This window comes from Pseudomonas sp. B21-053 (genome assembly GCF_026016365.1).
Classification (GTDB): Bacteria; Pseudomonadota; Gammaproteobacteria; order Pseudomonadales; family Pseudomonadaceae; genus Aquipseudomonas; species Aquipseudomonas nunensis.
Genome location: NZ_CP087205.1, coordinates 170,112 through 227,782, shown reverse-complemented (window position 1 = coordinate 227,782; position 57,671 = coordinate 170,112). Strand labels below are relative to the sequence as shown.

Sequence of the window (57,671 nt, the reverse complement as noted above, 5' to 3'; positions counted from 1 at the left end):
ATCCGGCGCTGAGCAGCACCCAGGCGTAACCGTTGATCAGTTGCCATCGCAACAGTTCGGTGGAGCTATCGAAGAAACTGTTCAATAAATAACCACTGAACTGGAGCCAGACTACTGAAAGCACCAGGTAAAGCAGCGCTGCACGCAAGGCATCGCGGTGTGTGGCTGACATTCGGCCGTCCATGTCCCTACAAAAGGGTTGGAATTATAGGTGAAAGAAACATCCAGCCACTCTTATCTGAAAGGGCGACTGGTTTTATCTGTGGGCTTAGTGATAATGCAACGGCTGTTTTTTTATTTATCGAGGGCCCTATAGCCTATGTGGTACGAAGGTTTTCTCGGCTTGTCGCCCTGGTCACTGGTGGCAGTCACCCTGCTGATGACCCACGTCACGATTGTTGGCGTCACGGTCTATCTGCATCGTTATTCAGCCCATCGCTCCCTGGAGCTCAATGCCGGCCTGAAACATTTCTTCCGCTTCTGGCTGTGGTTGACCACGGCGCAGAACACCCGCGAGTGGACAGCCATCCACCGCAAGCATCACGCCAAATGCGAAACCGTCGATGACCCGCACAGCCCGGTCATCAAGGGCCTTTCCACCGTGTTGCGCAAGGGCGCCGAGTTGTACCGCGAGGAAGCGGAAAACCCGGAAACCCTGCGCATCTACGGCAAGAACTGCCCCGAAGACTGGATCGAACGCAACCTCTACACCCGTTTCCCGCTGTTGGGTGTGGCGATCATGGGCGTCATCGACCTGCTGCTGTTCGGCACCATCGGCATCACCATCTGGGCCATCCAGATGATGTGGATCCCGGTCTGGGCCGCCGGCGTCGTCAATGGCCTGGGTCATGCCATCGGTTACCGCAACTTCGAATGCCGCGACGCGGCGACCAATCTGGTGCCTTGGGGCATCCTGATCGGCGGCGAAGAACTGCATAACAACCATCACACCTACCCTAACTCGGCAAAACTGTCGGTGAAGAAGTGGGAATTCGACCTCGGCTGGGCCTGGATCCAGGTCTTCAGTTTCTTCCGTCTGGCCAAGGTCCAGCGTGTCGCGCCGATCGCCCACCGGGTCGAAGGCAAGGGCAGCCTGGACATGGACACCGCCATGGCCATCCTCAACAACCGCTTCCAGATCATGGCTCAGTACCGCAAGCTGGTCATCGCGCCGCTGGTCAAGCAAGAGCTGGAAAAGGTCGATCACTCGGTCCGTCACCAGTTCCACCGCGCCAAGCGTCTGCTGTCGCGGGAAACCAGCCTGCTGGATGACAAGCACCATATCCGCATCCAGAACATGCTCGAGCACAGCCAGGCGCTGAAGGTAATTTACGAGAAACGCCTGGCCTTGCAGCAGATCTGGGTCAAGACCAGCTCAAATGGTCACGACATGCTTGCCGCGATAAAGGATTGGGTGCACGAAGCCGAAGCCAGCGGGATTCAATCCCTGCGCGACTTCGCCGATCAGCTGAAAACCTACTCCCTGCGCCCAGCCGCGGTCTGACCTGTAGCAGTCGCAAACCCTGACGACGCGTTTTCACTGAAAAAACGCGTCGCCAGTACCGCCCGGCGGGAGCCTCCTCCCTGGCCCCGTCAGCCGGGAACTAAGCTCCAAATCCCCTATCTCAAAGACACTTCGCCATCCAGGCGGGACGAGACCTGTTATCAATTATTTCCCACCAAAGCGTGACAGCGCCTGCTGTGGCACAAGAAATAATCGATAAAGGGCCCACGTAGTGGCCGCTTTCGAAACATCGAGCGGTGCACGCCCTTTGAGATCTGTGCCGATGGTCACCAAAAACCTACAAGACTCATCCCACCCGCAGTGGCCCGAGGCCGCGCAAACCCTGATGGCGCTCATGCATGCCCAAGGTGAAGTCGCACGCCTGAGCGAACGCGAACAACTCTTCAGCTCGCTGCTGGTCAGCGTCAACGCCGTGCTTTGGGCATTCAACTGGGAAACCCGTCAGGTGCTTTACGTCAGCCCAGCCTACGAACGGATTTTCGGCCGTTCCGCCGGGCTGTTGCTGGCCGACTACAACCAGTGGCGCGACAGCATCTACCCGGACGATCTGGACTACGCCGAGCGTAGCCTGGCCGAAGTGCTGGTCAAAGGTGCCGTCGAAGACCGCGAGTACCGCATCATCGCGGCCGACGGCCAAGTACGCTGGCTCAGCGACAAATGCTTCATCAACCGTCAGGCCGAACCGGGGCAACCGGTGATCATCGTCGGCATTGCCGAGGACATCACCGAAAAGAAGCAGATGGAAACCGAGCTGCAACGCCTGGCGACCACCGACGTGCTGACCCAAAGCAGCAACCGTCGACACTTCTTCGAATGCGCCCATCGCGAATTTGAACAGGCGAAGCTGCAAGGCGCGCCGCTGGCCTTCCTGCTGCTGGACATCGATGACTTCAAAGTGGTCAACGACAGCTATGGCCACCCGGCAGGCGATACCGTGCTGCAACACATCGCCGAAAGCGGTCGCGCGGCATTGCGCCGGGGTGATCTGTTCGGGCGAATTGGCGGGGAAGAATTTGCTGCAGTATTCCCGGGCTGCGCGCCAGACATGGCCATGCAAGTGGCCGAGCGCCTGCAACGGGAGATTCAGCGGTTGAGCTTCAGCCATGAGGACCAGACGTTCGGCATCACCGTCAGCCAGGGCCTGACCAGTCTCACCGCCGACGACGAAAGCCTCGACAGCCTGTTCGCCCGCGCCGATGCGGCGATGTACGAAGCCAAGCGCCAGGGCAAAAACCGGATTATCTCGGCCTGACTGACTCAACACAGATCCCTTGTGGGAGCGGGCTTGCTCGCGAAGGCGGTGGGTCATTCAACTTTAATGTTGCCTGACACGACGCCTTCGCGAGCAAGCCCGCTCCCACAGGGGAATGGTGTGAGGTCTATTTTTTGCGCAGTCGCATCAGTTCGGGCAACCCAATCTTGAGCAATCGCGCTGTCCGGCTCTTGGCCAGTTCTTCAATGCCTTCATGCTCGGTCAGGCGCGCCAGTTGCGCGGCCATGTTCATCACCAGCGCTTCGCGGGAGTAAACCCCGCCACCGAGCTGGTAGACCGCTGCAATCAGCTCTCGCAACTCCAGTGGCAAGCGCCAGCGCGTCCGCAGTGCCGAACCGTAGCTCGCGCCGAATTCGGCCAGCGCATCGCCAATCTCTTCCCACTCGTCCAGCTCGCCCCCGGCCTGCTTCCATTCCTGCAAGCAACGCAGCAATGCCAGGTCACCGAGGCGGTGCAGCATCCCCGCGCAATAACAGCGCTCTTGGTCCAGATCCAGCAAGCGCGCCAGGGTCCGGCCATATTCGGCGGTGCGCAGCGACAAATCCCAATAACGTTCGGCGTAGTCCGCCAGCAGCGGATCACTGAGCCGCGCGCAACGCTTGAGTGCCAGGCCCAGAATCAGGTTCATGCTTTGCCCGGTACCCAGGCGATGCAGCGCCTGGGACAGGGTTTGCACCCCGACGCCATGGTGCTGGGCCGCGCTGTTGGCCGCTGCGATCAGCACGGCGGTGATTTGCGGATCGTTGCGAATCTCGGCTTCCAGCAGCGTCAAATCGAGACCATTGGGATTCAGGCTGCGTTTGACCGCCAACTGCACGTCAGTCATCAGCGGCGCGCCGTCAGTCGACTCACGTCGACGCTCCAGGTACACCGACAACGTCATGCCCGGCGACAGCGCAGGCACCTCGCAGGACACCTCTTCCCCGGCGTTCAGCAGCAACTCCTGCAGGCGATGAGTCAGGTTTTCCATGTCGAGGGGTTTGGTCAGGTACGCGGTCGGCGCCAAGGGCAAAGCTTCGCGCACACTGGCACTGTCATTGCGGCTGCTCAACAAAATGAACGGCAACGGCGGATTGCGTTTGCGCTGACGAACACTGCGTAAGACGTTCAGGCCATCGATACCGGGCAATTCCCAGTCAACGAGCACCAAGTCGTAAGGCACCGTCGCCAACAGCTCCAGCGCTTGCTGGCCATCGGCGCACAGGTCCAGCCGTGCGTCGCAACGCACATTCAACAACACCTGCTTGAGCAGGTCGCGGGACCAGGGGTCGGCCTCGGCAATCAGCACTCGCGGAACAGCGGGTAGAACCACAGCGGTCATTCGTACCTCCAACGGCAATGCATGAACCTTAGTCAATGCTGGCCATTCGATACAGCGCGATGTGTTCCGCGGACACGAAAAAACCCGCCGAAGCGGGTTTTTTTGTCGATCAGGTCACACTTGGCGATCAGAGTTCAGAGAAGCACTCTTCGATGATTGCCAGACCTTTGTCCAGTTGCTCGTCCGGCGAAGTCAGCGGTACCAGGACGCGCAGAACGTTGCCGTAGGTGCCGCAAGACAGCAGGATCAGACCTTTATCGCGCGCCTTCGCCACAACGGCTGCTACTGCAGGAGCGTTAGGCTTGTGGCTGTCGCCATCGACGAACAGCTCGACTGCGATCATCGCGCCCAGGGCACGGACTTCGCCGATCACCGGGTACTTGGCCTGGATGGCTTTGAGGCCAGTAACCAGACGCTCGCCGACAGCCTTGCAGCGATCCAGCAGGTGTTCTTCTTCAAACACTTCCATCACGGCCAGGGCCGCAGCGCAAGCGATCGGGCTACCAGCGTAGGTGCCGCCCAGGCCGCCTGGAGCAATGGCGTCCATGTATTCGGCTTTACCGCACACACCGGCCAGCGGGAAGCCGCCAGCGATGGATTTGGCGAAAGTGGTCAGGTCGGCAGCAACGCCCATCTGTTCCATGGCGAAGAAAGTACCGGTACGGCCAGCGCCGGTTTGCACTTCGTCAGCGATCAACAGAATGCCGTGCTGGTCGCACAGAGCGCGCAGGCGCTTCATGAACTCTTTAGGCGCGACGTAGAAACCGCCTTCGCCCTGAACCGGCTCGATGATGATCGCAGCAATGTCACGCGGCTCGGCGTCGTTCTTGAAGATGCGTTCGATGCTGGCGATCGAATCGTCGATGCTCACACCGTGCAGTTCGTTCGGGTACAGCGCGCGGAAGACGCCGCCTGGCATCAGGCCCATGCCGGCCGAGTAAGGCACGACTTTACCGGTCAGGCCCAGGGTCATCATGGTGCGACCGTGGTAGGCGCCGGTGAACGCGATCACGCCGGCACGGCCAGTGGCGGCACGGGCGATTTTCACGGCGTTCTCTACCGCTTCGGAACCGGTGGTTACCAGCAGGGTTTTCTTGGCGAAATCACCTGGCACCTTGGCGTTGATTTTTTCGCACACTTCTACGTACGGCTCGTAAGCCAGAACCTGGAAGCAAGTGTGGGTCAGCTTGTTCAGCTGTTCGGTCACGGCGGCGATGATTTTCGGGTGCACGTGGCCGGTGTTCAGCACGGCGATACCGCCGGCGAAGTCGATGAACTCGCGACCTTCAACGTCGGTCACGGTGGCATTCTTCGCGGACTCGGCGAAGATCGGGTGAATCTGGCCAACACCGCGTGGTACAGCGGCTTCGCGGCGTTTCATCAGGGATGCGTTAGTCTTGCTCATAAAGTCCTCATTCACCGCTCATCGGGCGGCGTAGTTCAAGGAAAATGCGGCGGGGAGGCAACTACGGCAGCATGCGATGATCGACTGCCACAGCTTTCCCGGCCACAGAGAAAATTCCGTTTGAAGCGCAGAAAGGGACAGCGCTCTCGTGCCCTTTCTGCTTGAAGCAAAACGCCTTGCCGGGCTTAGATGCCCAGGCAGAGGTATTTGATTTCCAGGTAATCTTCGATGCCGTACTTGGAGCCTTCACGGCCCAGGCCCGACGCCTTGATGCCGCCGAACGGCGCGACTTCGTTGGAGATCAACCCGGTGTTGACGCCGACCATGCCGTATTCCAGGGCTTCAGCCACACGGAACACACGGCCCAGGTCACGGGCATAGAAGTACGAAGCCAGGCCGAACTCGGTGTCGTTGGACATCGCGATTACTTCGGCTTCGTCTTTGAAACGGAACAGCGGCGCCAGTGGGCCGAAGGTTTCTTCCTTGGCCACGGCTGCGTTTTTCGGCACGTTGGTCAGGATGGTCGGCTCGAAGAAGTTGCCTTCCATCACCTTGCCACCGGCCAGAACGGTTGCGCCTTTGCTGATCGCGTCAGCAATGTGCTCTTGAACCTTGGCCACGGCTTTTTCGTCGATCAGCGGGCCAGTGGTGGTGCCTTCTTCCAGACCGTTGCCGATCTTGAGTTTGGCCACGGCCACTTTCAGCTTTTCGGCGAACGCGTCGTAGACCGAATCCTGAATGTACAGACGGTTGGCGCAGACGCAGGTCTGGCCGTTGTTGCGGTACTTGGAAATGATCGCGCCTTCGACGGCCTTATCCAGGTCCGCGTCGTCGAACACGATGAACGGCGCGTTGCCGCCCAGTTCCAGGGAGACTTTCTTGATGTCCTTGGCGCATTCAGCCATCAGCTGACGACCGATTTCGGTCGAGCCAGTGAAGGACAATTTGCGCACGATCGGGTTGCTGGTCAGCTCGCTGCCGATGTCGCCGGCGCTGCCGGAAACAACGCTGAATACACCGTTCGGGATGCCGGCACGCTGGGCCAGTTCAGCCAGAGCGAATGCCGAGAATGGAGTTTGCGAAGCAGGCTTGAGCACCATGGTGCAACCGGCGGCCAATGCTGGACCCGCCTTACGGGTGATCATCGCGGCCGGGAAGTTCCACGGGGTGATCGCTGCGGTCACGCCGATTGGCTGCTTGATCACGATCAGGCGCTTGTCTGGCTGGTGACCCGGAATCACGTCACCGTAGACGCGCTTGGCTTCTTCGGCGAACCACTCGATAAAGGAAGCGGCGTAAACGATTTCGCCCTTGGCTTCGGCCAATGGCTTGCCTTGCTCGAGGGTCATCAGGCGAGCGAGGTCGTCCTGGTTCTCGATGATCAGCTCGAACCAGCGACGCAGCTTGTTCGCGCGGTCCTTGGCGGTCAGTGCACGCCAGGCCGGCAGCGCTTTGTCAGCGGCTTCGATTGCACGGCGGGTTTCGGCAGCGCCCATCTTCGGTACGGTGCCCAGAATTTCGCCCGTTGCCGGGTTGTTGACCTTGATCGTCTGACCGTTGTCCGCATCGACCCAAGCGCCATCGATAAAGGCTTGCTGGCGGAACAACTGGGTGTCTTTAAGCTGCATGTCGGCTTTCCTTAACAGCACCGCGACCAGCGCGGAGCGAATTATGATTGTAGAAAGGCGCCTCGAAGGCTGCCGTCAGGGAAATCATTCACCGGGCTGAAGCACATAAATAGCGCACTGATTGAAACTCGTGCGGTTCAGCACCCAGACAAGAGCGTTTGAAATCTCGAACGAATCCTAGGATCAATGCCGGAAAAGGACAATAGGCCGTTCGAAAAAAAGAACGAAAACGGCGCATTTGCCTATTTTTTCTGATCAACGTAGCAAACGGGTGTTACAGGATAGAAAAACACAGGCTATTCAGCAGCATGGACGCCCGCAACGCATATGAGTATCATGGCGCCCGCTTGCACCAGTAGCTCAGCTGGATAGAGTACTGCCCTCCGAAGGCAGTGGTCGTGGGTTCGAATCCCGCCTGGTGCACCATATAGTAGAAACGAAAAAGCCTCAGTCCGCAGGGATTGGGGCTTTTTTGTGGGTGCTAAGAAACCAATTCAGCAGCTTTGCCTGAAACAAAAACTGACGACCTCAAAGTAACCGATGGTGGTGGATCTGCGGTTCGAGTGTTCAACTATACCTACAGCCACGGTTCCTATTTAACCATCTCAATCAAAACCCGAGGCAATGACGGAGCCCCCGATGACGGATCAGAAAGAGACTGACCATCCCCCAGCCCCACAGGGTGAAATGCTGCTCTTTCAGAGCGTGGATGGCCGGGTGCGTCTGGAATGTCGGTTCGGGGCCGATACGCTTTGGTTGTCTCAAGCGATGATCTGCGAATTGTACGGCAAGGCCAAAGCGACCATCAGCGAGCACATCAGCCACATCCTTGCCGAGGGAGAATTGATAGAGGATTCAGTTGTTCGGTTTTACCGAACAACTGCCGCTGACAACAAACCTTACAACGTTAAGCACTTCAGCCTGCCGCTGATTCTCGCGGTTGGCTACCGAGTTCGATCCCAGCGTGGCACCCAATTCCGGCAGTGGGCCACACAGACTCTTCAGGAGTACCTGATCAAGGGTTTCGTGATGGATGACGAACGGTTGAGGAATCCTCCCGTAGGTCCGTCGCAGGTGCCCGACTATTTCGACGAAATGCTGGCACGCATTCGCGACATCCGGGCCAGCGAGCGGCGGGTTTACTTGAGGGTTAGGGACATTTTCGCAATGGCCGCGGACTATGTGCCGTCAAACAAAGAAACCACAGCATTCTTCCAGATCATCCAAAACAAGCTCCAGGTCTGACTGCGGCTGAGCTGATTGCCCATCGCGTAGACGCAACCAAGCCGAATATGGGTTTGACTGGATTCAAAGGAGATGAGGTGCGAAAGAGCGATGTCACAATCGCCAAAAACTACCTTAATCAAGAAGAAATCAATGCGCTAAATCGCATCGTCACCATGTGGCTGGATTTTGCGGAAGATCAGGCATTGATGCGCAAGCAAGTTTTTCTGCGGGACTGGCAGGAGAAGCTGGATCAGTTTCTGGAGTTCAACAATCGTGATGTTCTGCAAGGTGCAGGGCAGATCAGTAAACAGGCGGCTGAAGAAAAAGCCCGGGCGGAATATGAAGTCTATGCCGAACAATGCCGAAGCCTGAAAGAAGTGGAGGGCGAACGATTGGGTATTGAGGCGCTGTACGACATCTCACGAGGGAAAAAAAGCTGAATCGGTTCTCGGTCTGGATTCCGTGTCTCCGACGGCAGACGCAGCATAAATAAAAATTAGAAAGCCTCAAGCCTTTAGGGACTGGGGCTTTTTTTTGTTGGTTGCTTTGCAAGCACGGCTCACCACCGACAACTCGTGATTTCTACAGTAAAAAACGCCAACCAATAAAAAACCCCTGAGCAATCTCAGCGCCTTAGCGCATCACCGACAGGGGCCGTGTTGAGGCCGATTGTAAACTGTGTGTCTCTGATCAACTACCGGCAAGCGGATGGTTGCCTAATGATCAACGCTGCTTGATTCAAACAGTCGCCCAATGTCTCTCGCGCTGTGCAGTACCCGCTCGATGTGAACCTCGTTGGCGGCCGAGCTGTAAAAGATCAGATATCGACCATGACTGATCATTCGCACACCTTTAGCGTAGTCATCCCGAGAAATCCCAAGAAGCGGTTGTGTAATAAGCTGTGAACATTGCACTCGCAACTCACCGACAAACGACTTGGCACGAACTGGATTGTCACGGGCGATGTATCTCGCGATTTGCAGTAAATCATCTCGTGCGTGTGCGGAGAAAAGCAGTTGCCTCATAGACGACCCTGGTCAGCTGCGACCTCATCAATGAGCGCGTCGAGCTCAGCAAATACCGTATCGGCGGCAATGGCTGGACGTGGGTCATTGCGGCTGGCGGCGATAGCCTCACGAATTTCTGCTGCCTGTAATCGATCCAGCAGTTCCTGATAAGCCGCGTGCGGCAGGAGATAAGCGGCCGGACGATTGTGGTTGAGTACAGCAATCGCCTCTGAGCCTGCCTGCTCGATCACAGTGCTTGGGCTGCGCTTGAGTTCGGTGATGCTGACCGACCGGCTAGCGAGTAATTGCTCCATGACCGCTCCAAAGGTACGAAAAAAAGTACCTTATAGTGCTCGATTGTCAGAGCCACGGTCAACGAGCATGTGACCGAAGCAATCCACGCATACAAAAAAACCGCCAAAGCGGTTTTTTTGTCATTCAGTCGTCCAATCAAACTCGTCATATTCCTCATCGTCCTCGTCCCCCTCCTCCAACACCTCATCCTCAACAGTGTCTTCCTCGGGGGCCGCTCCTTCCTGCTTGTTCAGCAGAAATTCCTTACGGCTCTCGGCAATGGCCCGTCTCAACTCCTCCCCCTTGTCAGGGCAGTTGAACATTTGGGCGATGCGATCGATTTTTTTCGCCACGGCTTCCTCCAACGCATCGGCTATGCCCCGATAGTGCGCGCTTTCGGGGGTTGTTGCCAAATTGGTGGAGGTTCTTTGGCTCAGTTTTTCTTCAAGGCCTTGAGTCGGGTGGTGAGGTTTTCGTTAGGGAAACGCTTGTGCAAGGCCTTCAACAGTTCATCGGCGGCTTGGGTTTGACCGGTGTTTTGCAGGCGCAGGACCTCACGTAGTTGGTCATCGAGGGTTTTCACCGGAGCAGCCACGCGTTTGCTTACTTTTGCTTCTTCAGCCATTTCTGCGTTGATCGATTCGCTCTGAGCGGGCGCGGCAAAATCGGCCATTGGCGCTGCGGGTGCCGGTGCGGATATCGCGCCGGCGGGGGCGGACAATGAACGTGCAATCGGGGCTGGGGCTTCTTTTTTTGCTGCGAAGGATGATGTTTTAGGCGCAGGGGCGGAGTCGAACTGCGGCTCTTGCTCGGGCGTACGTTGTACCAACGTCAACATCAGTGCCACGCCTACGAGGCTGGCAAACGCAACCTGCCAACGGGGTTTCTGGCAGGCCTGAACCCAACGCTGCCAAATGCTCGGTTTGCGTACAGGTGTTTCCCGGTGTGCAGTGGCCAGGATGAAGGCGTCGAGATGCGCCGGTGGGCCATCGTTGCTGTGTTCACGATAGTGCTTCAACACTTCGTCTTCTTTTGTAGGACGGGCGTCAGTCATGTCAGTACCTCCTCGGCCAGCAGCCGACGCAGTTTTTGCTGGGCGTAGCGCAAACGGCTTTTGACGGTTTCCAGCGGTGTTTCGGTGAGGGTGGCGATTTGTGGCAGGTCGAGGTCGCCGTGGGCGCGCAGCAGGAAGACTTCGCGCTGGTCGGCGGGCAAGGTTTGCAGGGCGGTTTCGAGGCGCTGGGTGTCGCGGCTCAGGCTCAGCAGTTGCTCGGGGTCGGCGGCGTTGTCGATCACGGCGTGAGCCTGTTCGTCGTAGCTGTCGTGCAACGGGTTGTGGATGCCATGTTTGCGCCAGTGGTCGATCAGTCGGTTGCGGGCAATCTGGTAAAGCCAGGTACGAAAGTTCGCCCGGCCTTGTGGCTGACTGGTACTGCGGATCAGGCTCAGCCAGGTTTCCTGGTAAACCTCTTCGGCGAGTTCGGCTTTGCCGCTGAGGCCGAGCAGGAATCGATAAAGGCCCTGGCGATGGCGGGCGTACAAGATCTCGAACGCCGGCCCGTCGCCCGAGCGATAACGCGCCAGCAGCGATTCGTCGCTGCTGGCATCGGTGCTCAATTCAGGAGCAGTCATATCAGCGATGATCCCTTTCACTCGATGCGGTTGGCATTGGACACCTGATTCGATGCCGTGGAAGTCCGCAGGCTCTGGGCCAATTCGACCAACTGCACAAACTCTGCGCGCAGGCCGAAGCGGTCGTCACCCCGGGCGCCACGAGCCAGGGCTTCGGTGTCTTTCAGGCTGAAATTGCCGGTGTAGCGGCCGTCCTTCAACTGCTGGGAAAACGCTGCCACCGCCGCGGCAAAGCGCAGGTCATCACTGGCTGGCGCTGAACTCGAAACAATCGGCCGCTCGATCAGACGACTATTCCCACCTTCCGGCAGTTGATATCGCACACGCAGCATCGCCATTTCCCCGGATTTCCCGGAAGAGGCTGTCGAAGAATCACCATAGCGCAACGGCTCCAACCAGCCCTTCTCACCCTTCGGCACAATTTCATACAACGCCGTCACCGTATGCCCTGCACCGATTTCCCCGGCATCGACTTTGTCGTTGTTGAAATCCTCACGCTTCAACGCGCGGTTTTCATACCCCAACAGACGATATTCGCTGACCTGCGCCGGGTTGAATTCCACCTGCAGCTTCACGTTCTTCGCCACCACGTCGAGGGTCGAGCCGAGTTGATCCACCAGCACCTTGCGCGCTTCACGCAGGTTGTCGATGTAGGCGTAGTTACCGTCGCCGGCGTCGGCCAGTTGTTCCATCAGGTGTTCATTGTAGTTATCCACACCAAAACCCAGAGTGGTCAGGGAAATGCCGGTTTTGCGTTTATCCACAGCCATTTGCTTGAGGCTGTCGAAGTCGCTGATGCCGACGTTGAAGTCACCGTCGGTGGCCAGCAGGATGCGGTTGATACCTTTGGGGATAAACGCCTGCTGCGCCATCTGATAGGCGAGTTCGATGCCTGATGCTCCAGCGGTTGAGCCACCGGCAGTCAATTGGTCGATGGCTGTACGAATCTTCGCTTTTTCACGCCCGGAAGTCGGCTCCAGCACCACACGGAATTCGCCGGCGTAGACCACCAGTGACACCCGATCCTGTTCACGCAATTGATCGACCAGCAATTTCAGGGTGCTTTTGACCAGCGGCAAACCTTCGCGGCGGTCCATCGAACCGGACACGTCCACCAGAAACACCAAGTTCGCCGGAGCCAATGACGCCACTGCCCGGTCCGAAGCCTTGATGCCGATGCGCAGCAAGCGGGTATGCGGGTTCCACGGCGACGGCGCCAGTTCGGTGGTCACGCCGAACGGCGAGCCATCGGTGGGCAAGGCGTAATCGTAGGGGAAATAATTGACCATCTCCTCCAGCCGCACTGCGCCTTCGGGTGGCAAACGCCCCTGATTCAGCAAGCGCCGGACGTTGGCATAGGCGCCAGTATCAACGTCGGCGCTGAAGGTCGAAACCGGCGCCTCGGCCACGCTGTGAATCGGGTTGTCCGCCAGCGCCTGATATTGCTCGCGCTGCTCATCCCGATAACCGGGCGGAGCAGCTTCAGACATCGGCGCAAAGCTGGCCATCGGCGCCGCCCGCACACTGCGCTTGGCCATCACGGCATCCGCCATCACCGCTTCACGCGACACCACGGCTTCAGTTTTCAACTCACCTTGAGCCGGTGCCGGTGAAGATGACGGCGGCGCCACGACAGCGGATTCAGGCTTGGACGAAACACCACAACCGGCAACGGCCAGCAGCAGCCCAATGGCGAAACCATGGGCGGCCGGGCGGAGAAAATGCAGAGGGAGGGACATGGGGGCTGACCTCAGGAGGAAATTGATCCATTCATCCTCTGAGACGGACAGCCCGCCAGGTTCGGGTTAAACCGCTGTGAAATAAATCTTCAGCGGTGATAACGCCGCACCACGCTGCTGTTGCGCAGCACGTGATCTTTGATCTTTTCCAGCAATTGCGCGCGGGTCAGGCCGGCCGGCAAGGCGTCCGGGGCCAGGTCCAGGGCGTAAATCTGGATGATGTAGTGGTGCGCGCTGTCGCCGACTGGCGGGCAAGGACCGACATAAGTCGTGGTGCCTTTGACGTTGGTGCCGCCGACGCCTTCGAGGGCGGATTTTGCACCGACACCCGCAGGGATCTGGTGGGTCGTCGCCTTGATGCCGTAATGCACCCAGTGATCGACGCCCTGGCCTTTCGCGCCGTCGGGGTCATGCATGACGATGGCGTAGCTGAGGGTGCCTGCCGGGCCGGCGTTCCAGTTCAGGGCCGGGGACTGGTTGTGTCCGCCGCAATTGGGTGCATCGCTGGCAGCCGCCGAAGTAAACAGTCGATCGTCCGTGACACCGGGGATATTGAGGGTGAAACGCTCCTGGGCCTGCACGGGCAATTGCACGCAAAGGGCGACTGCAACGGCCGCCAGCCAAGGGTTCAGAGAGGTCAATCGGGTCATTACCGGAGCACCTTGTGCGGGTTGGGCCGTCGTCGGCTGGCAGACTATAGCCGGACCGTTCGCGCGGTGGCAGTGGCAATTGAGCTGAACCTCGGGATAAGGGCCAAACTCAATAGAGAAACACCTGCCTGGAGAGCGCTCATGGCCCTGCACCGCGTTGCCCGTTTCGCCGATGTGCCGGAAAACCGGGGCCTTGAGGTCCGGATCGACGACACCAAGATTCTCCTGCTGCGGGTCGGTGATCAACTGCGCGCCTTCCAGGGCGAATGTCCCCACGCCGGGGCGCCGCTGGCCGAGGGCGCGCTGTGTCACGGGCGGCTGATCTGTCCGTGGCACAAAGCTGTTTTCCGAATCGAAGACGGCGCGCTGTGTGAACCGCCGTCGTTGGACAGTCTCAAGCGCTACCCGCTGGAAATGCGCGAAGACGAAGTCTGGGTCGACGATCAGCCAATGTCCGACCCGCACACGCCGCCAGCGGACGATGACCGTACCTTTGTGATCGTCGGCGCCGGCGCCGCTGGCACCGCAGCGGCCGCCGCATTGCGTGAGAAAGGTTTCGGCGGTCGCATCCAACTGGTCGACCGCGAAACTGACGCCGGCTACGACCGCACCGTACTGAGCAAATTCGTGATCGCCGGGGAAATGCCGCCGGAAGAAGTCCCACCGCTGCGCGACGAGGAGTTTTATCGCAAACAACGCATAGAACGCATCCGTGGCGAAGTCGCGAGCCTCAACGCGCAGGACAAAACCTTGAAACTGGCCGACGGACAAACCCTGAGCTACGACGCGGCGTTGCTGGCGACTGGCGGCCTTCCCAAACCGCTGGAACTACCCGGCGCCGACCTGCCGGAAGTGTTCCTGCTGCGCTCGAAGGATCAGGCGCAGCGCATTATCGACGCGGCCAAACCCGGGCAGCGGGCGGTGATCATCGGCGACAGTTTTATTGCCCTGGAATCGGCTTCGTCCCTGCGCACTTATGGGTTGGACGTGACCGTACTCGCCCGCCACGCCGTACCCTTCGCCGCCCAATTTGGCGAGGCCGTGGGCAAGGCGATTCGCGCCCTGCATGAGGCGCATGGCGTGGTCTTTCACACCGAGGGTGAAGCTGCGTCCATCGAGGGAACCGGCAAGGTCGAGGCGGTGCTTCTGGATAACGGGCAACGCTTACCGGCGGATCTGGTGCTGGTCGGCATTGGCGTGAGCCCGGCCACTGCGGTGTTTGCCGACATGCCAAAAGAGAAAGACCAATCGCTGAAAGTCGACGGTGGGATGCGTCTGGCCGAAGGCCTGTGGGCAGTCGGCGATATCGCCACCTTCCCGCTCAACGGCCAGCCGCAGCGGATCGAGCACTGGCGTCTGGCGCAGCAACAGGCGCGGATCGCGGCGACCAACATGCTCGGCGGCGACGAGCATTATCTCGACGTGCCGTATTTCTGGACCTGGCACTTCGGCAAAAACTACGACTACCTGGGCCATGCCGAGCGTTGGGATGAGGTGGAATTCAAGGGTGATCCTGACCATCCTCCGTTTATTGGGCTGTTCGGTAAGCACGGAGTGGTGGTGGCTGCGGTGACCTGTGAAGAAGAGCGGGCGATGGCGATGCTGGCCGAGCGGATGAAACAGCCGCTGCCGGTGGATGAGGCGTGGCGGCTGGTTCGGGATATTGGATGAATTTGAATTGGATTGAATGTGTAGGAGCGAGGCTTGCCCGCGAAGGCGATCTTACGGGCGCCTTCGCGGGCAAGCCTCGCTCCTACAGGGATTTGTGCCGAGTTTAGAGATGGATCACCGGTTCGCGATTGTCGTCATCCTCAGCCGGCAAGCGAATCACCAACGGATGCTCCAGCGGTGCCAGCCGCGTCACTGGCGGCGCCGGATCAATCGGAAAGTAATGCGTGACCACATGGCTCACATCACCCTCCTGATTGTTGTGAATCGTCATCGAACCCGGCGTGCGTAATTTCTCCAACCGATCACCGCTCAGCTTGAAGCTTTTGCTCAACCCATGATCATCCACCACCGGTGCCGGCAAACGACGTTGGGCGAAGCTTTTGCTTTTACGATGTTGATAACGCGCCCAGGAAATCAGGATCACCGCGTTCAACACCGCCACCCACAAATAAATCTGCAAGGTGCCGAGTGCATCGAACACTGACGCATCGATGCGTGGGCCGTCGTGGGTATCGATCAGTGGCCACAACCCGCGCACCAGCAGATAGAGCAGGCCAATCCAGGCCAGCACCGTGAAGAAGGCATCGATCACGACCAGAAAGGGCCGCTGCCGGGTTCTGATAATTTTCATTTGATGACCTCTTCCTCTTCATCATGCAGCGGTTTGATACCCCGGTCCGGGCTGACCCAACGCGCGCGTTTCTGATGTTGGCCGAACAGCACTTTGGGGAAGCTGACCAGCGTGGTGAGCAGACTGATGAGCCAGAACATCAAGGGATACCAGACGACCCAGAACATGGTCTTGCCCAGGCCTTTTTCATAACGCCGGTCGATCAAGATGCTGACCGCAAATTGCACCAGGCAGACCATCGCCAGCAGCAACCCGGTAAACGCCGGTGGCAGCAAATGGTCCACAGCAATTGCAGAAGGCATTTCGATGAATTTACCCACGGCCCAGAAGATCACCGACAGCAGGAAAGTGAAGGCCCAGCCGGTGGACAGGCAGTATTCGAACAGCAGCGGCCACAGGTAGCGATGACGGTACTGCCAGATGCCGCGAATATTCTTGAACAGCACTTCGGCGCCGCCCTGGGCCCAGCGCAGACGCTGCTTCCACAGGCCGCCGAGGGTTTCCGGCATTAGAATCCAGCACAGGGCGCGGGGCTCGTAGAAAATGCTCCAGTGATCCAGTTGCAGCTTCCAACTGATGTCGATGTCTTCGGTGATCATGTCCGGGCTCCAGAAGCCGACCCGATTCAGCGCCGTGCGCCGGAACGCGACGATCACCCCGGACACGGTAAAGATCCGTCCGAACACCCGTTGCGTACGCTTGATCAAACCAATGATCGACGAGAACTCGCCGACCTGCACCCGACCCACCAGCGTCGAACGGGTGCGAATGCGCGGGTTGCCGGTCACCGCACCGAGGCGTGCGTTATCCAGCATTGGCGCGACCAGATACGCCGCCGTGTTCGGCGCCAACAGCGCGTCACCGTCGATGCACACCAGATATTCGCTATGCGCCGCAATGGCGCCCATGCGCAGGGCCACGGCTTTGCCCTGGTTTTCCGCGAGGTGCAGCACCCGCAGGCGGGGATCTTGCGCCGCCAATGCGTCGAGTACAGCGGCGGTGTTGTCCTTGGAGCCGTCGTTGATCGCGATCACTTCAATGTTCGGGTAATGCTGGGCCAGCGCCGCGTGAATGGTGTCGGCGGCGTTGTCGCCTTCGTTGTAGCAAGGGATCAGGATCGAAATCAGCGGCTCGCCGGCCAATGGCGGCGGCAACGTGTCGTCCTTCCACGGCCAGTGACGTTCCCAGTGCAGCCAGAAATACAGGCCGCCGGCGATCCACAGCCCGGACATGAACAGTGGATAAAAGAACACGAAGTCCATCAGGAATTGCCCGGTGACCAAGAAGATCAGCCCCAGGGGTATCCCTAGGACGATCGCCAGTACCAGCAGGGCCAAAAGTCTATCCAGCATGTTATGGATTCCACTTGTTGGAGAGCGCGGGCCGTATGGTTTTCAGGTCCGGCTGGTTCTCGAGGAAATTGTCCGGGTAGTAGCCGAAACTGGTGGCGCCCTGACGTTTGAGGCGGCCCATCCAGTCGCTTAGCTGCGCGCCGTCGATGTCGGAATCGATTTGTTTGGTCCAGTCCTTGGCCTGCAACTCGAACACCGTGCGATTGAGCGCACCGGGACGCGCCTTGACCGTGGCCACCAACGCTTCGAGCCATGGCCCGGATTGCGCGTGGCTTTGTTTTTCCATCAGCGGCATGGCCATCGGCGCGGTCCAGTTGTAGGCGGCAAGGAAGTCGTCGAGGTTCTGCGCAAACCAGGCTTCGCTCTGGGGATTGAGCATTGGCTCGGCAAAGATGTTGCGCGCGGTCAGCACCTGCGGACCGCGAATCGCGCGGACCTTGGCGGTGAGTTCGTTGGTGAAATCGATCAGGTAGCGGCTCTTGAACCGCGTCCAGCGTTGCAGCGTGGCCGGGTCATCACGCAACGCCGCAATCGAGCCCGGCAGACCGTTGGCCGCGTAGACCTTGAGCGCTTCGGGGCTGCCGTCTTCGAAGTCCGAGAGCACCGCGTCATCGTGATAGAGAATCCCGTCCACCGAGGTCAGGCGTGCGACGTCTTCGTAGATTTCCCCGATGATGCGCCGCACATTCGGGTCGAAGGGCGACAGGCGTTTGTACTGGTCCGGATCAACCGACGTGGTGCCGGTTTTCGGGTCCCAACGCGTGACGCGCGGCAGCTTGGAATCCAGGGCAAAACTCAGCACCGGCATCCAGGCGAAGACTTGGACGTGAGCGCGAGTACGCAGCTGCCAGGCCACGCGGTCGAAGATGTCGGCGCGCACTGGCAAATGCCGGTTGGGAAAGTACAACGAACGCACCAGGCCATCGCCCTGGGGATCGGCGAAGGCTTGCAGGAACACCGTGTTGGCGCCCATGTCGGCCATGCGCTGGATCAGTTTGCCGAGGTTGATTTCCTGTTGGGCCGGGTCGGCGTCGTAGACGTTATCCAGGTCCACATGCACCACACGCATCGGCGATTCGGCTTGCACTGAAACGATGCTGTTGGCGAAGTGCTCACCGTCCGGGTCCGAGGCCACGAGGAAGCGCGGGCTGCTCATCAGGTTGTCGAGGGCATCGAGGCCGTCGTCCAGGGTCAGGGCCATTTTGTAGCCCTGCTCGCTGACCACTTGCAACGAAGTACCGTCCGCCGCGCCGTACGGCCAGACCCAGATGCGCGGTTTGTAACCGGTGACTTTGCGGATTTTCTCGGTGATGGTCGCGACGTCGCTGCGCATCCGCGCCTGGAATTCGGCCTCGGTTTCATAGCGACCGTTGACCGCGTCATAGCGACGAGTCGCCGCCGCCGGTTGCAGGTTGCCTTGGGGGTTGGCCAACACGCCCTTGTGGCTGGCATCGGTGTGCGCGGCGATTTCCACCAGTCCAGATTTAGAGATCTCGCGGATCTGATCCCAGGTCAGGAAGTCCGAACGCTGGCGCGGTGTGCCGGCGAAATCCACCGGTTGGTTCAGCGGCGTGTCGATCCACACCCCGACCGGCGCCAGCAAGGCGTGCCAGTTATAAGCGCGCAGCACCGGCAGCACGCGGGTGTAGAAGCTCGAATAGCCGTCGTCGAAACTCAGCAGGATCGCCTTGGGCGGCAGCTCAGGACCGCCATTACGCGCGGCGATGATCTGGTCGACGGTGACCGGTTTGTAGTTGTTCTCCCTTAACCAGGCAAGCTGCTCGATCATGCGTTCGGTACGCACCGCCACCACTGCTTGATCGGGGTCGCGGTCTTCGACGTCGTGGTAAGCGATGCCGAGCACATGGTTTTTCGGCCACGGCTTTTCGCTGGCCGGCAGCGTGCGCTCGGACGGCGGCGTGAACGCCGGGGCTTGCTGGGCGCAGGCGCTGACCAGCAGCGCTCCCAGCAAAAGGATGAAACGCGAGATAAAAGGCATCTTCAAACTCTTCTAGAAGCGGTAAGTGAGGTCGACGAGCAGGCGCAGATCGGTTTCGCGGTCGCCGTCATAGGGCCGGTTGATCACAGTCAACAAGCCGCCCACCTCGAAAACATCATTCCAGCTGTAGCGCTGGCCGTAGCCCAGCAAGCCGATGCCGCCGGTGCCGTGATCGCGCTGGCTATACGTGCCCGCGCCGGCCTGGAATTGCTGGCTCCAGGAAGTTTCGTAGCGGCGATAGAGCACATGGTTAACGTTGACTGTCGGCAGTACGCTGAAGTCGGATTTTGGGTTGAAGTACGGCACGTCCTCGGACGCGGAGTTGTGGCTGGTGCCGACTTCCAGGCCGAGATCGACTTGCACTTTCGGCGCGGTGTAGACGCCCTCGCGCCCGGTGAGCAAGGCTTCGACGCGGTTATTGCCGTCGCTGAAGTGCGACGGGCTGACCGCGAGTTTCCACTCGCGGCTTTCATTGGCGCGCCAGCGGATAAAACCGCTGCCGCCGTTGGCCGTGACATCGCTGTTCAACGCGCGCAATGGTGTGTCGGCCGAGAGGTAAGCGAGGCTGCCGCCGTACTGCCAGTGATCGTCGATGTCCCGGGCAATCGCCAGGCGTGCGCCCTGCTTGTTGCCGTAACCGAAGTTGTGATTGGAGACTTCCGCTTCCAGGGTCATGTCGCGAGTACGGCGCTCGACGCCCAGCCGTTGCGTGCGATCACGCCCGGTGCCTTCCTGGAAATCACCGGTGGCGTAACCGACACCGGCAAAAACGCGCCAGTCTTCGTCGATGGGCGGGCTGTAGAGCACGGTTTCGATGCCGAAATCCTTGCTGCCGGACACCGCACCGGCGCCGCTGTCGCCACCGCCATAACTCTTGCCGCCGTAGCTCTGCACCCGCAGCTCAGCCATGTCATGCACCTCGCGCTGGCGCTGTAAACGCTGGACCTGACGGTTGTCCGGGAAACGCGCGGCCACGTCGTCGGTCAGCGCGTCCATCTGCCGCCATTCCTGCAAATCCATGGCGGTATGGGCTTGAGCGACTTCGAGGCCCATGTCTCGCGGGACCATGCTCTCGGTTTCCTTGAGCTGCAATTCCGCGCGACGCGGCCAGTCCCGAGCCAGGTACAAATCAGCCTGGGCCAGGCGCAAACCGATGTTGCCCGGCGCCTGATCGACCAAGGTTTGCAAACGCTGCTCGCCGGACGGCAGATCGGCGCCGTAGGTTCCGGCCTGAGCGGCGAGTTGTTGCGCGTCCATCCATTCATCGTTGGGATTGCCCACCGGCAAACCCTTGAGTTCGACCCGTGGCTTCTGGGTTTTCGCCAGGTCCTCGGCGACTGCGCGCGCGTCGTCAGCCTTGTCGCTTTCGAGCAGCGCGTAATAGAGCGCGGTGCTGTCTTCGAGGCGATCACCGACGTCAGCGTCTGGCGCGACCAGCACTTGGCGATAGAGATCAGTGGCGATTTCAGGCTGGCGTTGATCCAGATAGGACGACGCCACCCAACGCAGGGCGTAGGTCGGAATCTTCACGCCTTCGCCATTGAGTTTCTGGTATTCGCTGATCACATCAGCGGTGCGCGCACGGGCCTTGAGGGCACCCATGCGGTCGATGCGCCAACGGGTGACGTCGTCGTGGGCGGCCGGGTCCGGGGTCCAGGTGGCGAGCAATTTGTCGTAATCGGCCAACGCCCGATCAGCGATCACATAACGCTCTTTTTCGCTGCGGGTGGCCAGTTCTGCCAAACGCACGCGCTCGGCGGCGAGGTCGCCTTCAATGCGGCGCAATTGCACCGGATCGATCAGCCCCGGCCGTTGCTGAGCCAGGCGCAGGGCCGGTTCCGGCAGGCGCGCACGTTGCAGGGCAAACACGTATTCACGGGCGACTTCCGGTTTGCTGCCGGCGCGGATGAAGGCCTGATCGTATTCGAACAGGGCGTCGTAGTTATTGCCGGCGCGGGTCAAGGCATAGGCCAGGGCCAATCGCCGGGACGGATCCTCGGGTTTAGCAGCCACCAAGGCTCTGGTGCGAGTCACGGCTTCGTCGGGTTTGCCGGCATCAGCCTGAGTCATGGCCAAACCGAGTTGCAGGTCCGGGTTTTGTGGCTCCAGCGCCAGCGCCTCGTTGTAGAGCCCGGTTGCCGAGTCCCAGCGCTTGAGGTTGCGATAGGCGCGGGCGGTGGCGGTCAAGGCCTGAACCGGCAACACGCGGTTGCGGCCCTGGGTTTCATAGACCTGCACCACTTCGGCGTCCAGGCCGGCCCAACTGGCGATCTGCAAATGATCGCTGACCTGGCTGGTGGTGGCCTGGTTCACCGGCACCTGGCGCAGTACGGTCAGCGCTGGCGCGTAATTGCCCGCACGGGCATCGCGAACCATCTGGTCGTAAGGTGTGTCGGCGAACGCCAGCGCCGGCCAGAGCAACTGGCTGCACAGCGCAACGCGAAACAACGGGCGTAAGCCACGATGAATAAAGGGACCAGCAAAACGCGGCATTCGTCAGCATCCTTACACGGCCAGCCGGGTCGCAATGCTCCCCTTGCCCATTCGTAAAAGCCGGGTCGACAGGACCTGGCTAACTTGTCGGGGCGCAGTCTTGCACGCGAGTTTGGTCAGCTATTCAGAACGCAATATTTATTCAGATTCGTGACATCACTTGGCCCTGTTCAAATCCCGGACAGCAAAACGCCCGGCGTCTGAGGCCGGGCGTTTCTGTGTAACCCTTGGTTTTACTGGACTTGCCCAGCGCCGCCGAGTTTGCCCATGACGAAGCCGACAAACTGCTCGACGGTCATTTTCTGGCCGTTGAATTCCACCTGATTGTTGGCGTAATGCAGTTTTGTGACGACGTCTGAGCCTTCCAGTTTGGCCAGTTGCGTGCCCACGGCCATGCTGCTGAACATGTCGCTGGTGGCGGTTGCCTGATCGACGATGGTCTTGGCGTCGGTCTGGCCATCCGCTTGCGCCTGGATGCTGAGCAGGTCAACCAGCATCGGCTTGGACACTTTGATGTTGATGTCCAGCAACGCGATCAACTGGCGGACCAATTGGTCTGGCGGCAGGTCCATGGACGCCGGTTTGGTCAGGTCCAGCACCAGGTTGGCGCGGCTTTCACCGTTGGCCGAGTTGAACGACAGATTCTCCAGAGCAAACTGTGGACCGGCGGCCAAGAGTTTTTCCAGACCGGCCTTCACTTGCTTCTCTTCTTCTGGCGTCAGGTTCAGCTCGGGGGCTGGTTCACCGGCGGCAGCGGCTTTGGCGGCGGCTTGCTCGTACGGCTGCAACTTGGTCTGGTAAATCTCCATCAGCGACATGGTCGACGGGATGTCGAGGTTCTTCAGGCTCATGGCCATCTGAGCCGAACCGACGGTTTTACCGTTGAACGACACTTCGCCAACCTTGTAATCCGCACGCCCGGAAGCGCTGGTGCCGGATTCTTCGGTCTGGTTCTTCATTTCGAATTTGTTGACGCCCACCACCGACTGCTTGGGACCGAAAGTGGTCTTGCTGCTGGTCAGCTCGACGGTGTTTTCGCCGGTGTAGTAGCCGTAGGTGCTTTTGACCAGGTTGCTGGCCACGGTCAGGCCGTTCATCTCGACGGTGACCGGCGCCTGATCTTCCGACACGGTGGTCAGCTTGAGGCTGTCCATGTAGCCGTCGGCCTTGACCTTCTTGGCCTCGGCGCTGGCAGCGATGTCCATGTTCAAACCGGAAAACTTCAGGCTGGACTTGTCATCCAGTGCCACTTCCAGCGGCAGCAATTCGAAAGTGCCGTTGGTGGAATTGTCGTAGCCGATGTTGACCACGCCTTTGACCGGCGACTGGCCGTTGGCGGCAGCGAACCATTTTTCCGTGGTCGAAGTCTTTTCCAGCTCGAAGTGGTTGGTGGCCATGACCGGCAACCATTTCAACGAAGCCAGGCGCGAGAACGGCAGCGGGCCGTGTTCGACGCGATCAACGAAAAGCAATTCGACCGGTGCTTCACCGAACATCTCGCCCTCGCCCTTCAGGCGATAGTGAGCGGTGCTGCTGAACACACCACGCTCAAGGGACACCAGTTCCAGGGACGCCGTGCCGTTTGAACCGACCAGCGCGGCTTGCAGTTCTTTGTTGGCGTCGGCGACGGAGGCGTTGAGCACGCCTTCGAGTTTAGTGCCGGTGTACCAGGCACCGCCGGCGCTGATTGCACCGATGGCAACGACAATTCCGAGAAGCACGCCTGCTGATTTATTCATGAATTACCCGATCAATGTCCGTTGTTGAAAATGTGGTCGTCTTCCCTGAACCCATGACGGGCCGTGGTCACGACTGCGCAAAAGTGCGATGGAGATTAGCATTTGCGGGGCGAGAGGGCTTAATGATTAAAGGTTAAAGAGTGTCTATGGACAGGTTACGAGGGTTGAGAGTTTCAGCGCTCATGAAATCGCCTTCGCGGGCAAGCCTCGCTCCTACAGAGGATCGCATCCGTCCTGTAGGAGCGAGGCTTGCCCGCGAAGGCGTCAGTCCAGCCACCATTGAATCAGGAATACTGCATTTCAATCTCATCCAGCTGATGATCAAAGCTTTTCAGCCGCGCCGTCCACGTATAGACCAGCACTTCAAAATCCCGATTGATCACCGCCCCGCCCGTCACTTCCGCGCGCGGGTCGCAGAAGTCCAGTTGATAGCGCTCGCGGGCCATGGCGTTGGCGACATCGGAGAGTTCGCGGGCGTTGTTTAGCCAGTGCCAGCCTTCTTCGGTGACTTGCTTGTCGAGGGCCAGGCATTGGGTCTTCAAGGCTTCGAGGCTTTTTTCCAGCGGTGTGCCGGTGAGTTCGCCCATGACTTCCTGGAACGTGCGCCCCGGTTGCCAGTAGCTGCCCCAGAAGTAGCGATCAAACACCGTTTCGACCCGACGCAGCGCTACCTTGGTGTCCCAGATCAGCACCAGCGTCTTGCCTTGTTCGAGGTGTCTTCTTTTGATGCGCGTGCCCTGGACTGAAGCCCAGGCGACCACGACGATGGACATCACGGCAATCAGTGCCGCCGCGCTGTCGAGGAACACCAGCGCCTTGTCGATCTGGTGGGCGAGCATGATGCCGTAGAAATAGGTGGCCGACAGCAACACTAATGCCGCAATAGCGCACCAGAAGCCGGGAGCATAAGGGTTTTTCATTATTAGAGTCCCCATGACCAACGCGAGCCTTGATTGACGGGATCGTCGCGCGATCCCGTCAAGTCAAAGCATAGCAACGGCCTCAGGGTTTGCCGGGCTGTGACGCTTGCGTTCGTCCGCTTTCCCAACCGCCGCCGAGGGCGAGGAACAAATCGATCTGGCTCATCGCGACCTGAGTGTTGGCCGACGCCAGTTGCGCCGTGACATCGGTGTAGGTGCGGGTGGCTTGCAGGTCCGCCAGGAAGGATGCGCGTCCGGCCTGGAAGAAGCGGTGAGTCTGGTCTGCCGCCAGTTGCGCCGACTGCTCGGCATCGGCCAGGGCATCGCGGCGTTGCAGCAGCGCGGAGTACTGGGCCAGACCGGTTTGCGTCTCGCGGATCGCGTTGAGCACCACGCCGTCAAAGTGCGCCAGCGCGCCTTGGGTCGAGGCTTCGGCTTCGCGGATTCGCGCGCGGGAGCCGTTGGACGGCACGGTCCAGCTCAGCAACGGACCGAAGCCCCAACGATTGGTCTGCGGTTTGCCGAGGTTTTCCAGGGTGCCGACGGTGCCGATCGACGCACCGATGCTGATGTCCGGGTACAACTCACCGGTAGCGATGCCAATACCGGCGGTCGCGGCGGCCAAACGGCGCTCGGCCTGACGCACATCCGGGCGGCGCTTGAGCAGCGTGGCGCCGTCACCGACCGGCAACAATTGCGCGATCTTCGGCAGCTCGTTGCAACCGGCGGTACCTGCCGGCAGTTGATCCAGCGGCTTGGCCAGCAACATCGACAAGCGGAACAACCCGGCCTGACGCGACGCCTCATAACGCGGCATGTCGGCGCGCAAGGATTTGAATTGGGTTTGCGAGCGGGTGACTTGAGTTTCATCGCCACGCCCGGCATCGCGCAGCCGCTGAGTCAGGGTGGTGCTCTGGGCTTGCAGATCGAGGGAATGCTGAGCGATTTCCTGCTCTTCATTGGCCGCACAGACTTGGGTGTAAGCCCGAACCACGTCGGCGACCAGGGTGATACGCGCCGTGTCCGCCGCCGCTTGGGTCGCATCGGCGTTGGCCTTGGCCGCCTCGATGCCGCGCTGCAAGGTGCCGAACAGGTCGAATTGATAAGACGTGGTGATGCCAATGTCGCCGACGTTGGCCACCGGTACTTTCTCAGGCAGCAGGAAGGCTTCGCCTGATTCCTGCAAGCGCTGGGCGCCCATCTTCACGCCGCCGCTCCAGCCGCCTGCAGCCTGGGCTTCATCGACCTGCGCCCGAGCCCGGGACAGGTTCGCCGCCGCCACGCGCAAGTCGGTGTTGGAGGCCATGGCCTGCTCCACCAACTGGTCGAGACGCGGGTCCTGATACAAGCGCCACCAATCACTGGGTACTGGCGCCGAGACCACATCTTTGTCGTTCGTTGCGAGGTTGCCCTGCAAGTCTTCACGGTGCACGGCGGCTTCGTCCGGCAAGTGATAATCCGGCCCGACCACCTGACACGCGGACAGCAACAGGCCTAAACCGGCCACCGCCAAAGCCGAGGCTTTGCTCATTTCGCGGGCTCCTCGGTTTTATCGTCGATGATCGACACCGTCGCGGTACGCCCGGCAATCATGCGGAAATCCGCCGGCACGTCGTCGAAGGCGATCCGCACCGGAATCCGCTGGGCCAGCCGCACCCAACTGAACGCCGGGTTGACGTTGGGCAACAGGTTGCTGCCACTGCTGCGGTCGCGGTCTTCGATGCCGGCGACGATGCTTTCCACATGCCCGCGCAAGCGAGCGCGGTCGCCGATCACGCGGATATCCACGCCTTGGCCGACGTGAATGCCGTCGAGTTTGGTTTCTTCGAAATAGCCGTCGATGTGGAACGAATTACTGTCCACCACCGACAACACCGGCCGTCCGGCGGTCACGAATTCCTGAGCGCGGGGCGCACGGTCGTTAATGTAGCCGTCCACCGGGCTGCGGATGGTCGAGCGATCGAGATTGAGCTGGGCGCTGTCCACCGTCACCAGCGCTTCGGACAAGGCCGACTGCGCACGGGCGACTTTCGACAGGCTTTCTTCAAGCTGTTCGCCCGGCACCAGATTGCCGAGGCCACGGTTACGCTTGGCCTCGCGCTGGGCCTGGGCCAGGGTTTCTTCACGGTCGGCCACGGCGGCTTTCGCCTGGCGCAGGGCCAGTTTGAAACGGTCCTGGTCGATGCTGAACAGCACTTGGCCGCGCTGCACCAACTGGTTGTCGCGCACCTGCACTTGCTGGATCAGGCCGGACACGTCCGGGGCGATCTGCACGATGTCGGCACGGATGTGCCCGTCACGGGTCCAGGGCGCGAACATGTAATACATCACCATGCGCCAGACCACGACAACGGCGAAGCTCACGATCAGCAGGGTCAGCAGGACGCGACCAATGGTCAAAAAAGGTTTTTTCATGTCATCAGGTATCGACTGAGTGAGTCCACGGCGCCGAGCAGCAAAGCGTAGAGAGCCACGTTGAACAATGCCCGGTGCCAGACCAGACGGTAAAAGTGCAGGCGCGTGAGCACCCCGTGCACCAACAGGTAAAACAGGTAGGTAATGCCCATCAGCACCAGCAGCGTGGGCAGGAATACACCGCTGATATCCAGATCACCGATCATAAAGGCGCTCCATCGATGCCATGGGGAAGCGGTTCTTCGAGTGCGCTGGTGCCGACGAATTCAACACCGGGCAGCAACGCCAGGCGCAATCCGCTCAAGGCGTGCAGCAAATGTAGCCGGGCGCCGTCGTCGCACTCGGTGTTGAGGGCGCGACGGGTGCGGTCGAGGGTCATCAGCAACGGACTCGGCGCCGGCAAGCGTTCGCCGGCTTTGAGGCACGCCTTGAAGTACTCACCGACTTCCGCCACCACTTGATGCAGCAACACTTGCGGCACGCCGAGCACTCGCGGGGTGTAGGCCAGCAGGTCGAGCAGGTTCAGCGCCACACGCACTTCGCGCAGGGCGACGCCGGTGTCCTGGCCGATCAAGCCCAGACGCGGCAGGTGCTGCATCAGCCGATCGAGCATCTGCACCCCCAACCTGCGGTGTTCAGATAATGTGGCCGGTTCGGTAAGGCTGACGATGTCGCGCCAGCTGAAACGGGTCAGGCGCTTGGCCGCCAGTTCCGCGCCGAACGGTCGCGCAATCAGCGTCCAGACAAAGGCAAACAGCAAGCCAATTGGCCCGGCCAGGTTGGAGTTGGCGAAGCTGAGGAAATCTGCGTCGTAGGCACCCTGGATACTGATGAAGGACGAGGTGTTCACCAGCGTCAGCAGCATGCCGAGGTAAAACTGCGGCTTGACCGTCAGGGTGCCGATGCAGATAAACGGCACGGCAAACGCCAGCACCAGCATCGGGAAGTCATGCAGGTTGGGCAGGACCAGAAACAGGTAAAGACTGGCGAACAACACCGACATCGCGGTCCAGAAAAAGAACCGGAAAATCTGCGGCGCCGGGTCGTCCATCGAGGCGAAGAAACTGCACGCCACCGCCGCCAGGATCACCGCGCCGCCACCGTCGGTCCAGCCAAGCAGAATCCACAGCACCGAGGCGACAATGATCGCGCTGACAGTGGACATGGCCGAATAGAACATCAGGCCACGGTCAAGAAACGGCGTCAGGCGACCGAGGCGCCAATGGCGATACACCGCGCGCCAGTTGTCCTGGCTTTCGCACTGGATGGCGTATTGCAGGCTGCGGCAGTCTTGCCACAAATCGATCCACTCGCCGAGGCGATACAGCGCGTTGGAGAACAGCAGCTGCTTGCGATCGTCCAGCGCTTCGGAGCTCGGTTGCAGCGCTTCGAGCTGGTCTTTCAGCGCCTGCCAACGCTCGAGGTCGGCGTCTTTGTGCTCGAGCCATTCGGTGGTCGCGGCCAACAGTGGCGCGAACTTATCCACAAGTTCCGGTGTGCGACGTTCCAAGGCATAGAGCGCATCATCGAGGGCATCGATCACCGGCAGCAGGTGGATCATCCGTCCACGCAATTCCTTGGTATTGCGCACCGTTTGCGGCCGCGCGCCTTCGTGGGGCAACTGGCCGATCATCAGCTCCAGGCTGTTGAACGTCGTGACCATCGCCGAACGCAGGGCGCTGACTTCCTCCGGCTGCACGTTGCGACTGAGAAACCGCAGGCTGTAAGTCGAGGCATCGGCGAACCATTTATTCACCGAGTCGTTGAACACCGGTGCCAGCCGCCGGGGCCAGAACATCGCACCAACCACCGCCGCCACGGCGATGCCGAGAAAAATTTCTTCGGTCCGTGCCTCGGCGATGTCCCACACCGCCAGCGGGTTATCCAGCACTGGCAGGGCGATCAGCGGCAAGGTGTAACCGGCGAGCATCAAGGCGTAGCTGTTGGCGGTGCGCAGGTGCAGGGACAGGAACAGCAAGGTCCCGGTCCACAACGCGATGATCACCACCAGCACCCACGGACTCTGGACAAACATCGGCACAAAAAACACCGCCGCCGCCGCGCCCATGAACGTACCGACCGCGCGGTACAGCGCCTTGGAACTGGTCGGGCCGACAAACGGACTGGAAACGATATACACCGTGGCCATCGCCCAATACGGACGCGGCATTTGCATGAGCATGGCGATGTACAGCGCGGTCATCGACGCCGCGAAAGTACGCACGCCGTAGAACCAGTCCCGCGCCGGGGGTATGCCTGTCCAGAAACCGCTCAAGACTGGATCACCGACGGATAACTCGCGGCTTCAAACGCTCTGAGCACACGTAGTGCCGCTTCCAGATCACTCTGGTCGATGCCTTCCAGCACTTCATGACGCAGACGCACCAACTCGACTTCGACGGCTTGCACCAGCTCCCGACCGGTGTCGGTCAGGCTCAGGCACTTGGCGCGGCGGTCATGGGCGTCTTCCGTCCGGCGCACGTAGCCCGAATGGCACAACTGATCGAGCAGACGCACCAACGACGGGCTCTCCATCCCCGCCGCCTGCGCCACCGTCACCTGCCGCACACCCTCCCCCAAACGCCCGATCATCAACAACGGGACGGCGCAGGCTTCGGAGATTCCATAATTGACCAGCGTGGTCTGGCAGATCTTCCGCCAATGCCTGGCGGCCACCACCATGGCACTGCTGATGTTCATCTGGAGAGCGTCGAGGTTTTTTGGCACGGGGGAATGACACACTGTTAGTTTGCTAACTATCAATATCGCATTCGAGGGAAAGGGCGGTCAAGTTTTGAAACAATTTGGCGATCAACGACACCGCAGCTACCTTCCAATAGATGTCATTCAGAAATGTCTTCATATGTGTTTGGCACAATGGGTAGGTTGTGAATTCTGAGTCTCGCGCCTAGAATCTCCCAAAATGGGAGAAACTCGATTCGTGCGAATAATTGCCAAAGGGACATTGAAAATTTTCTGGGAAAGTAGCCCGGCCTACGCCGACGCGGTCACTCCTCTCTCAGAGTGGTATCGACACATGGAGAAGTCGTCATATCGCACACCCCAGGAAGTAAAAGCCGAGCTGAGAACCGCCAGCGTTCTAAAGGGTGGACGTGTGGTATTCAACATTGCCGGCAACAAGTATCGAGTGATCCTGGCAATTGACTACGAACGGCAATTGGGTTTTGTGCGCTTCGTCGGCACGCATGCCCAATACGATCAGATCAATGCGGAGACTGTGTAATGAACATCAAACCCATCCGAACCGATGAGGACCTCACCAATGCGCTTTTGCGTATTGAGCAACTGTGGGGGGCGGCTTTGGACTCACCTGAGGGTGACGAACTCGAGATACTGGCCCTGCTGGTCGAAAAGTATGAAGACGAGCACTTTCCGATTCCAGCCTCCGACCCCATCGAGGCGATCAAATTTCGCATGGACCAGCAAGGTTTGACTGCCCGAGACCTGGAAGCCTTTATCGGTCCCAGCGGTCGAGTATCCGAAGTGCTGAACCGTAAGCGCCCGCTGAGCTTGAAAATGATCAAGCGCCTGCACGACGGGTTGCGAATTCCTTATGAATGTTTGTTTGCAGAGATAGTTTGAAATTCACTGGGCTCACCCTCCTTTGAACGAAGGAGGGCAGAAGTGGGAAATTAGAGCTTATAGGTCATCCAGACTCACCGGGATCGGTTTTTCATGCCTTCGCGAGCGGATGACTTCTGACAATTCAAGATCATCGAGACGCTCCATCAAGGCCTCGGGAACATCGGCAGGAACCTCGACCGCAGGCCCGCCACGGATGTCACCCAGTACCACTAAAGAATTTTTCTTCATCTCAGACACGATTTTTCACACCCCCCGCCCCTTCCTCATCAACACATCCAACTGGTCCACCACCTCCGCCCAATCCGCATCATCCAGAATCTCGTCCCGCAAAAAGGCAGCTTGGCTTTCGGTCCAGAAAAACGCGTCCGCCAGGTGCAGTTCCGGTTTGAGTGGTGAATGGGTGGCGATGAATTGGTCGATGCTGACCGGGTCGTTGGGCAGGCCGAGTTGTTTGAACAGGGAGGGCAGGCTGTGGGTTGGGGATTCCATGTTGGGCTCCTGGGTGATTGGGAAAATTGTTCGCGGGCAAGCCTCGCTCCTACAGGGGGAACGCGATCCCTTGTAGGAGCGAGGCTTGCCCGCGAAGGCTATATCACTGACACCGTAAACCTAATGACTCAACTCGCAAACCTCCGCATGCGGCACCATTTTCAGGAACTCCGGCATGCTCATGTGCAGCAGGTTGTTGTGGTTGCCGGCTTCCAGATAAATATCTTTCTGCCGGGTCAGCAACGGGTCGATAAGCATGTCCAGGCCATAGGATTCACCCAGCGCCGGCACCGCGCCGCGTTCGCAGTCGTTGAACAGGTGCGCCAGGGTGCTTTCCCGGGTGATCTGCCATTCGCCACTGCCGCGTACTTTGCTCAGGTCCAGGTGGCGGCTGGCGGGGAGTACGGCCATCAGGTAGTGCCCGTGGTGGTCGTCGAGGATCACCGATTTGGCCACCCGTTCGGCAGGAATGCCCGACACGCGAGCCGTTTCGAGGCTGCTGGCCGAGTGCGGGTGGGTGACGATGTCGAATTCGCATTGAGCCCGATTCAGGCTGTCCTGCACGGTTCTTGCCATACGCATGATGCACCTCGGTGTCCGCTGCAACGACAAACGGACGATGGTTAACGCTGTTTCATCCACTAAAAGTCTAGGCCCGCCAATGCCTCCGTGTGGGAAATCTGCCCGTCGGAACCACCGCAAAAACTGGTCAAAATTCGTACAACTCACAGCTCAGCTAAACTGAATAAAGAACCACCCGACTCTCGCGGAGGGTCACGTGAACATTCGTTGCTGTGCTGTGGCGCTGCTGTTGGCCTTGAGCGGATCTGTATTCGCGGCGGACACGGTTTTCCTGTTCGCACCCGATCCCCTCGGTATGTGGCTGATCGTGTTTGGCGTCGCGTTTCTGGTGGCCGAGGCGACCTTGCCTAATTACGGCGTGATCGGGCTCGGCGGGCTGGTGATGTTCGTCGCCGGCGCGGTGATCCTGAGCAATACCGAGGTGCCCGTGCCGCTGATCATCGGTCTGGGATTGATCAGCATTCTGCTGCTGATTTTCCTGGTGATTCATGCCCTGAAAACCCGCCCGCGCCGCATCGTCAGCGGCGATGCCGGACTGGTGGGCAGCGTGACGCCGGTGATGGCGTTACAGGCCGACAGTGCCTACAACGGCTGGGTGCATTTGCAAGGCGAAAAGTGGCAAGTGCTGAGCGCCACGCCGCTGCAACCGGGGCAGAATGTCCGGGTCGTGGGGCGCAAGGGATTACTGCTACAAGTGGCCGCGGCTGACGCGGCGCCGGCTGGAGAATAACCATGGGCCTGCAACTGGGTTTTGCCGCGCTGCTGCTGTTGGTGATTGCGCTGGCGGGGTCGACCTTTCGCATCCTGCGTGAATACGAGCGCGGCGTGGTGTTCCAGCTCGGACGCTTCTGGCAGGTCAAGGGGCCCGGCCTGATTTTGCTGATTCCGGCGGTGCAGCAAATGGTCCGCGTCGACCTGCGGACCATCGTCCTCGACGTCCCGCCTCAGGACGTGATCACCCGGGACAACGTCTCGGTGAAGGTCAACGCGGTGCTGTATTTCCGCGTGCTCGATCCGCAGAAAGCAATCATCCAGGTCGAAGACTTCCTCATGGCCACCAGCCAATTGGCGCAGACCACGTTGCGTGCGGTGCTGGGGAAACATGAGCTGGATGAGTTGCTGGCCGAGCGCGAGCGGTTGAACGTGGATATCCAGCAAGTGCTCGACGCCCAGACGGACAACTGGGGGATCAAGGTGGCCAACGTCGAAATCAAGCACGTGGACCTTAATGAATCGATGGTGCGCGCCATCGCCAAACAGGCCGAGGCCGAGCGGGAACGACGGGCCAAGGTGATTCACGCCGAGGGCGAATTGCAGGCTTCGGAAAAACTCATGCAAGCGGCGGAAATGCTCGGGCGTCAGCCGGGGGCGATGCAGTTGCGGTACATGCAGACGTTGAGTTCGATTGCCGGGGACAAGAGTTCGACGATTGTCTTTCCGTTGCCGATTGAATTGCTCAAGGGGATGGCGGATTTGTCTTCGAAACCTTGAGGAAGATCAAAAGATCGCAGCCTTCGGCGGCTCCTACAGACGGTGTTCCCAACCCGAAACGGCGGCAACCCACGTCCCGTAGGAGCTGCCGAAGGCTGCGATCTTTTGATCTTTCCTACAGACGCCGATGTCCGGCAATTGCGTCGGAGATTTCCTTCAAGTTGTAGCGGCGTTGGTGAACTTGTTCCGGTCCGGAGCCAGGTCTAGTCTGGCTTTGTCACTGAATAAACGGTGACACGGACGTGCAAGTCCGGGTAAAAACACCAACAATTCCTAGCCTATAGGTATTCATCGAGCATTTTGTGTTCGCTGTCCTCGCTTTATGGCGGCTGTGTGCGGGAGATCTTCGGATCTGCCGAGGTTTTGTTGGTCGGTCTCTTACTCGGTCTTGCACCCCGCACATAGCTGCCACCCTACCTTCGCGTGCAAGCGGACCGGGTCAGCGTCTTTTACATAAAGAGGCTAATCATGTTCAAAGAGACTCCAAATCCTCCAGAAACCTCTGGAACCGATTCCCCCGAAGCACTCGACGCCAAAAAAATGAAAGAAGCCGCCGACCGCGCCTTCGCTCATTACTTCCCCCCGGCCGAAGAAAAACGATCCAAGCGCCGTAAATACCACCTCTTCGCCGTCGCCGAGGGTATCAACGACCCCGAAGTCATGCTGGCCAATGCTTCCGAAGACTTGATGTCCATCAGCGCGATTGCGGCTGACCTGGCAGACGATGTCGAAGGCACACGCCGTTCGGTAGTCCTGGCGATCAGCCGTCTATCAGATGGCGTTCAATTGTTGGTGGAACAAGTGCTGGATCACCATGAGGCGATGGCTGCAGCCAAGGTCTAGCCGTTAAATTTCGGTAATTTGAAGGGCGCCTTCGCGGGCAAGCCTCGCTCCTACAAGGACAGCGCAAATCCTGTAGGAGCGAGGCTTGCCCGCGAAGGGGCCATAAGCTTCAACATCCACGCAGGCCGACACACCGCTTTCGCGAGCAGGCTCGCTCCCACAGGGGATTGAGGCCGGACACACTATTTGTATTCACTGAAGATCACCTGTGGGAGCGGGCTTGCTCGCGAAGGCGTCAGACCAGCCGATCATTTTCCAGCGCCAGATACGGCCCCCGTGCCCAACGCTCTACCCGCTCAACCAACAACGCCGAAGCCTCGCGGCGCTTGCTGTCGCTATCGCCAACAAACACCTCCGAAGGCTGTTTCGCATGCAGCCCCACCGCCGCAAACACCTGCTCTCGCTGCACATCATCCAACCCAAAAAACCCGGCCAACCTCCCCGCCATCGCCCCTGGCAACTCACTGTAATTCACCGCCACCCCGCCAAACTCGCGGCATTGCGCCAACCCCAATTCCAACAACCGCCCCAACCGTCGCGCGATGTAATCCTCGTGGCCATCGAATGGCTGATCATCATCCAACCCACTAGCCCCAATCATCCCCGGCACCATATGCATCCCCGGCCGGCGCAGATGGGAAACGGCAATTTCCAACGGATCGCGGTACAAAAACATCCAGGGCGTCTCAGGAAAACACTCACGCAACAACGGCAATTCAGCAATGTTCCACGCATCGAGTTTGATCACCAACCGTTGCTCAAAACCAAGCCGACGCTGGCCATAAGCGGACAACAACCCTTGAATCGCGCTACGCCGCAAAGCCATCGGCAACCCACTGCGCAGCAACGTATCGAGGGGCGGCGGCTCACTGATAACGATGTGATCCTCAAGCCGCGCAAGCATCTGACTGATCAACGTCGACCCACACCGCGACGCATGAAAGATAAACGCACTCGGCGCCAATCCAGGGCTCGTGACCTGCCAATCATTAAGAACAGCCAACGGCGTTTGCCGGCGAAACGCCTGGTTAAACGGCAACCGCAACGCATCGTCCACAGCCTCTCGAAAAAACGGCTGATGCAGCGGCGTGTCACCGAACCAACACCAATCCACCAGCCACTCGCCGGTCTGCTGCCAGACCCGAATCGGCAACCAACCTTCCAGGTTCAGGCGTTCCATTGTTCATTCCATTGGCGACGACCGTTGCGCATCGCGGCGCGTAGTTCTTCGCGGGAAAACACCAGGCCTCGCTCAGCCGCCATCTCTAAAACACGGACGACGAAAACCTCAGTGTTCGCCAAGCCCTGCAACGTCTGCGACAGCTGCGGATCGCTGGCCACTAAGCGCTGAAATTGCAGCAAAGCCCCGTCCCCGACATCAGGCGCAGGCGTGGTCGGCAGACCCTCGATAATCGCTTGTTCCAACCAAGGGCCAGGACGGCAATCAAGCACCAAATGAACCCGCGCCGAACAATCGCGATTGTCCACGCGATGCGGCCGCGACAAATCAAGAAACCAGCACTCCCCCGCCGCCATCGGCATGCGCTGGCCATCGAGCATAAAGTCCACCTGCGGCGGACTCAGCAGCGGAATATGCAGGCGCAAATCGGCCCCCGGCTCGCCCAGGTCATAGTCACGATGTTCATGAATTTGCCCGTTCGGCCCAAGCCGTAGCAGGCGCGCGGAAACGATGTCCAGCGGCAGATCGCGCAAGCCTTGCTGCCAGCGCACATCGCGCCGCCACGGCGCACGCACCTGCGGTTCACCCAGACCCGGCGACAGTTCAGTCAACGCATCCGCCGCCGAAATCAGCGCCACACCGCTCCAGTCGCCAGCGAAGTAAGCCGTGTTGAAATGCCCGTGCCACTCGTCTTCGCCAATCGCCGCCAACGCCTGCAACAGCAACGGCAGATCCACCGTCACTGGCAAGCGCGAGAACGCCGCGCGGCTCATCACGCCGGCAACAGGTTACTTGGCCGGAGCTTGAGGAGGCGTCGGCAGCGCAATGTTGCCCGACGCCCACGCCGCTTCGCGATTGGCCAACGCGGTGGCGATGGACTGGACCTGGGTGGATTGCACTTCATCCGGCATCGGGTCGAGACCGGCGCTGGCGAAGATCTGGCCATAGGCGTTGCGCAGATCGGCGTAGGACAGGTCCCGACGCAAATCTGCCTGCAAGGTGTTCAGTTCACCCTGGATCAAGTCCAGTTCGCCGATGCCGGCCGCCTGATGACGGTTACGCAACTGGCCGAGAATCTGCCCGTCGATGCTCGACAGTTCCTGGTTGGTCTGGAATTGATGCAGCGCTTCCTGATAGTTGGCGTTGGCCACGTAGAGTTGCGCCAGTACGGCGATGGACATCGCCTGACGACGGGCCTTGGCCACTTCTTCGCCGGCCTTGGCCACGTTGATTGCCGCCGGGGCGGAAATCACGTTAAACAGGTTCCAGGTCAGCTTGACCCCGTAGTCGGCCCACTTGTCGTTGACCAAAAACGAGTTGCTGTCGTAGTGCCCGCCGGCCGAAAACTCGATCCCCGGCAACAGGCGCAACATGGCTTTGCGGGTTTCAGCGGTGCTGATCCGCGTCTGGTAATCCTGCTCGCGCAGTTCTGGGCGACTGGCCAACGCTTCGTGTTCGAGGCTGGCCATGCCGACTTTCAGTTGCGGAATGGTGTAGTCATCCGGCGTCGCCAATTTCAGATCGGTGCCCATCGGCAGGTTGATCAGGGTCGACAGTTCGGTCTTGGCCAGGGACAACGCGCGGCGCTGCTCCTGCAACTGACGAGTCGCCTCGATCAGCGAGCGCTGGTAACCCAACGCCACGACCGGGTCGCCGATGCGTTGTTCGCTCATGCTCTGGCTGTTGTTGCGCGCGGTATCGACCCGCGCCATCAGGCTGTCGATTTGCGTGAGCAGGCGTTCGGCGGCCACGGCGCGCCAATAGGCCGAGCGCACGTCCTGGACGATGGTGTTGATCACTTTGCGCCGGCGTTCCTGAACGATCAGGCGCTGGTCGCCCTGCTGCTTGGCGCTGATGTAACTGACGCCGAAGTCGAGGACGTTCCAGACCATGGTCAGGTCAGCCACGCGACGGTCGCGGTCCTGGGAAGTCGACGGTTCCAACGACTGGGTGCCGGTGAGCACGCTTTGGCTGCTGGAGGCGCCGACGTTACTACGCCCGACATAGCCTGCATCCAGGGCCATGCGCGGCAGCATGTCGAAACTGGCGAGGTCGAGTTGGCGTTTGGCCAAAGCCTCTTCCATGATCTTGAGCCGGCCTTCGAGGTTGTACTTCACCGCGCGGGCCATCGCCTGGTGCAAGGTCAACGGACCGCTGAGCGGTTCCTGACCGGTGTACATCGTCTGCATATCGCTTTTGGCACGTTGCTCGCTGACGCTGCGTTCAATCGGCTCACTTTTGACCGCACATCCGCTGATCGCCAGCGCCAGCAGGCTGGCACCGAATAACTTATGACTTCTTTTCATCCCTGGATCGCCCCTAGGTGCCGCACTGAATTATGTGTGTGTTTCAAGCCTGCATTTCGCTGATGCCGACTTGTTGCAAAGCAGCGGCCAGGCTGTTGACCTGCCGTTGCTCGGTGTCTTTGATTTCTTGTAATTGCTGACTCAGGGTCGGCGCGCCAAACACCCCGCGCAGGCCTTGGGAAACATCGCCGCCGCGGATGGAATGACTGCCGAAACTGTTCAGCGAATCGCGCTCGGCGCTGGTGTCTTGATTGAACAGGCTCGACAACGTACTGGTGCCGAACACCCCGCCATCGCCGCCGCCAAACCCGAGGAAGCCGTGGCCCGAACCATCGCCCGTGCCGCTGTCGCTGCTGCTGAACACCTGGGCAATAAAGCTCGGCGCCAGCGCCCCGCGATTGATGAAGATGTCGCCCAATGGCCGGATGCCGTCCCCCAGCACCCGGTCTTCAAACAGCGGCGCAAACGTCAGTGGCGAAGCCAGCGTGCCGGTTGGCGCAGCGAAGATGACCGGTTGCAGCGGCAGGTGCGGCTGGTCAGGAACGGTCACGGGTTGCGAGACGCGGAACTCCGGATCCGGCGGTACCACCACAATCGTCGCCGAAGGTGCCGGCACGGTGTTGATCGCGTAACCGTTCGATTGGCTGGTGCCGCTGCCGGCGTTGCCCGAGCCGTCCGTCACGCCCGCGACGTTCAGGCTGATCGCGTTATTGGCGTTGCTCAGGTTGCTGGTCGGCGTCAGGGTCGCGGTCCAGGTTTTGCCACCGTCGTTGCTCGACAGGTTGGACAAAGTGCCGTTGGCCACGTTGACGTCGGACAAGTCGAAACCGCTCACCGCTTCGTTGAAGGTGAAGGTCACCAGAGAGGTCTGGCCCACGCCCAGGTTCGGGTTGGCCACGACGACCGTGGCGGTCGGCCGCTCGCCGTCGATCACATAGTTGTTGGACACCGCCACGCCATCGCCGGTGTTACCCGACAAGTCGCTGACGTTGCTGGTGTCCAGCGCGATGAAGTTGCTAGGGTCGGTGATGTTGGCGGTCGGCGTGAAGGTGCCGGTCCAGGTATTGCCGCCGTCGCTGCTGGCCAGGTTGGTCAGTTCGCCGTTGGTGACGCTAAGGTCCGACAGGTCGAAGTTGTTCACCGCTTCGCTGAAGGTGATCGTCACCAGCGTGGTCTGGCCCATGCCCAGGTTCGGGTTGGCGACCACGATGGTGGCGGTCGGCCGCGTGGCATCGAGCGCGTAGTTGTTGGAGATCGCAATCCCCGCACCGGCATTGCCGGCGGCGTCCGCCACGTTGCTGCTGTCGAGCAGGATCAGGTTGGTGGTGTCGTTGATGTTGGCCGTCGGGGTCAGGGTCGCCGTCCAGGTTTTGCCGCCGTCACTGCTGAGCAGGTTGGACAGGCTGCCATTGGCGACGCTGAGGTCCGACAGGTCGAAACCGGATACCGCTTCAGTGAAGGTGATGGTAACCGTGGTGGTCTCGCCGATGCCCAAGCGGTTGTCCGCCACGACGATGGTCGCGGTCGGCCGCGCGGTGTCGATCGCATAGTTGTTGGAATTAGTCACACCCAAGCCGCTGTTGCCCGAACCGTTGACCACGCCGGTGTTGTCGAGGCTGATCAGGTTGGTGGTGTCGGTCACGTTGGTGGTCGGGGTGAAAGTCGCGGTCCAAGTGATACCGCCGTCGCCGCTGCTGACATTGCTCAACGTGCCGTTGGCGATGGTCAGGTCGGCGTTGGTGAAACCGCTTACGGCTTCGCTGAAGGTGATGGTCACCGCAGACGTTTCACCGGCCTTGAGGGCGTTGTCGGCGACCACGATGGTCGCGGTCGGTACGCTGGTTTCCACCACGTAGTTGGCGGAATCGGTGGTGCCTGCGCCCGCATTGCCGGCCACATCGGCCACGCCGGTGTTGTTCAGCGTGATCACGTTAGTTGCGTCAGTCACACCGATAGTCGGGGTGAAGGTCGCGGTCCAGGTGATGCCGCCGTCGCTGCTGCTCACCGCACTCAAGGTGCCGTTGGCGATGGTCAGGTCACTGTTGTCGAAACCGCTGACCGCCTCGCTGAAGGTGATAGTCACCAGCGAGGTTTCGCCCGGTTTCAGGGCGGTGTCGCTCAGCACGATGGTGGCGGTCGGGCGCTGACTATCGACAGCGTAATTATTCGAATCGGTGGTGCCGCTGCCACTGTTGCCGGACAGATCCTGCACGCCAGTATTGTCCAGGCGCACGATGTTGCTGGTGTCGGTGATGCCGGCCAACGGCGTCAACGTGGCAGTCCAGGTAATCCCGCCGTCGCTGCTGCTGACGTTGCTCAGGGTGGCGTTATCGATGGTCAGGTCGCTGTTATCGAAACCGCTGACCGCTTCGCTGAAGGTGATGGTCACTAGCGTGGTCTGGCCGACGCCCAAGGCTGGATCGGCCACGACGATGGTCGCGGTTGGGCGCTGGGTGTCGATGGCGTAGTTGTTCGAATCGGTGGTGCCGCTGCCGGCGTTGCCCGAAGCGTTTTGTACGCCAGTGTTGTCCAGAGTGATCAGGTTGGTCGCGTCAGTGACGGCGCTGGTCGGCGTAAAGGTCGCCGTCCAGGTGATGCCGCCGTCGCTGCTGCTCACCGCCGTCAACGTGCCGTTGGCGATGGTCAAGTCAGCGTTGCTGAAACCGGTCACGGCTTCAGAGAAGGTCACGGTCACCAGCGAGGTTTCACCGATGTTCAGCGCAGTGTCGGCAACCACGATGGTGGCGGTCGGCAGGACGGTGTCGATGCTGAAGTTGGCCGAGTTGGTGGTGCCGCTGCCTGCGTTTCCGGCCAGGTCGGCCACTCCGGTGTTGTTCAGGGTGATCAGGTTGGTGGTATCCCGGACGCCCACTGTCGGCGTGAAAGTTGCGGTCCAGGTGATGCCGCCGTCGCTGCTGCTCACTGCACTCAAGGTGCCATTCGGCACGCTCAAATCACTGTTGTCGAAACCGCTGACCGCCTCGCTGAAGGTGATGGTCACCAGCGAGGTTTCGCCTGCGCTCAGGGTCGGGTCGGCGACCACGATGGTGGCGGTTGGACGCAGACTGTCGATCACGTAGTTGTTGGAATCGGTGGTGCCCGAGCCAGCGTTGCCGGCCACGTCCGCGACACCGGTGTTGTCCAGCGTGATGAGGTTGGTCGCGTCGTTGATGCTCGCGGTCGGCGTAAAGGTCGCGGTCCAGGTCACGCCGCCGTCACTGCTGCTGACGGCGGTCAATGTGCCGTTGGCGATGCTCAGGTCGGCGTTGGTGAAACCGCTCACCGCTTCGCTGAACGTGATGGTTACCAGCGAGGTTTGACCCGCCGCCAGGGTTGGGTCGGCTACCACGATGGTCGCAGTCGGACGCTGGGTGTCGATGGCATAGTTGTTCGAATCGGTGGTGCCGCTGCCGGCGTTACCCGAGGCGTTTTGTACGCCGCTGTTGTCCAAGGTGATCAGGTTCGTCGTGTCAGTGACGGCGCTGGTCGGCGTAAAGGTGGCCGTCCAGGTGATGCCGCCGTCGCTGCTGCTCACCGCAGTGAGTGTGCCGTTGGCGATGGTCAGGTCGGCGTTGCTGAAACCGGTCACGGCTTCAGAGAAGGTCACAGTCACCAGTGAGGTTTCACCGATGTTCAGCGCAGTGTCGGCAACCACGATAGTGGCCGTCGGCAGCACGGTGTCGATGGTGAAGTTGGCCGAGTTGGTGGTGCCGGTGCCCGTGTTGCCGGCAATGTCGGTCACCCCGGTGTTGTTCAGGACGATCAGGTTGGTGGTGTCCTTGACGCCGACTGTCGGCGTGAAGGTCGCGGCCCAGGTAATCCCGCCGTCGCTGCTGCTCACCGCACTCAAGGTGCCATTCGGCACGCTCAAATCACTGTTGTCGAAACCGCTGACCGCTTCACTGAAGGTGATGGTCACCAGCGAGGTTTCGCCTGCGCTCAGGGTCGGGTCGGCGACCACGATGGTCGCGGTCGGACGCAGGCTGTCGATCACGTAGTTGTTGGAGTCAGTGGTACCCGAGCCAGCGTTGCCGGCCACGTCCACGACACCGGTGTTGTCCAGCGTGATGAGGTTGGTCGCGTCGTTGACGCTCGCGCTTGGCGTGAAGGTCGCGGTGTAGGTGATGTTGTCGCTGGTGGTCAGGCCGGACAGGGCGCCGTTCGCGACGGTGAAGTCGGCGAGGGTCAGGCCGGTCACCGCTTCGCTGAAGGTGATGGTCACCAGCGAGGTTTGACCCGCCGCCAGGGTTGGATCAGCCACCACGACAGCCGCGGTTGGACGCACGGTGTCGATGGCGTAGTTGTTGGAATTGGTGGTGCCGCTGCCGGCGTTGCCCGAGGCGTTTTGCACACCGCTGTTGTCCAGGGTGATCAGGTTGGTCGCGTCGGTGATGGCGCTGGTCGGTGTAAACGTCGCCGTCCAGGTAATGCCGCCATCGCTGCTGCTCACGGCGGTGAGTGTACCGTTGGCGATGGTCAGGTCGGCGTTGCTGAAACCGGTCACGGCTTCAGAGAAAGTCACTGTCACCAGCGAGGTTTCACCAATATTCAGCGCGTTGTCCGCGACCACGATGGTCGCCGTCGGCGCCACGGTATCGATGGTGTAATTGCCCGAGTTGGTGGTGCCCGCGCCCGCGTTACCGGCCAGGTCAGCCACGCCGGTGTTGGCCAGGGTGATGACGTTGGTCGCGTCATTGATGCCGGCGGTCGGCGTGAAAGTCGCCGTCCAGGTGATGCCACCGTCGCTGCTGCTGACGGCGGTCAACGTGCCGTTGGCAATGCTCAGGTCGGCGTTGGTGAAACCGCTGACCGCTTCGCTGAAGGTGATGGTCACCAGCGAGGTTTCGCCCGCACTGAGGGTCGGGTCGGCCAGGACGATAGTCGCGGTTGGGCGCACGGTATCGATGGCGTAGTTGTTGGAATCGGTGGTGCCGCTGCCGGCGTTACCCGCCGTGTCGCTGATCCCGGTGTTGTTCAGGGTGATCAGGTTGGTCGCGTCAGTGATGCTGGTGGTTGGCGTGAAGGTCGCGGTCCAGGTGATACCGCCGTCGCTGCTGCTCACCGCCGTCAGCGTGCCGTTGGCGATGCTCAGGTCAGCGTTGGTGAAACCGGTCACCGCCTCGCTGAAGGTGATAGTCACCAGCGAGGTTTCGCCGATTCTCAGCGCGTTGTCCGCCACTACGATGGTTGCCGTTGGGCGCACGGTGTCGATGGCGTAATTATTGGAATCGGTGGTGCCCGTGCCGGCGTTGCCCGCCGTGTCGCTGACCCCGGTGTTGTCCAGGGTGATCAGGTTGGTCGCGTCATTGATGCTGGTGGTTGGCGTAAAAGTAGCTGTCCAGGTGATGCCACCGTCGCTGCTGCTCACCGCGGTGAGCGTGCCGTTGGCAATCGTCAGGTCGGCGTTGGTGAAGCCGGTCACGGCTTCGCTGAAGGTGATGGTCACCAGCGAGGTTTCGCCGATTCTCAGCGCATTGTCGGCCACGACGATGGTCGCGGTCGGGCGCTGGGTGTCGATCGCGTAGTTGTTGGAGTTGGTCGTACCGGTGCCGGCATTGCCCGACAGGTCCTGCACGCCGGTGTTGGCCAGGGTGATCAGGTTGGTGGAGTCATTGATGCTGGCGGTTGGGGTGAAGGTCGCCGTCCAGGTGATACCGCCGTCGCTGCTGCTCACGGCGGTCAACGTGCCGTTGGCGATGCTCAGGTCGGCGTTGGTGAATCCGCTCACGGCCTCGCTGAAGGTGATGGTCACCAGCGAGGTTTCGCCAATGCTCAGCGCGTTGTCGGCCACGACGATGGTCGCGGTCGGGCGCACGGTGTCGATCGCATAGTTGTTCGAATCGGTGGTGCCGGTGCCGGTGTTGCCGGCCGTGTCGCTGATCCCGGTGTTGGCCAGGGTGATCAGGTTGGTCGTGTCATTGATGCTGGCGGTCGGCGTGAAGGTCGCCGTCCAGGTGATGCCGCCGTCACTGCTGCTCACGGCCGTCAGCGTGCCGTTGGCGATGGTCAGGTCGGCGTTGGTGAAACCAGTCACGGCCTCGCTGAAGGTGAAGGTCACCAGCGAGGTTTCGCCGATTTTCAGCGCGGTGTCCGTCACCACGATGGTCGCCGTCGGGCGCTGGGTGTCGATCGCGTAGTTGTTCGAGTTGATCACACCGAGCCCGGCATTGCCGGACAGATCCTGCACGCCAGTCTTGTCCAGGGTGATCAGGTTGGTCGTGTCAGTGATACCGGCGGTCGGCGTGAAAGTCGCGGTCCAGGTAACGCCGCCGTCGCTGCTGCTCACCGCCGTCAACGTGCCGTTGGCGATGGTCAGGTCGGCGTTGGTAAAACCGGTCACGGCTTCGCTGAAGGTGATGGTCACCAGCGAGGTTTCGCTGCTGTTCAGCGCGGTGTCCGCGACCACGATGGACGCGGTCGGCGCCACGGTATCGTGGATCACGTAGTTGTTGGAGGTGCCGGAGCCGGTGCCGACGTTGCCTGCCAAATCCTGCACACCGGTGGTGTCGAGGGTGATGGCGTTGGTCGGTGCGTTGATATTGCCCGCCGCCGTCAGGGTCGCGGTCCAGGTGATGCCGCCGTCGCTGCTGCTGACTGCGCTTAGCGTGCCGTTGGCCACGGTCAGGTCGGCGTTGGTGAAATTGTTCACGGCCTCGCTGAAGGTGATGGTCACCAGTGAGGTGCCGCCGGAGTTCAGGTTGGTGGTGCCGACCACGATGCTCGACACGGTTGGCGGGGTCACGTCCGGTGCGTAGTTGGTATTGAGCGTGCCGCCGTCGTTGAAGATGTTGCTCACTGCGGCCGGAGAGCTGCCGGTACCGCCGCCGCCCGATGCCTGTCCGCCCGAACCGCTGCCGCCGGCATTGCCGGCCATGGCGCCGAAGTTGGCCGCCGTCATCAACAGCGTGCCTTTGTTCCAGATCGCGCCGACGCCTTTGCCGCCCGCGCCACCCGGGTCGGAAGAGCCGCCGTTGCCACCACCGCCGCCACCGCCACCACCGGCCGCGACGTTGTTAGAGATCACCGACGTACCGACGACCGTCAGGGTGCCGGTGGAAGCGTTGTAGATGCCGCCGGCTGCCGAAGAACCGGCCCGGCCGACCTTGTCCCAACCGGAGCCACCGCCGCCACCGCCAATGGACACGGTGCCGTTGGTCGCCGTGCCACCGTTGCCGCCGTTACTGTAATTGGAAGCGCCGAGGCCGCCGGCACCGCCGGTGGTTGTACCGCCGTGACCGCCCATGTAATTGGAGTTGTAGGTACCGCCATTACCGCCACTGCCCGCCCCGCCGGCCGTACCGGCATACACGCCAGTGCCGAAACCGGCGGTGCCGCCATGACCACCGGTTTGACCACCCAGCGAACCGCCACCACCACCGCCGCCACCAACCGCGCCGCCAACGTAAGGTGCGGTTACGCCACCGCCGCCACCGCCGCCCGAGGCCGCGTTATCGGTCACCGTGACGTTTCTGAGGGTCAGGTTGCCGGAGTTAAGAATACCGCCACCCATCGCCCCCGCGCCGTCCGTGCCCGCCGCCGCGCCTACACCGGCCACCATGCCCTGTTTGATGACCAGGCCATCGAAGGTCGCCGTGACGCCGGAGTTCACCTGCAGCACGCGGGTTTTGTACTGACCGTTAAGGGTGACGTCGGCAACGCCGTCGTTATTCAGGTCACCATCAATCGTGACGTTCTTGGTGATCGTCAGCTGTGAGTTCAGCCCGACGATCATGCTGGTGTTGAACGTGACGGTGTCACCGGCCACGGCATTGGACAGGGCGGTACGCAAAGAACCCACGCCGCTGTCGCTGTTATTGAGCACGGTCACGGTCGCCAGGCTGTACTGGTAACCGGCCATGGACGCGGATGACAACACGCTGCGGCTTTCAATGCTGCCGGTGGTGATTTCCAGGTTCCAGTCGCCGCCCACGCCGGTACGGTTGGTGGACGCGGCAATATCGCGGCCGGTGAGTTGCGCCAGCGAATCGACAAAACTCACGCCGCGCTCACCTTCGCCGGTATTGCAGGCGTAGATCAGGATGTCGCCACCGACATTCATGTCCTTGCCGATCTGCGCCAGCACGTCGCTGCGCGCGGCGACGTTGTCGGCCGACAGGTAGCTGTTGCCCAGCCACAGGTCGCCGGAATAGCCGTGGGCGATGATCTGCACCGAGCTCACGCCCTGATGGGTGTCGAGGTAAGCGGCGATCTGCTGCAAGCCGTCCTTGCTGGCATCCAGTGTCACCACTTCGGTGCCCGGTGCCACGCCGTTGAGCAGGCTGTCGGTGTCTTTTATGCGTGAATCGACGAACACCACGCTCTGGCCGGGTACGGCGGTGGGTGTCGCCGCGGGTGCGGGGGTTGCGGCGGAGGCGTTGTCCGCCTGGCCATGCGTGTCTTTGCTGGCGGTCGGGTGATCGGCCGCCGGCGGCTTGGCAGCGTCAGCCGTGGGGTGACTGTCGGGCTGGGCCGCATCGGCCACGGTGGCCGCGACCGCGCCGTCGAACAGCATGCGCGGTTCCAGGGACATGATCATCGGCGATGCCAGCACGCGAGCGCCCTGGGCCTTTTGCGATTTGCCGTTGTTCCACCACATGCTGCTCACCCGAACTCGAACTTTTATGACGGCCAAGAAAAAGCCGCGATCAATTAATTGATCGCGGCGTCGGATTTCATACGAATGACATTGGCGGCGCTGGAGGACCCATCGTGCCAGAAGGACAACTCTGCATATTTGTCGAACAAGTCCGGCGGCAGGATCGTGCGCCGTGACTCCAATGCAACCTTGGGTTTGACCCGATGCAACCCCGAGACGCCGAGGGCCTGGTCAAACTCCGGCGCGTCGTAGACGAGGTTGTTGAAGTCATGCTCGAACCACGGCTCGCCAATGAATTCGTAGACCAGCCGAAGAACCCTTTCGGGCGCCTGGCTGAGCAGATCGTAATCGACAATCAGCAAGGAATCGGCGTTTTCGCCGTAGTAGGCTTCCTTGAGCGCGGTCCAGGCGAAACCCACCAGGCGATTGCGCTGGGCCAGGGTTTCACAACGGCTGTAGACGGTGTTGCGCTCGACTTCGTCGTTGAACAGCTTGGTGTTCTCGAACGGGTTGGCGCGGTACAGGCGCTCGAGGCTGTCCATCACCCAGGCGACGTTGCGCACACAGGCAATGGTTTTGGCCTTGGGAAACAGGTCTTGCAGCGCGGGCAGGCGCGAACACCACTGGCGATTGGTGTCGAAGATGACGGGCGTGTCGGCGTGGCCGGCGTAGTAGGAGTCGAACAACCCGCGCAATAGACGGCGACGCAATGGCGTGTCGATGACCGAGCCAAATTCGCTGCCGGCGCTGCATTGTTCGAGGACGCTGGTAAAGAGGGTGCCAACAGGGCTGCTCATGCCGGCATGAAAGCGTGGGTTTTGCAGCAAGATGGCGGCGAGCAGGGTAGACCCTGAGCGTGGCAGCCCGGATATAAAGTGATACTGCGGCAATCCCTTCACCCTAGTCGGAAGTCCCTTTATATGTCGAAGCGTAGTCTATGAAGCGGGGGCCGACTAGTGGTGTTTTGATATCAATTTGAAGCTAAAAATACGGGCTTGATCTGAAAGTATTGAGCCAGATGGGTTGAATCGTTTCAGCAGTTTCAAAATTTGTTGATGGGGGTCAGAGATCCGGTTCAAGGCTGCTGGCTGACATCAAAAATAGCCGTGCACGGTTGTTGCCAGCCTCCGTTTCACTGACTTTTTGCCAGCCTGTGGGTAGCGGGGCGAATTCGTCTGGCTGGTCGGCAGTGCTGATCAACCATACCCGCCGCGTACCTGGAGGCAGTTCGCTAAGGTGGTCGAGGTAGATTTTTTCAGCGTTGTCATCCACAAGCGTGCCAAATCCGTAGGCATTCGGACGGCTGGAAGTGCCATCGGTCAATGGAGGGGTATAGAGCATCGGCGCGGCGTCAGTGCGGTTGTAATAGACATAAGGCATGTACCAGAGCAGGTCGCTGATAACGATCTGATCGCCCTCGACGTAGTGCTGATTGACGAACGCCACCATCACGCTGGTCTGGTCATTCACATCAATCGTGGCATTGGTCTTCAGCCCCACCAGCTCAGTGCCGAGCAGCAGCACCAGCAACCCCAGCGCCAGCACGCGAAAGCCATCCCACAACCGGTCGATGGCCAGCGCCAGGATCAGCGGCAAGCCCAGCGCAAAAGCGGTCAGGTAGCGCTCGATAAATACCGGCGAGATAAACGATACGCCGTACACCGTCAGCAACGGCAATAGGGTGTAGATGGCCAGCAAGGCACTCCAGCGAAAGAGACTGCGATCACGCATAACCGTCACCACGATCACCGCTGACAACAGCAGCGGCAGTGCAATGAAGATCGGCCAGGGCAAGGCATCACCGTCGTCCTGGATCAGGAAATCCCAGACCATCGACGGCAGTGAACTCAGGGTAACCGGCAGTTCCCAGCCCACATCACCGTTGGCTTTTAGCTGATCGAGGTGCTGCAGCAGATCGATCAGGCCAGGCAGCCAGGGCATGAACAACGCGACTATCGCGACGTTGCTAAGCCACCAGGCCGGGCGGGTGATGAGCTTCACGGGATGGGTTGGATGCAGGCGCAGGAGCAACAGATAAGTCCAGTGGGCAACCACACACAGGGCCGTGAAGTAGTGGGTGTAGAACCCCGCTGTCAGCAGCAGCGCATAGACCGCCAGATAACGCGTGCGCAGGGGGTGTTTGACCCAGTACACCAGCGCGATTGTCGCCCCGAGCAACCACAGCCCCAGCAGCGAATACATCCGCACTTCCTGGCTGTAGCGCACCGCCGTGGGCAGCAGCGCCAGTAACAAACCGGCGAGCAGCGCGGCCCGGGGATTGGCCACCAATCGCACCAGCCAGAACCCCAGCGCCACCGTGGCAATACCCGGCAATGCGCTCAAGCTGCGGATCGAGAAAATGCCGTCGCCAAACAATTCGATCCAGCCGTGCAGCAGCATGAAATACAGCGGCGGGTGCACGTCATGGGCGGCGTGAAACCAGATATCGCCCAGGGAATATTGGCTCATCAACAAACTGGAGCCTTCATCGCCCCAAATAGCGGCAGCGGTGAGGTCGTAAAAACGCACGGCCGCGGCCAACGCCAGAATCAGCCAGAACCCGTAATCAGCCAGCCATTGCGGCAGCGGCGACAATGCCGTGGCACGAGTACGTCCGGCACGCCCATCCGGCTTGCCGGCAAGCTCTGTTTCCCTGCGGTACTCCATGAAACTTCCCCGCCTGGTCGAATAAAACCCAATCACTCCAAAGCACTCTGGAGTTGCCGTTCGATGCTGCCCCCATCTCTGCAAGAACGCAATCCGGCGACTTTCACACCAGCGTCTACGCTACTACTGGCCCGGGCAGTAGCGTCGGGCCAGTACGTTCCTCTCCAAAAAACCACATGGATATAAAAACTATGGACGTGTTTCTCGGAACCATTCTTCCCTTCGGCTTCTCGTACGCCCCAAGCGGCTGGATGCAAGCTAACGGGCAGACGCTGCCGATCAGCCAATACAACGCGTTGTTTGCCTTGCTAGGGGTGACCTACGGCGGCAATGGCTCGCAAACCTTCATGCTGCCCAACCTGTGCGGACGTCTGCCGATGCACCAGGGCCAGGGCATCAACCTGACGAACCGGGTCATCGGTGAAGTCATCGGCACGGAAAATACCAGCCTGCTGGTAGCCAACCTGCCGCCGCATGCCCCCGTCATCACCGCCACCGCCACGTCAGCCCTGACCGCCTCCACCACGGTCAACCTGGCGAGTGTGCCGAGCACTCCCACCACCACACCGTCGAATGACAATGCCTACATCGGTGCCTCCGCAGCCACGGGGCCGAGTTCCGCCGCGATCTTCTCGACCGCACAGGGCGCCAACCCGATAGCGCTCAAGGGTGTCGACAGCACCGTGGGCGGCACCGTCAACGTGACCGCCACCGCGCAACCCATCGGCAGCGGCACGCCACTGGGCATTATCAACCCGGTCCTGGTGTTGAACTTCTGCGTGGCCCTGCAGGGTCTTTTCCCTTCACGCAATTGACCCTGGCGTCGGGGCCGATGGCCCCGACCCTTTCATTTTTTCAGGGAGCAGATTCATGCTTGATCAGATTACCGGCGAGCACTTCCGCCAGTTGCTCGGCACTTCCAGGCCGCTTTACCTCAGTGATGGCAGCGAGATACCGGTGGTGATCGTGTCCGTGGTGGACAAGCCCAATGCACGCATGTCCGCCACCGGGCGCATGCCGTTTGGCGTGGAACTGAGCAGCCCGGCACAGACGACCTTTATCGACGGTCCCTGCGCCATCGAGCTGCCCGAGCTGGGCCGGATCGAAGGCATCGTCGTCTCTCGCACCCCGGAGCTGGGGCGCGACGCCAGCCACACCTACTTCGACATCACCGTCAACTGACTAGCGCCGACTGCGGCTGGCCCGGATACCAGACCAGCCGCTCGGCCGCCACGTTGCTTTCCTCGACCTGAAACCCCAGCGCCAGATAGTGCCGGCGCGCATGCGGGTTATTCGCCCAGACAACCGTTGCCACCGGGCAGCGCACCTGTTCGGCGGCTTTCTGCACCCCCTGCAACACCGTGCGGCCATAGCCCTTGCCCCGCGCGGCCGGGATAAACGCCAGGTACAGCACGCGAATTTCATTGGTGCCGAAATCGGCGGTCAACGCACCAATCGGCGTGCCGAGTTTTTCCACCACAAAGTGCATGGCATTGGGATAAGACTCCCCGGTGCCCTGCTCTTGCACTTTGAATTGCTGGGCGATCACCTCTTCGACCAGCTCCTGCTCGCCATCGATCCATTGCAGATCGGGCCGTGCGGCGTGGTAGAGGTTGTGTAAAAACGGCCCGTCGGTGGCACCGGACGGACGCACCACCAGATCACCCACGTCATTGGAATTGTTGTTCAGCATTGCAATCTCTCCCTGCGCTAAAAACCACTCTCCCTCACACCCAACGCCGCCATCCGGCGCCAAGCCGTACCCAGCAATGACTCACTGCGACCTTGCACGATTACCACACCGCGCAACGGCTGCACGGGAGTGGCGATGGTATCCAGCGTCGTCAGACGTACCGCGTATTGCGCCTGAACCGGTTCCGGTCGCTGGTTTTGATCACGCCGCACCGCGATGGGACCGTGGTGATCGGATGTCAGGGCTTCGAGATCAATGAAGCCGGCACCATTGGCGTCGATTTCGCTTAACTGCACGGCGACGGCCGGGTGCATCGGGTCCTCGGCAATAAACCGCCCCGTGGCGCCGGGCGCGATCCGCCACAATTCGGCTTCGGCCAGGTAACCGCGCAATCGCGCACCGTCTTCCACCACTCGGGCCAGGGGTTCCTTGGGCGACAACCAGCGACCCGCGATCAGTTGCGGCAACAGGTCCCGCACCTTGCCGGTTTGCGGCGCACGAATCAGCAAGCGCTCGCGCTGCGCCGCCAAGCCGCGATACTCGGCCACGGCCTCGGCCAGACGCTGCTCGACAATCCCGGCATCGGCAACGGTTTCACTGCGGCTGGCCTGACGGCGCATCTGCAACTGCTGGATCTGGATTTCCCGGCGAATAATGGCCTGGCGTGAATCGAGATCCGGCGACTCCAGCTCAATCAATACGTCACCTTGGGCGACTGATTGACCATCGCTGACATTCACCTTTTTGACCCGCGCCGCCACGGGCGCATGCAACGTGCTGACGCGCCCGGCCTCCAGCATCGACGGCACTTCCACCGCACTGCGCCAAGGCACGGCCAGCAGCAAGACAATCGCCACCAAGCCCAGGGTACTCAGCAACACACGCGGTGCGTGGGCCTGATCGCGGCGGGACCACCACTCGCGCCATTCGCGCACAATCGGCAGGAAGATGAACCACACCAGCTCCACCATCATCAAGAAGATGCCCAACAGCTTGAAGAACAGGTGATACACCGCCAGCGCAATCCCGAAAAACAGCACCGCGCGCCACAGCCACGAACCGTAGCCCCAGATCAGCAAACGCCGTTGCATCGACGGCGACCAGGGCTCCGGCGCCGGCGCACCGTAGCCGAACAGGGCTTCGCGCAAACGCCAACGGCACAAGGCAAACGCCCGCCCTTGGAGGTTGTCGACTTCCCATAAATCGCTGAGCAAAAAATAACCATCGAAACGCATGAACGGGTTGAGGTTGATCACCAGCGTGGTGATCCAGGTGGCGCTGGCGAGCATGAACGCTGCGGTGCGTCCGGGGCCATCGGGCAACAGCGACCAGGCCAGCAGCGCAATACACGCCAGCACCAGTTCCGCCAGCACCCCGCCGGCACCGATCAGCAACCGCGCGCGTCGATCATTGACCCGCCAGGCATCGCTGACATCGGTATAAAACATCGGCAGCATCACCATGAACGCCACGCCCATGCTTTGCACCCGGCATCCGGCGCGCTTGGCCATGAACGCGTGGCCGAACTCGTGGCAGAGCTTGGCAAAGAACAGCGCCACGCCAAACGCCAGCGCGCCGCCAAGGCTGAACAAGTGTGGGAAGGTCGCGATAAAGCGCTGCCAGTCCCGGGACACCAGAAACACGCCGAGCATCAGGGTGGCCGGCAATCCGACGCGCAGCGCATACGGACCAAAGCGCTCCAGCCACGGCCAGGCGCGATTGAGAAACGCATCTGGGCGCCACAGTGGAATGCGGAAAAACAGGTATTGGTGCAACAGGATCTGCCACAGCGACTGGCGCTGGGCGGCGGCTTTAAGGCTGTAACTGGCGCGCTGTTGCGGATCGAGGGCGGTGATCAGATCATGGCCGCGCAGGAAATTCAGCAGTTGATCCAGCTCGGCACCGTCCAGTGGCAAACCCGGCTCGCGGTTCGCCGCTTGCAAAACTTTTTCGGGGTCGCCCAGGGACCAGTGGCGCAGCAGGCGCATGGCCGCCGTGCCAAGTTTGAAATAGCGACCGCGCACCGGATCAGCCAGGGTCCAGCGCGGCGAGCCGTCGAGGGCCGGGGCCGCCGCCTGCAACTGCAAGTCTGCCCGCAGGCTCGGCAGGCTCATTTACAGGCCCACGCTTTGACGCAACCCGGCCAGTGGCCGACGCAACAGGTACAACGCCAGTGGCGCACGGTCGCCAAAGATTTTGGCAGTGCCGCGCAAGCCGATACGCGGCGGTGCGGCATCGAAATTCGCATCCAATCGGTAAGCCAATTGTCCGCCAGCGGTAGGCTGCGCTTCATAGGCCGAGCGTTCGAGTTTGGCCTGGTGGCGTTGCAACGGATCGCTGTCGAGGAACAGTGAAACCTGCGCGCCCGGCTCCAGGGCAATCGCATCGCCCACGGCCAATTCGATACGCAATTCGGCCTGGTTCGGGTCGGCGATTTCCATCAAGCGTTCGCCGGTCTGCACCGGTTTGCCGGTCCAACGCTCGGCGTCGGCAAACACCGCGATGCCATCCCGCTCAGCGCGGACTTCGCTGCGCTTGAGCAATTCACGGGCGTAATCCCGTTCAGCACGTTTTTGTTCGACCCGTGCCGCCAGCAGATCGATTTTCGAGCTCGATTCCGCATCGGCGAAGGAGCGTTGGGAATTAGCTTTTAATTCGGCCTCGGCCACGCCCAAGGCGCGCTGGGACACATCGGCCTGAGCCGTGAGAGTGGTGTTTTCGAATTTCAGCAGCAGGTCGCCGGTTTTCACCGTTTGGTTGGGTTTGACCAGGAACTCCGAAATCACTCCGTCCAGCGGTGCGGCGACCACTCGGCCACCCAGCGGCACCACTTCGGCGGGCGCCAGCACTGATTGGCGCACCGGGATCAACAGCGCGAGCAGTGCCGCTGCCACTAGAAGCACCTGACGTTTACGAGTCCAGCGCAGTCGCCACGGTTTGCGCGGCTGCAGCGCCAGCCAGGCGTGGCTGTAGGTGTCGCCGAGTTGCGAGAGCAGGACTTGTTCGGAAGGGTTCCAGGGCGTGTCCCGGGCCAGCCACAAACCACCGAAGACTTCGCCTTGATGATCCACCAGCGGCAGCCAAAACACCTGGGCGGCGGACAGGCTTTGCCAATCCGCGCGGATCGACTCGCTGAGCCCATCCTGCGGAATCACCCGTGCCTGTTTGAGGATGTCGAGCTTGAACAGCTGCGCCACGGCCTGCTCGACGAACGCCACGAACGGTGCGTTCGGATCAACCGCGCTGACCCCGGTCACGGCCTGCACCTTGCCGGCAATCAACAGTGCCGCATGGCGAAAGCCGAACAACGCTTGGCTGTCATTCACCAGGCTGTAGGCCAGTTGCGCCGGGGTGCGCGCCGCGCGGGTCAGGCGTTCGAGGTCGAGAAACCGGGCGAACACCTGCTCGGCGCCGCCGCTGATCGGAGCGTTCACTTAAGCTCCGCGAAACGCGCCGTTCCGCTCATGCCAGCCAATAGACCCGTGGCGTTGGGCAGCGTCGCGACGAGCAACAACGTCTGGCTGCCTTCATCAATCCGCGCACCCAGACGCTTGACCGTGGCCTCCAGCGGCTGACCGGTCTCATCGGGGACAAAACTGAAGGTCTGACCGGGCTTGAGCTTGCCCATCCAGCGCGACGGAATCAGCAAATGAATTTCCAGCGTGCGGTTATCCACCACATCCAGCAACGGCGCGCCGGCCGCCACGCTTTCATAGCGCTGGACCTTGCGCTCGACGACCTGACCGTCAAACGGCGCCAGCACGCTGCAGCGTTTCACTTGAACCTGATAAACCTGGGATTGCGCCTGAGTCTCGCTGACCTTGGCCTCGGCCCGCGCCACTTCGAAACGCCCGACCGAATTCAACGCCGCCAGTTGTCTGTTGTGCGCCAGTTCTTCACTGGCCCCACGGCTGGCAGCCTGCGCAGCATTGAGCTGAGCCTGAAAACCCGAGCAGTCGAACTTCGCCAGCGTATCGCCCTTCTTGAACGACTCCCCCTCGCTGAACGGCAACTCGACCACCCGCCCCGGCAACTCACTGGCAAGCACCGCCTGATCCCGAGCCCGCAGCACACCACGAGCCTCGCTGCTGGCCTGCGTACCACCACCGGCGGCATTGCTTTCCAGCAACGAATCGTCTGGCGCAGGCGTTTGCGCCTGTACTGCGCACGTTACAAAGGCTAATCCAACAACCCAACTTCCAAAACGCGGCATAACCGTGACTCCCTGACGGATGGTCGGAGTCTACGACAGCGGGGGTTTGCGTCAAGCGAATAGCCATCACGTTTTGGAAAAGCCATGTATCAAGAAAGTTGCTGACCTATAGGACGAATTCGACCGATCGAAAATATAACCTTGAAGGAATATTCCATAGCGTGCATATTCAGCTCCCATGAATTGGGATATTGAATACACCGACGAGTTCGGCGACTGGTGGACGGATCTGAGCGAAAGCGAGCAGAGTTCTGTCGCCGCGAGCGTAAAACTACTCGGGCAGTTCGGCCCGGTTTACGCTTTCCTCATAGCAGTGGAATCAATGGATCGCGGCACGGCCATCTTCGTGAACTACGCGTTCAGCACGCAGGTCGCCCTTATCGCATCTTGTATGCATTCGATCCAAAACGTTGCGCGTTGCTATTGATAGGAGGAGACAAAACCGGTCAGGATCGATGGTATGAAGTCAACGTACCGTTGGCCGATCAGCTGTACGATGAACATCTCGACACATTGCGCAAAGAAGGTCACAACGATGGCTAAGAAATTTGCCGAACTCGAAGCGCGGATGACACCCGAATCCCGGGCACTCGCCGATTCGATTTATGAACAACACATCAAGGAAATGCCGCTGCACGAATTGCGTCAGGCCAAAGCGCTGAGTCAAGCCACGCTTGCCGAAACACTTCATATCAACCAGGCCGCCATTTCTAAAATGGAGCGCCGCACGGATATGTACATCAGCACCTTGCGCAACTACATCCGCGCTATGGGCGGTGAGCTTGAAATCATTGCGACGTTTCCAGACGGCCAAATCAAGATCGAAAATTTTGCTGGATGAGCAGCCTCCCTGGCTGCTCGCAACGACACTAGCCCAACGATGCTCATTTTCTCTCTACTTCGCGACCTCAAAAATGGGGCTAATGACACTCACACCCGATCCTGCTAAAGAACGTAAAAACCGATAATCGCCAGCCCCCACCAGCACAAACCAAGCGCTACCCAAATTCCGTTGGCAAATGTCAGCTTCGAATTACCAAGCCCCTCGACATCACCCGCCAAATAATTGATTGCATTCTGTACACGCAATAAACAGCAGGTTTGCAGGAACAAAACCAAAAGGCTCAACGCAAAACGAATTTGCACATCTGGTAACCACATCAACGCGGAACCGGTGCACGCCAGCAGGATGACAGCCAATGCCAGACTGCGCGGATACCAACGGTACCTTAGGTTTGAAGCGCCTATTCGATGATCGATTTTGGTGAACAGGGAATACACAAAAAACACGCCCAGGATGGTGCGGAACAAGGGCAAAACCTTATTACCCGTGGCCGCACGATAAAGCTTCCAGTTTCGATAAAACCAATAAATAAGGAAAAAGCCGCTAGTCGAGACGAATAGCAGCGCTAGCTTGCTTTTACACACGACATAAAAATCGGGAGGTGCTGTTGCAGCGCCTGGAAATTCAACAGTCGCGGGAGAATCAGAGAGGGCAATCATAGGAGGCGTAGCCGTGGTCATTGAGTGGCCGAAATGCTAACGCCTGATGGGCTGCAATAGTGCCCACACAAAAAAATAGGACGATTCCTACATCCAGTCTCTCAATTTCACTCAGGATTTTTCCGCCACCGGATAAACCGACTCCCACCCTCCCCCCAACGCCTTGTACAACCCCACCATCGCCAACGACACGCCCGTCGAGCTCTCAACCCATTGCTGCTGAGTCGCCAGCAACTCGCCCTGCACAGTCAGCACATTGACGAAATCCACCACGCCTTCGACGTATTGCTGTTGTGCGGTGCGCAGGGCGATCTGGTTTTGGCGCACGGCTTCGGCGAGGCTGTCGCGGCGTCGTTGGCTGGCGTTGTAGGCGGTCAGCTGGTCGTCGATTTCATGCCAGGCGCGCAGCACGGTTTGTTGGTAGGCAATGGCGGCTTCCTGTTGCTGGGCCTCGCGCAGGTTGAGCATGCCGCGCAGACGGCCGCCGTCGAACAGCGGCAGGCTGAATTGCGGGCCGATGCCGAATGAGCGTGAGCCCCAGGAACCGAAATCGCTCAGCTGCATGGCTTGGGAGCCGATGTTGCCGGACAGCGTAATTCGCGGATAGAAATCACCCTTGGCCACGCCGATGCTGGCGGTCGCGGCATGCAGGCGGGCTTCGGCCTGACGGATGTCGGGGCGGCGTTCGGCCAGTTGCGACGGCAGGCCGATCGCGACTTGGCGCGGAGTCTGTGGCACCGGGCCGTCGGTGGATAACTCGGCTTGCAGCGCTTGCGGCGGCTCGCCCATCAACAGGCTCAGGGCGTTGATCAGTTGTGACTGACGCTGTTCCAGCGCGGGCAAGCGCGACTCGATGGCCGCGACTTGGGCGGCGGCTTCGGCGACGTCCAGGTCCGTGGCAACGCCGTCGGCAAGGCGCAGTTGCGAGAGCTTCAGGCTGTGTCGGGCGACGTCGAGGTTTTGCTCGGTGACGGCGCGAGTGTTTTGCACACCGCGTAGCTGAATGTAGTCCTGAGCGGTTTCGGCCAATACCGACAGCAGCACGCCACGACGATCGTTTTCGGCGACTTCGAGAGTCGCGTCGGCGGCTTCGGTTTCGCGGCGCACGCGGCCCCAGAAGTCCAGTTCCCAGGACGCGGAGAAACCGGCATCCCAGAGGTTGAACGCCGAGCGGCCGTTTTTGCCCGAGGGATCGCTCAAGCCTTCGCCGCTGTTGCGTTCGCGCCCATAGCTGCCAGTGGCGGCGGTCGTTGGGTAGCTGTCGGCAGTGATCACTTGGCGGGCGGCGCGACTTTGTTGCAAGCGGCTGCTGGCGAGTTTCAGGTCGAGGTTATCGGTCAGGGCGCGTTGGCTCAGGGCTGAAAGTTTCGGGTCGTGGAAGACTTCCCACCAGCGTTCTTCCATGGTTTGGGTGACTGCCTGACTTTCGGCAGGCTTGGCTGGTGTTGACCATTCGGCGATTTGCTGTGGTTGGGGTTTGTGGAAGTCCGGGCCTACGGTGCAGGCGGAAAGGCTCAAGACCAACAAGGTGAGTTGAGGCAAACGGCCGCTTCGCGAGCAAGCCCGCTCCCACATTGAAAT

At 60.5% G+C, this 57,671-nt stretch carries 48 protein-coding genes, 1 tRNA gene and 2 pseudogenes (2 of these 51 cut by a window edge); 14 read left to right on the top strand and 37 right to left on the bottom strand.

The annotated features are described in order from the left end of the window. Nucleotides 1-172, bottom strand: the start of a protein-coding gene (gene dibA / locus LOY68_RS00980) for a phosphodiesterase DibA (RefSeq protein WP_265042446.1). The gene continues 1,748 nt to the left of window position 1, outside the view; only the first 172 of its 1,920 coding nucleotides appear in the window; the start codon lies at nt 170-172; its stop codon lies beyond the left edge, outside the window. A 147-nt stretch (nt 173-319) separates the two neighbouring features. Here dibA and desA point away from each other — a divergent pair, with 147 nt between their 5' ends. Both desA and LOY68_RS00970 read left to right on the top strand, forming a co-directional pair. Continuing rightward, on the top strand, nt 320-1,504 hold the full coding sequence (desA, locus tag LOY68_RS00975) for a delta-9 fatty acid desaturase DesA (RefSeq protein WP_054050221.1): 1,185 nt from the start codon (nt 320-322) through the stop codon (nt 1,502-1,504). Nucleotides 1,505-1,787: 283 nt separating this feature from the next. Next, nucleotides 1,788-2,777, top strand: a complete 990-nt coding sequence (locus tag LOY68_RS00970; RefSeq protein WP_265042445.1) for a GGDEF domain-containing protein — start codon at nt 1,788-1,790, stop codon at nt 2,775-2,777. Nucleotides 2,778-2,904: 127 nt separating this feature from the next. Here the strand turns inward: LOY68_RS00970 and LOY68_RS00960 are convergent, their stop codons facing one another. The 3 genes from LOY68_RS00960 to gabD all read right to left on the bottom strand — a co-directional run bounded on the left by LOY68_RS00960 (nt 2,905) and on the right by gabD (nt 7,152). Beyond that, nucleotides 2,905-4,119, bottom strand: coding sequence for a response regulator (locus LOY68_RS00960; RefSeq protein WP_163907682.1), 1,215 nt, complete (start codon nt 4,117-4,119; stop codon nt 2,905-2,907). A gap of 127 nt (nt 4,120-4,246) precedes the next feature. Next, nucleotides 4,247-5,524 carry a 4-aminobutyrate--2-oxoglutarate transaminase gene (gene gabT, locus LOY68_RS00955; protein ID WP_054050227.1) on the bottom strand — a complete coding sequence of 426 codons (1,278 nt, stop codon included), beginning with the start codon at nt 5,522-5,524 and terminating at the stop codon, nt 4,247-4,249. 185 nt (nt 5,525-5,709) lie between these two features. Beyond that, a complete protein-coding gene (gabD, locus tag LOY68_RS00950; RefSeq protein ID WP_054050229.1) occupies nt 5,710-7,152 on the bottom strand; it encodes an NADP-dependent succinate-semialdehyde dehydrogenase in 1,443 nt (480 codons plus the stop codon). 349 nt (nt 7,153-7,501) lie between these two features. Here gabD and LOY68_RS00945 point away from each other — a divergent pair. Then, nucleotides 7,502-7,578: transfer RNA gene (locus tag LOY68_RS00945), tRNA-Arg, on the top strand. A 198-nt stretch (nt 7,579-7,776) separates the two neighbouring features. Further along, nucleotides 7,777-8,819, top strand: a pseudogene (locus LOY68_RS00940) (virulence RhuM family protein). Nucleotides 8,820-9,095: 276 nt separating this feature from the next. Here LOY68_RS00940 and LOY68_RS00935 read toward each other — a convergent pair. From LOY68_RS00935 to LOY68_RS00905, 7 genes are all read right to left on the bottom strand, one after another. Beyond that, a complete protein-coding gene (locus LOY68_RS00935; protein ID WP_265042444.1) occupies nt 9,096-9,404 on the bottom strand; it encodes a type II toxin-antitoxin system RelE/ParE family toxin in 309 nt (102 codons plus the stop codon). Then, nucleotides 9,401-9,700, bottom strand: a complete 300-nt coding sequence (locus LOY68_RS00930; protein WP_265042443.1) for a type II toxin-antitoxin system prevent-host-death family antitoxin — start codon at nt 9,698-9,700, stop codon at nt 9,401-9,403. Before LOY68_RS00930 ends, LOY68_RS00935 begins: the two co-directional genes overlap by 4 nt. Before the next feature lie 120 nt (nt 9,701-9,820). Then, nucleotides 9,821-10,093: a hypothetical protein gene (locus LOY68_RS00925; RefSeq protein ID WP_265042442.1), complete on the bottom strand. Its 273-nt coding sequence runs from the start codon at nt 10,091-10,093 to the stop codon at nt 9,821-9,823. A gap of 20 nt (nt 10,094-10,113) precedes the next feature. After that, nucleotides 10,114-10,734 (bottom strand): hypothetical protein, encoded by a 621-nt coding sequence (locus LOY68_RS00920; protein ID WP_265042441.1) that lies wholly within the window; start codon nt 10,732-10,734, stop codon nt 10,114-10,116. Next, the gene (locus tag LOY68_RS00915; RefSeq protein ID WP_054616582.1) at nt 10,731-11,312 is read right to left on the bottom strand and encodes an RNA polymerase sigma factor; all 582 of its coding nucleotides are present in this window, start codon (nt 11,310-11,312) and stop codon (nt 10,731-10,733) included. The genes LOY68_RS00920 and LOY68_RS00915 overlap by 4 nt, the downstream gene beginning before the upstream one ends. Before the next feature lie 17 nt (nt 11,313-11,329). Beyond that, complete coding sequence (locus tag LOY68_RS00910) at nt 11,330-13,051, bottom strand: vWA domain-containing protein (RefSeq protein WP_265042440.1); 1,722 nt, start codon at nt 13,049-13,051, stop codon at nt 11,330-11,332. Between the two features lie 89 nt (nt 13,052-13,140). After that, nucleotides 13,141-13,701 (bottom strand): YbhB/YbcL family Raf kinase inhibitor-like protein, encoded by a 561-nt coding sequence (locus LOY68_RS00905; protein WP_054050253.1) that lies wholly within the window; start codon nt 13,699-13,701, stop codon nt 13,141-13,143. Nucleotides 13,702-13,842: 141 nt separating this feature from the next. On the opposite strand from LOY68_RS00905, the gene LOY68_RS00900 reads away from it, so the two are divergent. Next, on the top strand, nt 13,843-15,372 hold the full coding sequence (locus LOY68_RS00900; RefSeq protein ID WP_265042439.1) for an apoptosis inducing factor family protein: 1,530 nt from the start codon (nt 13,843-13,845) through the stop codon (nt 15,370-15,372). Between the two features lie 103 nt (nt 15,373-15,475). On the opposite strand, the gene pgaD is transcribed toward LOY68_RS00900, so the two are convergent. From pgaD to LOY68_RS00845, 11 genes are all read right to left on the bottom strand, one after another. Beyond that, nucleotides 15,476-16,003, bottom strand: a complete 528-nt coding sequence (gene pgaD / locus LOY68_RS00895; RefSeq protein ID WP_054050256.1) for a poly-beta-1,6-N-acetyl-D-glucosamine biosynthesis protein PgaD — start codon at nt 16,001-16,003, stop codon at nt 15,476-15,478. Further along, nucleotides 16,000-17,355 carry a poly-beta-1,6-N-acetyl-D-glucosamine synthase gene (gene pgaC, locus LOY68_RS00890; protein ID WP_265042438.1) on the bottom strand — a complete coding sequence of 452 codons (1,356 nt, stop codon included), beginning with the start codon at nt 17,353-17,355 and terminating at the stop codon, nt 16,000-16,002. Before pgaC ends, pgaD begins: the two co-directional genes overlap by 4 nt. 1 nt (nt 17,356) lies before the next feature. Further along, nucleotides 17,357-19,354, bottom strand: coding sequence for a poly-beta-1,6-N-acetyl-D-glucosamine N-deacetylase PgaB (gene pgaB, locus LOY68_RS00885; RefSeq protein WP_265042437.1), 1,998 nt, complete (start codon nt 19,352-19,354; stop codon nt 17,357-17,359). Between the two features lie 12 nt (nt 19,355-19,366). Beyond that, nucleotides 19,367-21,847: a poly-beta-1,6 N-acetyl-D-glucosamine export porin PgaA gene (gene pgaA / locus LOY68_RS00880; RefSeq protein ID WP_265042436.1), complete on the bottom strand. Its 2,481-nt coding sequence runs from the start codon at nt 21,845-21,847 to the stop codon at nt 19,367-19,369. Nucleotides 21,848-22,080: 233 nt separating this feature from the next. Continuing rightward, on the bottom strand, nt 22,081-23,586 hold the full coding sequence (locus tag LOY68_RS00875) for a YdgA family protein (protein WP_265042435.1): 1,506 nt from the start codon (nt 23,584-23,586) through the stop codon (nt 22,081-22,083). Between the two features lie 284 nt (nt 23,587-23,870). Continuing rightward, entirely contained in the window at nt 23,871-24,506 is a 636-nt protein-coding gene (locus tag LOY68_RS00870) for a hypothetical protein (protein ID WP_054050265.1), read from the bottom strand. 82 nt (nt 24,507-24,588) lie between these two features. Further along, the gene (locus LOY68_RS00865) at nt 24,589-26,037 is read right to left on the bottom strand and encodes an efflux transporter outer membrane subunit (protein WP_265042434.1); all 1,449 of its coding nucleotides are present in this window, start codon (nt 26,035-26,037) and stop codon (nt 24,589-24,591) included. Next, a complete protein-coding gene (locus LOY68_RS00860) occupies nt 26,034-26,921 on the bottom strand; it encodes an HlyD family secretion protein (protein ID WP_123516005.1) in 888 nt (295 codons plus the stop codon). The genes LOY68_RS00865 and LOY68_RS00860 overlap by 4 nt, the downstream gene beginning before the upstream one ends. Beyond that, entirely contained in the window at nt 26,918-27,127 is a 210-nt protein-coding gene (locus LOY68_RS00855; RefSeq protein ID WP_054050271.1) for a DUF1656 domain-containing protein, read from the bottom strand. Before LOY68_RS00855 ends, LOY68_RS00860 begins: the two co-directional genes overlap by 4 nt. After that, on the bottom strand, nt 27,124-29,196 hold the full coding sequence (locus LOY68_RS00850; RefSeq protein ID WP_265042433.1) for an FUSC family protein: 2,073 nt from the start codon (nt 29,194-29,196) through the stop codon (nt 27,124-27,126). Before LOY68_RS00850 ends, LOY68_RS00855 begins: the two co-directional genes overlap by 4 nt. Beyond that, nucleotides 29,193-29,621, bottom strand: a complete 429-nt coding sequence (locus tag LOY68_RS00845) for a MarR family winged helix-turn-helix transcriptional regulator (RefSeq protein ID WP_054050275.1) — start codon at nt 29,619-29,621, stop codon at nt 29,193-29,195. Before LOY68_RS00845 ends, LOY68_RS00850 begins: the two co-directional genes overlap by 4 nt. Before the next feature lie 241 nt (nt 29,622-29,862). Between LOY68_RS00845 and LOY68_RS00840 the strand changes: the two genes are divergently transcribed. Next, nucleotides 29,863-30,165: a type II toxin-antitoxin system HigB family toxin gene (locus tag LOY68_RS00840; RefSeq protein ID WP_054616627.1), complete on the top strand. Its 303-nt coding sequence runs from the start codon at nt 29,863-29,865 to the stop codon at nt 30,163-30,165. Continuing rightward, a complete protein-coding gene (locus LOY68_RS00835; protein WP_054616594.1) occupies nt 30,165-30,524 on the top strand; it encodes a helix-turn-helix domain-containing protein in 360 nt (119 codons plus the stop codon). The genes LOY68_RS00840 and LOY68_RS00835 overlap by 1 nt, the downstream gene beginning before the upstream one ends. 57 nt (nt 30,525-30,581) lie before the next feature. Here LOY68_RS00835 and LOY68_RS00830 read toward each other — a convergent pair whose 3' ends face one another. The 3 genes from LOY68_RS00830 to LOY68_RS00820 all read right to left on the bottom strand — a co-directional run bounded on the left by LOY68_RS00830 (nt 30,582) and on the right by LOY68_RS00820 (nt 31,598). Further along, entirely contained in the window at nt 30,582-30,755 is a 174-nt protein-coding gene (locus LOY68_RS00830) for an antitoxin (RefSeq protein ID WP_265045737.1), read from the bottom strand. A 15-nt stretch (nt 30,756-30,770) separates the two neighbouring features. After that, nucleotides 30,771-31,016 (bottom strand): DUF2789 domain-containing protein, encoded by a 246-nt coding sequence (locus tag LOY68_RS00825; protein ID WP_265042432.1) that lies wholly within the window; start codon nt 31,014-31,016, stop codon nt 30,771-30,773. A gap of 120 nt (nt 31,017-31,136) precedes the next feature. Further along, a complete protein-coding gene (locus tag LOY68_RS00820; protein ID WP_054050281.1) occupies nt 31,137-31,598 on the bottom strand; it encodes an aminoacyl-tRNA deacylase in 462 nt (153 codons plus the stop codon). A gap of 196 nt (nt 31,599-31,794) precedes the next feature. On the opposite strand from LOY68_RS00820, the gene LOY68_RS00815 reads away from it, so the two are divergent. From LOY68_RS00815 to LOY68_RS00805, 3 genes are all read left to right on the top strand, one after another. Then, nucleotides 31,795-32,328 (top strand): NfeD family protein, encoded by a 534-nt coding sequence (locus tag LOY68_RS00815; RefSeq protein ID WP_265042431.1) that lies wholly within the window; start codon nt 31,795-31,797, stop codon nt 32,326-32,328. Between the two features lie 2 nt (nt 32,329-32,330). Further along, nucleotides 32,331-33,089 (top strand): slipin family protein, encoded by a 759-nt coding sequence (locus LOY68_RS00810; RefSeq protein WP_054050285.1) that lies wholly within the window; start codon nt 32,331-32,333, stop codon nt 33,087-33,089. A gap of 468 nt (nt 33,090-33,557) precedes the next feature. Further along, on the top strand, nt 33,558-33,932 hold the full coding sequence (locus LOY68_RS00805) for a DUF6124 family protein (RefSeq protein WP_265042430.1): 375 nt from the start codon (nt 33,558-33,560) through the stop codon (nt 33,930-33,932). A 235-nt stretch (nt 33,933-34,167) separates the two neighbouring features. On the opposite strand, the gene LOY68_RS00800 is transcribed toward LOY68_RS00805, so the two are convergent. From LOY68_RS00800 to LOY68_RS00775, 6 genes are all read right to left on the bottom strand, one after another. Then, a complete protein-coding gene (locus LOY68_RS00800; RefSeq protein WP_265042429.1) occupies nt 34,168-35,112 on the bottom strand; it encodes a sulfotransferase family protein in 945 nt (314 codons plus the stop codon). After that, nucleotides 35,100-35,885: an aspartyl/asparaginyl beta-hydroxylase domain-containing protein gene (locus LOY68_RS00795; RefSeq protein WP_265042428.1), complete on the bottom strand. Its 786-nt coding sequence runs from the start codon at nt 35,883-35,885 to the stop codon at nt 35,100-35,102. The genes LOY68_RS00800 and LOY68_RS00795 overlap by 13 nt, the downstream gene beginning before the upstream one ends. A 15-nt stretch (nt 35,886-35,900) precedes the next feature. Further along, nucleotides 35,901-37,418, bottom strand: a complete 1,518-nt coding sequence (locus LOY68_RS00790; protein ID WP_163907657.1) for a TolC family protein — start codon at nt 37,416-37,418, stop codon at nt 35,901-35,903. Nucleotides 37,419-37,461: 43 nt separating this feature from the next. Then, nucleotides 37,462-46,014, bottom strand: coding sequence for an Ig-like domain-containing protein (locus LOY68_RS00785; RefSeq protein ID WP_320110087.1), 8,553 nt, complete (start codon nt 46,012-46,014; stop codon nt 37,462-37,464). A 53-nt stretch (nt 46,015-46,067) separates the two neighbouring features. Further along, nucleotides 46,068-46,904 carry a sulfotransferase family protein gene (locus tag LOY68_RS00780; protein WP_265042427.1) on the bottom strand — a complete coding sequence of 279 codons (837 nt, stop codon included), beginning with the start codon at nt 46,902-46,904 and terminating at the stop codon, nt 46,068-46,070. Between the two features lie 172 nt (nt 46,905-47,076). Beyond that, nucleotides 47,077-48,681, bottom strand: a complete 1,605-nt coding sequence (locus LOY68_RS00775) for a glycosyltransferase family 39 protein (protein WP_265042426.1) — start codon at nt 48,679-48,681, stop codon at nt 47,077-47,079. A 191-nt stretch (nt 48,682-48,872) separates the two neighbouring features. Between LOY68_RS00775 and LOY68_RS00770 the strand changes: the two genes are divergently transcribed. Then, nucleotides 48,873-49,496, top strand: coding sequence for a phage tail protein (locus LOY68_RS00770; protein WP_265045735.1), 624 nt, complete (start codon nt 48,873-48,875; stop codon nt 49,494-49,496). 55 nt (nt 49,497-49,551) lie between these two features. Beyond that, nucleotides 49,552-49,863: a DUF6916 family protein gene (locus tag LOY68_RS00765; RefSeq protein ID WP_054050302.1), complete on the top strand. Its 312-nt coding sequence runs from the start codon at nt 49,552-49,554 to the stop codon at nt 49,861-49,863. Here LOY68_RS00765 and LOY68_RS00760 read toward each other — a convergent pair. The 4 genes from LOY68_RS00760 to LOY68_RS00745 are packed head-to-tail and all read right to left on the bottom strand — an operon-like array spanning nt 49,856 to nt 54,587. Then, complete coding sequence (locus LOY68_RS00760) at nt 49,856-50,374, bottom strand: GNAT family N-acetyltransferase (protein WP_054616604.1); 519 nt, start codon at nt 50,372-50,374, stop codon at nt 49,856-49,858. The genes LOY68_RS00765 and LOY68_RS00760 overlap by 8 nt on opposite strands. A 17-nt stretch (nt 50,375-50,391) precedes the next feature. Then, on the bottom strand, nt 50,392-52,488 hold the full coding sequence (locus LOY68_RS00755; RefSeq protein ID WP_265042425.1) for a biotin/lipoyl-binding protein: 2,097 nt from the start codon (nt 52,486-52,488) through the stop codon (nt 50,392-50,394). Then, nucleotides 52,489-53,808: an efflux RND transporter periplasmic adaptor subunit gene (locus LOY68_RS00750; RefSeq protein WP_163907652.1), complete on the bottom strand. Its 1,320-nt coding sequence runs from the start codon at nt 53,806-53,808 to the stop codon at nt 52,489-52,491. Then, nucleotides 53,805-54,587 carry an efflux RND transporter periplasmic adaptor subunit gene (locus LOY68_RS00745; protein ID WP_265042424.1) on the bottom strand — a complete coding sequence of 261 codons (783 nt, stop codon included), beginning with the start codon at nt 54,585-54,587 and terminating at the stop codon, nt 53,805-53,807. The genes LOY68_RS00750 and LOY68_RS00745 overlap by 4 nt, the downstream gene beginning before the upstream one ends. Nucleotides 54,588-54,765: 178 nt before the next feature. Here LOY68_RS00745 and LOY68_RS00740 point away from each other — a divergent pair. Continuing rightward, nucleotides 54,766-55,130 (top strand): annotated as a pseudogene (locus LOY68_RS00740) (type II toxin-antitoxin system RelE/ParE family toxin). Continuing rightward, entirely contained in the window at nt 55,123-55,428 is a 306-nt protein-coding gene (locus LOY68_RS00735; RefSeq protein ID WP_054616609.1) for an XRE family transcriptional regulator, read from the top strand. Before LOY68_RS00740 ends, LOY68_RS00735 begins: the two are co-directional and overlap by 8 nt. Nucleotides 55,429-55,532: 104 nt before the next feature. Here LOY68_RS00735 and LOY68_RS00730 read toward each other — a convergent pair whose 3' ends face one another. Further along, nucleotides 55,533-56,090, bottom strand: a complete 558-nt coding sequence (locus tag LOY68_RS00730; protein WP_265042423.1) for a hypothetical protein — start codon at nt 56,088-56,090, stop codon at nt 55,533-55,535. A gap of 111 nt (nt 56,091-56,201) precedes the next feature. Next, nucleotides 56,202-57,671: the 3' portion of an efflux transporter outer membrane subunit gene (locus LOY68_RS00725; protein ID WP_265042422.1), read on the bottom strand. 63 nt of this gene lie beyond the right edge of the window; only the last 1,470 of its 1,533 coding nucleotides appear in the window; the start codon falls outside the window, past its right edge; its stop codon occupies nt 56,202-56,204.

What these genes read in the sequence shown, in the direction of transcription:
- LOY68_RS00760 (WP_054616604.1), bottom strand. Translation starts at nt 50,374, where the DNA reads ATGCTGAACAACAATTCCAATGACGTGGGTGATCTGGTGGTGCGTCCG.
- LOY68_RS00910 (WP_265042440.1), bottom strand. Translation starts at nt 13,051, where the DNA reads ATGTCCCTCCCTCTGCATTTTCTCCGCCCGGCCGCCCATGGTTTCGCC.
- LOY68_RS00770 (WP_265045735.1), top strand. Translation starts at nt 48,873, where the DNA reads ATGGACGTGTTTCTCGGAACCATTCTTCCCTTCGGCTTCTCGTACGCC.
- LOY68_RS00970 (WP_265042445.1), top strand. Translation starts at nt 1,788, where the DNA reads ATGGTCACCAAAAACCTACAAGACTCATCCCACCCGCAGTGGCCCGAG.
- desA (WP_054050221.1), top strand. Translation starts at nt 320, where the DNA reads ATGTGGTACGAAGGTTTTCTCGGCTTGTCGCCCTGGTCACTGGTGGCA.
- LOY68_RS00935 (WP_265042444.1), bottom strand. Translation starts at nt 9,404, where the DNA reads ATGAGGCAACTGCTTTTCTCCGCACACGCACGAGATGATTTACTGCAA.
- LOY68_RS00810 (WP_054050285.1), top strand. Translation starts at nt 32,331, where the DNA reads ATGGGCCTGCAACTGGGTTTTGCCGCGCTGCTGCTGTTGGTGATTGCG.
- LOY68_RS00735 (WP_054616609.1), top strand. Translation starts at nt 55,123, where the DNA reads ATGGCTAAGAAATTTGCCGAACTCGAAGCGCGGATGACACCCGAATCC.
- LOY68_RS00800 (WP_265042429.1), bottom strand. Translation starts at nt 35,112, where the DNA reads ATGGAACGCCTGAACCTGGAAGGTTGGTTGCCGATTCGGGTCTGGCAG.
- LOY68_RS00835 (WP_054616594.1), top strand. Translation starts at nt 30,165, where the DNA reads ATGAACATCAAACCCATCCGAACCGATGAGGACCTCACCAATGCGCTT.
- LOY68_RS00765 (WP_054050302.1), top strand. Translation starts at nt 49,552, where the DNA reads ATGCTTGATCAGATTACCGGCGAGCACTTCCGCCAGTTGCTCGGCACT.
- LOY68_RS00845 (WP_054050275.1), bottom strand. Translation starts at nt 29,621, where the DNA reads ATGAACATCAGCAGTGCCATGGTGGTGGCCGCCAGGCATTGGCGGAAG.
- pgaD (WP_054050256.1), bottom strand. Translation starts at nt 16,003, where the DNA reads ATGAAAATTATCAGAACCCGGCAGCGGCCCTTTCTGGTCGTGATCGAT.
- LOY68_RS00855 (WP_054050271.1), bottom strand. Translation starts at nt 27,127, where the DNA reads ATGATCGGTGATCTGGATATCAGCGGTGTATTCCTGCCCACGCTGCTG.
- LOY68_RS00775 (WP_265042426.1), bottom strand. Translation starts at nt 48,681, where the DNA reads ATGGAGTACCGCAGGGAAACAGAGCTTGCCGGCAAGCCGGATGGGCGT.
- LOY68_RS00860 (WP_123516005.1), bottom strand. Translation starts at nt 26,921, where the DNA reads ATGAAAAAACCTTTTTTGACCATTGGTCGCGTCCTGCTGACCCTGCTG.
- LOY68_RS00785 (WP_320110087.1), bottom strand. Translation starts at nt 46,014, where the DNA reads ATGTGGTGGAACAACGGCAAATCGCAAAAGGCCCAGGGCGCTCGCGTG.
- LOY68_RS00755 (WP_265042425.1), bottom strand. Translation starts at nt 52,488, where the DNA reads ATGAGCCTGCCGAGCCTGCGGGCAGACTTGCAGTTGCAGGCGGCGGCC.
- pgaA (WP_265042436.1), bottom strand. Translation starts at nt 21,847, where the DNA reads ATGCCGCGTTTTGCTGGTCCCTTTATTCATCGTGGCTTACGCCCGTTG.
- LOY68_RS00900 (WP_265042439.1), top strand. Translation starts at nt 13,843, where the DNA reads ATGGCCCTGCACCGCGTTGCCCGTTTCGCCGATGTGCCGGAAAACCGG.
- LOY68_RS00745 (WP_265042424.1), bottom strand. Translation starts at nt 54,587, where the DNA reads ATGCCGCGTTTTGGAAGTTGGGTTGTTGGATTAGCCTTTGTAACGTGC.
- gabT (WP_054050227.1), bottom strand. Translation starts at nt 5,524, where the DNA reads ATGAGCAAGACTAACGCATCCCTGATGAAACGCCGCGAAGCCGCTGTA.
- LOY68_RS00905 (WP_054050253.1), bottom strand. Translation starts at nt 13,701, where the DNA reads ATGACCCGATTGACCTCTCTGAACCCTTGGCTGGCGGCCGTTGCAGTC.
- LOY68_RS00930 (WP_265042443.1), bottom strand. Translation starts at nt 9,700, where the DNA reads ATGGAGCAATTACTCGCTAGCCGGTCGGTCAGCATCACCGAACTCAAG.
- LOY68_RS00830 (WP_265045737.1), bottom strand. Translation starts at nt 30,755, where the DNA reads ATGAAGAAAAATTCTTTAGTGGTACTGGGTGACATCCGTGGCGGGCCT.
- LOY68_RS00865 (WP_265042434.1), bottom strand. Translation starts at nt 26,037, where the DNA reads ATGAGCAAAGCCTCGGCTTTGGCGGTGGCCGGTTTAGGCCTGTTGCTG.
- LOY68_RS00805 (WP_265042430.1), top strand. Translation starts at nt 33,558, where the DNA reads ATGTTCAAAGAGACTCCAAATCCTCCAGAAACCTCTGGAACCGATTCC.
- LOY68_RS00915 (WP_054616582.1), bottom strand. Translation starts at nt 11,312, where the DNA reads ATGACTGCTCCTGAATTGAGCACCGATGCCAGCAGCGACGAATCGCTG.
- LOY68_RS00820 (WP_054050281.1), bottom strand. Translation starts at nt 31,598, where the DNA reads ATGCGTATGGCAAGAACCGTGCAGGACAGCCTGAATCGGGCTCAATGC.
- LOY68_RS00870 (WP_054050265.1), bottom strand. Translation starts at nt 24,506, where the DNA reads ATGAAAAACCCTTATGCTCCCGGCTTCTGGTGCGCTATTGCGGCATTA.
- LOY68_RS00790 (WP_163907657.1), bottom strand. Translation starts at nt 37,418, where the DNA reads ATGAAAAGAAGTCATAAGTTATTCGGTGCCAGCCTGCTGGCGCTGGCG.
- pgaB (WP_265042437.1), bottom strand. Translation starts at nt 19,354, where the DNA reads ATGCCTTTTATCTCGCGTTTCATCCTTTTGCTGGGAGCGCTGCTGGTC.
- LOY68_RS00960 (WP_163907682.1), bottom strand. Translation starts at nt 4,119, where the DNA reads ATGACCGCTGTGGTTCTACCCGCTGTTCCGCGAGTGCTGATTGCCGAG.
- LOY68_RS00875 (WP_265042435.1), bottom strand. Translation starts at nt 23,586, where the DNA reads ATGAATAAATCAGCAGGCGTGCTTCTCGGAATTGTCGTTGCCATCGGT.
- LOY68_RS00730 (WP_265042423.1), bottom strand. Translation starts at nt 56,090, where the DNA reads ATGATTGCCCTCTCTGATTCTCCCGCGACTGTTGAATTTCCAGGCGCT.
- LOY68_RS00795 (WP_265042428.1), bottom strand. Translation starts at nt 35,885, where the DNA reads ATGAGCCGCGCGGCGTTCTCGCGCTTGCCAGTGACGGTGGATCTGCCG.
- LOY68_RS00920 (WP_265042441.1), bottom strand. Translation starts at nt 10,734, where the DNA reads ATGACTGACGCCCGTCCTACAAAAGAAGACGAAGTGTTGAAGCACTAT.
- gabD (WP_054050229.1), bottom strand. Translation starts at nt 7,152, where the DNA reads ATGCAGCTTAAAGACACCCAGTTGTTCCGCCAGCAAGCCTTTATCGAT.
- LOY68_RS00825 (WP_265042432.1), bottom strand. Translation starts at nt 31,016, where the DNA reads ATGGAATCCCCAACCCACAGCCTGCCCTCCCTGTTCAAACAACTCGGC.
- pgaC (WP_265042438.1), bottom strand. Translation starts at nt 17,355, where the DNA reads ATGCTGGATAGACTTTTGGCCCTGCTGGTACTGGCGATCGTCCTAGGG.